55 protein-coding genes, 2 pseudogenes and 1 riboswitch (2 of these 58 cut by a window edge) are annotated in these 54056 nt (G+C 69.5%); of the genes and pseudogenes, 27 read left to right on the forward strand and 30 right to left on the reverse strand.

Annotation, left to right across the window (positions count from 1 at the left end):
* Positions 1-2273, reverse strand: the 5' portion of a protein-coding gene (locus tag ACQ86G_RS17615; RefSeq protein WP_431256538.1) for a valine--tRNA ligase. The gene continues 586 nt to the left of window position 1, outside the view; 2273 of the gene's 2859 nt are visible here — the first part of the coding sequence; its start codon is at positions 2271-2273; its stop codon lies beyond the left edge, outside the window.
* Between the two features lie 377 nt (positions 2274-2650).
* On the opposite strand from ACQ86G_RS17615, the gene ACQ86G_RS17620 reads away from it, so the two are divergent.
* The 9 genes from ACQ86G_RS17620 (at position 2651) to ACQ86G_RS17660 (ending at position 10147) form a co-directional block, all read left to right on the forward strand.
* Complete coding sequence (locus ACQ86G_RS17620) at positions 2651-3400, forward strand: hypothetical protein (RefSeq protein WP_431256539.1); 750 nt, start codon at positions 2651-2653, stop codon at positions 3398-3400.
* A complete protein-coding gene (locus tag ACQ86G_RS17625) occupies positions 3400-3723 on the forward strand; it encodes an ATP-binding protein (RefSeq protein WP_431256540.1) in 324 nt (107 codons plus the stop codon). The genes ACQ86G_RS17620 and ACQ86G_RS17625 overlap by 1 nt, the downstream gene beginning before the upstream one ends.
* The gene (locus tag ACQ86G_RS17630; RefSeq protein ID WP_431256541.1) at positions 3701-4408 is read left to right on the forward strand and encodes a response regulator transcription factor; all 708 of its coding nucleotides are present in this window, start codon (positions 3701-3703) and stop codon (positions 4406-4408) included. Before ACQ86G_RS17625 ends, ACQ86G_RS17630 begins: the two co-directional genes overlap by 23 nt.
* Positions 4405-5571, forward strand: a complete 1167-nt coding sequence (locus ACQ86G_RS17635; RefSeq protein WP_431256542.1) for a HAMP domain-containing sensor histidine kinase — start codon at positions 4405-4407, stop codon at positions 5569-5571. The genes ACQ86G_RS17630 and ACQ86G_RS17635 overlap by 4 nt, the downstream gene beginning before the upstream one ends.
* Positions 5572-6073: 502 nt before the next feature.
* Entirely contained in the window at positions 6074-6475 is a 402-nt protein-coding gene (locus ACQ86G_RS17640) for a hypothetical protein (RefSeq protein ID WP_431256543.1), read from the forward strand.
* Positions 6476-6629: 154 nt separating this feature from the next.
* Positions 6630-7313, forward strand: a complete 684-nt coding sequence (locus ACQ86G_RS17645) for a response regulator transcription factor (protein ID WP_431256544.1) — start codon at positions 6630-6632, stop codon at positions 7311-7313.
* The gene (locus tag ACQ86G_RS17650; protein ID WP_431256545.1) at positions 7297-8595 is read left to right on the forward strand and encodes a sensor histidine kinase; all 1299 of its coding nucleotides are present in this window, start codon (positions 7297-7299) and stop codon (positions 8593-8595) included. Before ACQ86G_RS17645 ends, ACQ86G_RS17650 begins: the two co-directional genes overlap by 17 nt.
* Before the next feature lie 447 nt (positions 8596-9042).
* Positions 9043-9276: a hypothetical protein gene (locus ACQ86G_RS17655; RefSeq protein WP_431256546.1), complete on the forward strand. Its 234-nt coding sequence runs from the start codon at positions 9043-9045 to the stop codon at positions 9274-9276.
* Positions 9277-9349: 73 nt separating this feature from the next.
* Positions 9350-10147 (forward strand): N-acyl homoserine lactonase family protein, encoded by a 798-nt coding sequence (locus ACQ86G_RS17660; protein ID WP_431256547.1) that lies wholly within the window; start codon positions 9350-9352, stop codon positions 10145-10147.
* 23 nt (positions 10148-10170) lie between these two features.
* Here ACQ86G_RS17660 and ACQ86G_RS17665 read toward each other — a convergent pair whose 3' ends face one another.
* The 4 genes from ACQ86G_RS17665 to ACQ86G_RS17680 form a co-directional block, all read right to left on the reverse strand.
* Positions 10171-10995: a helix-turn-helix domain-containing protein gene (locus tag ACQ86G_RS17665; protein ID WP_431256548.1), complete on the reverse strand. Its 825-nt coding sequence runs from the start codon at positions 10993-10995 to the stop codon at positions 10171-10173.
* Positions 10996-11027: 32 nt separating this feature from the next.
* Complete coding sequence (locus tag ACQ86G_RS17670) at positions 11028-11792, reverse strand: hypothetical protein (RefSeq protein ID WP_431256549.1); 765 nt, start codon at positions 11790-11792, stop codon at positions 11028-11030.
* A 16-nt stretch (positions 11793-11808) separates the two neighbouring features.
* A complete protein-coding gene (locus tag ACQ86G_RS17675; protein ID WP_431256550.1) occupies positions 11809-12672 on the reverse strand; it encodes an alpha/beta hydrolase family protein in 864 nt (287 codons plus the stop codon).
* A 159-nt stretch (positions 12673-12831) separates the two neighbouring features.
* Complete coding sequence (locus ACQ86G_RS17680) at positions 12832-15045, reverse strand: OsmC domain/YcaO domain-containing protein (RefSeq protein ID WP_431256551.1); 2214 nt, start codon at positions 15043-15045, stop codon at positions 12832-12834.
* A 152-nt stretch (positions 15046-15197) separates the two neighbouring features.
* Here ACQ86G_RS17680 and ACQ86G_RS17685 point away from each other — a divergent pair, with 152 nt between their 5' ends.
* From ACQ86G_RS17685 to ACQ86G_RS17695, 3 genes are all read left to right on the forward strand, one after another.
* Entirely contained in the window at positions 15198-15584 is a 387-nt protein-coding gene (locus tag ACQ86G_RS17685) for a helix-turn-helix transcriptional regulator (RefSeq protein ID WP_431256552.1), read from the forward strand.
* 84 nt (positions 15585-15668) lie between these two features.
* The gene (locus tag ACQ86G_RS17690) at positions 15669-16082 is read left to right on the forward strand and encodes a VOC family protein (RefSeq protein WP_431256553.1); all 414 of its coding nucleotides are present in this window, start codon (positions 15669-15671) and stop codon (positions 16080-16082) included.
* Between the two features lie 185 nt (positions 16083-16267).
* Complete coding sequence (locus ACQ86G_RS17695) at positions 16268-16645, forward strand: DUF1801 domain-containing protein (RefSeq protein WP_431261437.1); 378 nt, start codon at positions 16268-16270, stop codon at positions 16643-16645.
* A gap of 38 nt (positions 16646-16683) precedes the next feature.
* Here the strand turns inward: ACQ86G_RS17695 and ACQ86G_RS17700 are convergent, their stop codons facing one another.
* The 3 genes from ACQ86G_RS17700 to ACQ86G_RS17710 form a co-directional block, all read right to left on the reverse strand.
* Entirely contained in the window at positions 16684-17103 is a 420-nt protein-coding gene (locus tag ACQ86G_RS17700) for a VOC family protein (protein WP_431256554.1), read from the reverse strand.
* A 222-nt stretch (positions 17104-17325) separates the two neighbouring features.
* On the reverse strand, positions 17326-17919 hold the full coding sequence (locus ACQ86G_RS17705) for an alpha-ketoglutarate-dependent dioxygenase AlkB (protein ID WP_431256555.1): 594 nt from the start codon (positions 17917-17919) through the stop codon (positions 17326-17328).
* 54 nt (positions 17920-17973) lie between these two features.
* Positions 17974-18504, reverse strand: coding sequence for a gamma carbonic anhydrase family protein (locus ACQ86G_RS17710; protein ID WP_431256556.1), 531 nt, complete (start codon positions 18502-18504; stop codon positions 17974-17976).
* 43 nt (positions 18505-18547) lie between these two features.
* Between ACQ86G_RS17710 and ACQ86G_RS17715 the strand changes: the two genes are divergently transcribed.
* The 5 genes from ACQ86G_RS17715 (at position 18548) to ACQ86G_RS17735 (ending at position 22560) form a co-directional block, all read left to right on the forward strand.
* On the forward strand, positions 18548-18892 hold the full coding sequence (locus ACQ86G_RS17715; RefSeq protein ID WP_431256557.1) for a hypothetical protein: 345 nt from the start codon (positions 18548-18550) through the stop codon (positions 18890-18892).
* 105 nt (positions 18893-18997) lie between these two features.
* Positions 18998-20002: a threo-3-hydroxy-L-aspartate ammonia-lyase gene (locus ACQ86G_RS17720; RefSeq protein WP_431256558.1), complete on the forward strand. Its 1005-nt coding sequence runs from the start codon at positions 18998-19000 to the stop codon at positions 20000-20002.
* A gap of 273 nt (positions 20003-20275) precedes the next feature.
* Entirely contained in the window at positions 20276-21235 is a 960-nt protein-coding gene (locus ACQ86G_RS17725; RefSeq protein WP_431256559.1) for a M15 family metallopeptidase, read from the forward strand.
* 158 nt (positions 21236-21393) lie between these two features.
* A complete protein-coding gene (locus ACQ86G_RS17730; RefSeq protein WP_431256560.1) occupies positions 21394-21861 on the forward strand; it encodes a hypothetical protein in 468 nt (155 codons plus the stop codon).
* Positions 21862-21936: 75 nt separating this feature from the next.
* Complete coding sequence (locus ACQ86G_RS17735; protein ID WP_431256561.1) at positions 21937-22560, forward strand: phosphohydrolase; 624 nt, start codon at positions 21937-21939, stop codon at positions 22558-22560.
* A gap of 72 nt (positions 22561-22632) precedes the next feature.
* Here ACQ86G_RS17735 and ACQ86G_RS17740 read toward each other — a convergent pair whose 3' ends face one another.
* Complete coding sequence (locus ACQ86G_RS17740; protein ID WP_431256562.1) at positions 22633-23280, reverse strand: TetR/AcrR family transcriptional regulator; 648 nt, start codon at positions 23278-23280, stop codon at positions 22633-22635.
* Positions 23281-23410: 130 nt separating this feature from the next.
* Here ACQ86G_RS17740 and ACQ86G_RS17745 point away from each other — a divergent pair, with 130 nt between their 5' ends.
* From ACQ86G_RS17745 to ACQ86G_RS17755, 3 genes are read left to right on the forward strand one after another with little or no spacing between them, the layout of a single operon-like run.
* Positions 23411-24493, forward strand: coding sequence for a dipeptidase (locus ACQ86G_RS17745; protein WP_431256563.1), 1083 nt, complete (start codon positions 23411-23413; stop codon positions 24491-24493).
* A complete protein-coding gene (locus ACQ86G_RS17750) occupies positions 24490-26571 on the forward strand; it encodes an amidohydrolase family protein (protein ID WP_431256564.1) in 2082 nt (693 codons plus the stop codon). The genes ACQ86G_RS17745 and ACQ86G_RS17750 overlap by 4 nt, the downstream gene beginning before the upstream one ends.
* A gap of 13 nt (positions 26572-26584) precedes the next feature.
* The gene (locus ACQ86G_RS17755) at positions 26585-26989 is read left to right on the forward strand and encodes a RidA family protein (RefSeq protein ID WP_431256565.1); all 405 of its coding nucleotides are present in this window, start codon (positions 26585-26587) and stop codon (positions 26987-26989) included.
* A 32-nt stretch (positions 26990-27021) separates the two neighbouring features.
* Here ACQ86G_RS17755 and ACQ86G_RS17760 read toward each other — a convergent pair whose 3' ends face one another.
* The 3 genes from ACQ86G_RS17760 to ACQ86G_RS17770 form a co-directional block, all read right to left on the reverse strand.
* Positions 27022-27561: a hypothetical protein gene (locus ACQ86G_RS17760; RefSeq protein ID WP_431256566.1), complete on the reverse strand. Its 540-nt coding sequence runs from the start codon at positions 27559-27561 to the stop codon at positions 27022-27024.
* Positions 27562-27764: 203 nt separating this feature from the next.
* Positions 27765-29660 carry a TonB-dependent receptor domain-containing protein gene (locus ACQ86G_RS17765; RefSeq protein WP_431256567.1) on the reverse strand — a complete coding sequence of 632 codons (1896 nt, stop codon included), beginning with the start codon at positions 29658-29660 and terminating at the stop codon, positions 27765-27767.
* Positions 29661-29743: 83 nt separating this feature from the next.
* A riboswitch (cobalamin riboswitch) is annotated at positions 29744-29996 on the reverse strand.
* A 146-nt stretch (positions 29997-30142) separates the two neighbouring features.
* A complete protein-coding gene (locus ACQ86G_RS17770; protein ID WP_431256568.1) occupies positions 30143-31120 on the reverse strand; it encodes a GMP reductase in 978 nt (325 codons plus the stop codon).
* Positions 31121-31364: 244 nt separating this feature from the next.
* Here ACQ86G_RS17770 and ACQ86G_RS17775 point away from each other — a divergent pair, with 244 nt between their 5' ends.
* Positions 31365-32486, forward strand: coding sequence for a beta-ketoacyl-ACP synthase III (locus ACQ86G_RS17775; protein WP_431256569.1), 1122 nt, complete (start codon positions 31365-31367; stop codon positions 32484-32486).
* Here ACQ86G_RS17775 and ACQ86G_RS17780 read toward each other — a convergent pair whose 3' ends face one another.
* The 7 genes from ACQ86G_RS17780 to ACQ86G_RS17810 form a co-directional block, all read right to left on the reverse strand.
* The gene (locus ACQ86G_RS17780) at positions 32487-33125 is read right to left on the reverse strand and encodes a glutathione S-transferase family protein (RefSeq protein ID WP_431256570.1); all 639 of its coding nucleotides are present in this window, start codon (positions 33123-33125) and stop codon (positions 32487-32489) included.
* 20 nt (positions 33126-33145) lie between these two features.
* A complete protein-coding gene (locus ACQ86G_RS17785) occupies positions 33146-34018 on the reverse strand; it encodes a helix-turn-helix transcriptional regulator (RefSeq protein WP_431256571.1) in 873 nt (290 codons plus the stop codon).
* Positions 34019-34106: 88 nt separating this feature from the next.
* Positions 34107-34628: an SMI1/KNR4 family protein gene (locus ACQ86G_RS17790; RefSeq protein ID WP_431256572.1), complete on the reverse strand. Its 522-nt coding sequence runs from the start codon at positions 34626-34628 to the stop codon at positions 34107-34109.
* 128 nt (positions 34629-34756) lie between these two features.
* Positions 34757-35773 carry a ribonuclease T2 family protein gene (locus ACQ86G_RS17795; RefSeq protein ID WP_431256573.1) on the reverse strand — a complete coding sequence of 339 codons (1017 nt, stop codon included), beginning with the start codon at positions 35771-35773 and terminating at the stop codon, positions 34757-34759.
* A gap of 94 nt (positions 35774-35867) precedes the next feature.
* Entirely contained in the window at positions 35868-36668 is an 801-nt protein-coding gene (locus ACQ86G_RS17800; RefSeq protein ID WP_431256574.1) for a transporter, read from the reverse strand.
* Positions 36669-36680: 12 nt separating this feature from the next.
* The gene (locus ACQ86G_RS17805) at positions 36681-39152 is read right to left on the reverse strand and encodes a penicillin-binding protein 1A (protein WP_431256575.1); all 2472 of its coding nucleotides are present in this window, start codon (positions 39150-39152) and stop codon (positions 36681-36683) included.
* Positions 39153-39287: 135 nt separating this feature from the next.
* Positions 39288-40166: a lysostaphin resistance A-like protein gene (locus ACQ86G_RS17810; RefSeq protein WP_431256576.1), complete on the reverse strand. Its 879-nt coding sequence runs from the start codon at positions 40164-40166 to the stop codon at positions 39288-39290.
* 177 nt (positions 40167-40343) lie between these two features.
* Here ACQ86G_RS17810 and sbcB point away from each other — a divergent pair.
* From sbcB to ACQ86G_RS17825, 3 genes and pseudogenes are all read left to right on the forward strand, one after another.
* Positions 40344-41789 (forward strand): annotated as a pseudogene (gene sbcB, locus ACQ86G_RS17815) (exodeoxyribonuclease I); the annotation flags it as partial.
* Between the two features lie 154 nt (positions 41790-41943).
* Positions 41944-42231, forward strand: a pseudogene (locus ACQ86G_RS17820) (PAS domain S-box protein); the annotation flags it as partial.
* 21 nt (positions 42232-42252) lie between these two features.
* On the forward strand, positions 42253-42831 hold the full coding sequence (locus ACQ86G_RS17825; protein WP_431261438.1) for a GGDEF domain-containing protein: 579 nt from the start codon (positions 42253-42255) through the stop codon (positions 42829-42831).
* Positions 42832-42970: 139 nt separating this feature from the next.
* Here the strand turns inward: ACQ86G_RS17825 and ACQ86G_RS17830 are convergent, their stop codons facing one another.
* A complete protein-coding gene (locus ACQ86G_RS17830) occupies positions 42971-45229 on the reverse strand; it encodes a TonB-dependent receptor (protein ID WP_431256577.1) in 2259 nt (752 codons plus the stop codon).
* A gap of 297 nt (positions 45230-45526) precedes the next feature.
* Between ACQ86G_RS17830 and ACQ86G_RS17835 the strand changes: the two genes are divergently transcribed.
* Positions 45527-45832 carry a flagellar basal body protein gene (locus ACQ86G_RS17835; RefSeq protein WP_431256578.1) on the forward strand — a complete coding sequence of 102 codons (306 nt, stop codon included), beginning with the start codon at positions 45527-45529 and terminating at the stop codon, positions 45830-45832.
* Between the two features lie 67 nt (positions 45833-45899).
* On the opposite strand, the gene ACQ86G_RS17840 is transcribed toward ACQ86G_RS17835, so the two are convergent.
* The 3 genes from ACQ86G_RS17840 to ACQ86G_RS17850 are packed head-to-tail and all read right to left on the reverse strand — an operon-like array spanning position 45900 to position 48399.
* A complete protein-coding gene (locus tag ACQ86G_RS17840) occupies positions 45900-46994 on the reverse strand; it encodes a 5'-nucleotidase C-terminal domain-containing protein (protein ID WP_431256579.1) in 1095 nt (364 codons plus the stop codon).
* Positions 46952-47878, reverse strand: coding sequence for a metallophosphoesterase (locus ACQ86G_RS17845; protein ID WP_431256580.1), 927 nt, complete (start codon positions 47876-47878; stop codon positions 46952-46954). The genes ACQ86G_RS17840 and ACQ86G_RS17845 overlap by 43 nt, the downstream gene beginning before the upstream one ends.
* Before the next feature lie 5 nt (positions 47879-47883).
* A complete protein-coding gene (locus ACQ86G_RS17850; RefSeq protein WP_431256581.1) occupies positions 47884-48399 on the reverse strand; it encodes a GAF domain-containing protein in 516 nt (171 codons plus the stop codon).
* A gap of 93 nt (positions 48400-48492) precedes the next feature.
* Between ACQ86G_RS17850 and ACQ86G_RS17855 the strand changes: the two genes are divergently transcribed.
* Positions 48493-49194 (forward strand): hypothetical protein, encoded by a 702-nt coding sequence (locus ACQ86G_RS17855; protein WP_431256582.1) that lies wholly within the window; start codon positions 48493-48495, stop codon positions 49192-49194.
* Here the strand turns inward: ACQ86G_RS17855 and ACQ86G_RS17860 are convergent.
* Positions 49173-50021 (reverse strand): sigma-70 family RNA polymerase sigma factor, encoded by an 849-nt coding sequence (locus ACQ86G_RS17860; RefSeq protein WP_431256583.1) that lies wholly within the window; start codon positions 50019-50021, stop codon positions 49173-49175. The genes ACQ86G_RS17855 and ACQ86G_RS17860 overlap by 22 nt on opposite strands.
* Before the next feature lie 111 nt (positions 50022-50132).
* Between ACQ86G_RS17860 and ACQ86G_RS17865 the strand changes: the two genes are divergently transcribed.
* Entirely contained in the window at positions 50133-50729 is a 597-nt protein-coding gene (locus tag ACQ86G_RS17865) for an ATP-dependent Clp protease proteolytic subunit (RefSeq protein ID WP_431256584.1), read from the forward strand.
* Between the two features lie 57 nt (positions 50730-50786).
* Here the strand turns inward: ACQ86G_RS17865 and ACQ86G_RS17870 are convergent, their stop codons facing one another.
* From ACQ86G_RS17870 to ACQ86G_RS17895, 6 genes are all read right to left on the reverse strand, one after another.
* Entirely contained in the window at positions 50787-51263 is a 477-nt protein-coding gene (locus ACQ86G_RS17870) for a DUF2269 family protein (protein ID WP_431256585.1), read from the reverse strand.
* A gap of 68 nt (positions 51264-51331) precedes the next feature.
* Positions 51332-51721: a DoxX-like family protein gene (locus tag ACQ86G_RS17875; protein ID WP_431256586.1), complete on the reverse strand. Its 390-nt coding sequence runs from the start codon at positions 51719-51721 to the stop codon at positions 51332-51334.
* A complete protein-coding gene (locus ACQ86G_RS17880) occupies positions 51703-52584 on the reverse strand; it encodes an NAD-dependent epimerase/dehydratase family protein (RefSeq protein ID WP_431256587.1) in 882 nt (293 codons plus the stop codon). The genes ACQ86G_RS17875 and ACQ86G_RS17880 overlap by 19 nt, the downstream gene beginning before the upstream one ends.
* On the reverse strand, positions 52581-53126 hold the full coding sequence (locus ACQ86G_RS17885) for a thiol-disulfide oxidoreductase DCC family protein (RefSeq protein ID WP_431256588.1): 546 nt from the start codon (positions 53124-53126) through the stop codon (positions 52581-52583). The genes ACQ86G_RS17880 and ACQ86G_RS17885 overlap by 4 nt, the downstream gene beginning before the upstream one ends.
* Before the next feature lie 71 nt (positions 53127-53197).
* Complete coding sequence (locus ACQ86G_RS17890) at positions 53198-53728, reverse strand: GbsR/MarR family transcriptional regulator (protein ID WP_088406575.1); 531 nt, start codon at positions 53726-53728, stop codon at positions 53198-53200.
* A gap of 44 nt (positions 53729-53772) precedes the next feature.
* Positions 53773-54056, reverse strand: partial view of an alpha/beta hydrolase family protein gene (locus ACQ86G_RS17895; protein WP_431256589.1) — the 3' portion only. Its footprint extends 964 nt past the window's final position; 284 of the gene's 1248 nt are visible here — the last part of the coding sequence; the start codon falls outside the window, past its right edge; the stop codon is at positions 53773-53775.

Genomic DNA, 54056 nt, shown 5'->3' on the forward strand with positions numbered 1-54056 from the left:
ATGAACGGCGCGATCGGGTGCAGCAGGCGCAGGATGGTTTCCAGCACGCGGATCAGCGTGCGGCGCGTGGCGCGCTGCGCGGCCTCGTTGCCTTCGGCCTGCGCCGTCTGCAGCTGCACCTTGGCCAGCTCCAGGTACCAGTCGCAGTACTCGTCCCACACGAACGAGTAGATCGCGTTGGCGACCTGGTCCAGGCGGTAGTCCTCGAAGCCCTGCGCAACGGCCTGCTCGACCTTCTGCAGCTCGCTGACGATCCAGCGGTCGGCCTGCGAGAACTGCAGGTAGCCGTGGGCGCTGCCGCCGGGGGCGCACTGCTCCTTGGTGTGTTCCACCAGGCCGCAGTCCTGGCCCTGCGTGTTCATCAGCACGAAGCGGGTGGCGTTCCACAGCTTGTTGCAGAAGTTCCGGTAGCCCTCGCAGCGCTTGCTGTCGAAGTTGACGCTGCGGCCCAGCGTCGCCATCGCGGCGAAGGTGAAGCGCAGCGCGTCGGCGCCATAGCCGGGGATGCCTTCGGGGAATTCCTTCTCCGTGGCCTTGCGGACCTTGGGCGCGGTCTCGGGCTTGCGCAGGCCCTGCGTGCGCTTGTCCAGCAGTGGGGCCAGCTCGATGCCGTCGATCAGGTCGACCGGGTCGAGCACGTTGCCCTCGGACTTGCTCATCTTCTTGCCTTGCGCGTCCAGCACCAGGCCGTGGATGTACACATGCTTGAACGGCACCTGGCCGGTGAAGTGCGTCGTCATCATGATCATCCGGGCGACCCAGAAGAAGATGATGTCGTAGCCGGTCACCAGCACCGACGACGGCAGGAACAGGTCCTGTTCGACCGTCTTGGCCGGCCAGCCCAGCGTCGAGAAGGGCACCAGCGCCGACGAGTACCAGGTGTCCAGCACGTCCTCGTCGCGCTTGAGCGCGCCGGTGTAGCCGGCCGCGGCGGCCTTGGCCTGGGCTTCGGCCTCGTCATGGGCGACGAAGATCTCGCCGCCGGTGCCATACCAGGCGGGGATCTGATGGCCCCACCAGAGCTGGCGCGAGATGCACCAGTCCTGGATGTTGTTCATCCACTGGTTGTAGGTGTTGACCCAGTTCTCGGGCACGAACTTCACCTCGCCGCTGGCGACGACGTCGATCGCCTTCTGCGCGATGGACTTGCCGTCCCGGCCCGGCTTGCTGGTGGCGACGAACCACTGGTCCGTCAGCATCGGCTCGACGATCTGGCCGGTGCGGGTGCAGCGCGGCACCATCAGCTTGTGCTTCTTGACCTCGATCAGCAGGCCCTGGTCCTCGAGCGACTTGACGATCAGCTTGCGCGCGGCGAAGCGGTCCAGGCCGCGGTACTCGGCCGGGATCTCGTCCATCGTGTCGACGACGGTCGCGTCCAGCGTGAAGATCGTCAGCATCGGCAGCTGGTGGCGCTGGCCGACCTGGTAGTCGTTGGTGTCGTGCGCCGGCGTGACCTTGACGACGCCGGTGCCGAATTCCTTGTCGACGTAGTCGTCGGCGATCACCGGCACCAGGCGGCCCGTGATAGGCAGCTTCACCTGGCGGCCGATCAGGTGCTTGTAGCGCTCATCCTCCGGGTGGACCATGACGGCGGTGTCGCCCAGCATCGTCTCGGGACGCGTGGTCGCGACCACCAGCGATTCCTCGCCCTCGGCCATCGGATAGCGGATGTGCCACAGCGAACCGTCTTCCTCCTCGCTCTCGACCTCGAGGTCGGAGACGGCGGACTTCAGGATCGGGTCCCAGCTCACCAGCCGCTTGCCGCGGTAGATCAGGCCCTCGTCGAAGAGCTTGACGAAGGTGTCGACGACGACGGGCGACAGCTTCTCGTCCATCGTGAAGTACTCGTGGCCCCACGACACCGAGTCGCCCATGCGGCGCATCTGCTGGGTGATGGTCGAGCCGGACTGCTGCTTCCACTCCCAGACCCGGGCGACGAAGTTCTTGCGGCCCAGGTCGTGGCGGCTCTGTCCCTGGCCCTGCAGCTGGCGCTCCACGACGATCTGCGTGGCGATGCCGGCGTGGTCGGTGCCGGGGACCCACAGCGTGTTGTGGCCGCGCATGCGGTGGTAGCGCGTCAACGAGTCCATGATGGTCTGGTTGAACGCGTGGCCCATGTGCAGCGTGCCCGTCACGTTCGGCGGGGGCAGCTGGATGCTGAACGACGGCTTGGCCGGATCGAGCGTCGGCTCGTAAAGGCCCTTGGACTCCCACAGCGGGCCCCAATGGGCTTCAAGAGAGGCGGGTTCGAAGGACTTGGCGAGTTCGGTCATGGGGCAGGCCGCCGTGAAGCGGTGTCATCTGGGCGAGGGACAAGGTGAGCCGGCGATTGTAGGGCGGCGGGACCCCGCGACGCCCGCGGCGGACGGCCTGAGACGGGGGACACCCCAGAGGGGGAACGCTTCCCACCGTGGAGGGCGCTGTCGAATCCCGACTCCCTGACGCGTCGTGTCAGCAGGGACGCCGTTTGCCCGGCGTCTTCTCTGCGTTTCGCCCGGTTCCCCCTTGGAGGCATTCCCTCGGGCGGGCGGCGGCGATACAAAACGAAAAACAGCGATACCGCGGTGAGATGCCCTGGCGAGGGGGCATGGGAATCATGGCGACATGGATTCACCGCCCGGACACCCGGGCTTTACCGAGGAATTGCAACATGCATCTGTTTCGACGCTGGAGCCACCACCATGAACGTCAGCACGCTCACTTCGGCCACGATGGCCGCTTCGGTCCTTTCGGCCCTGTGTGTGACGATGGCTTCTACGGCCCGCTGCCCGTCACCGGACCCTGGTACCGCTTCGGTGGTTTCGGCGGCTTCCCCTGGGGCTGGGGCGGTCTTGGACACGGCCGCCATGGAGGACATGGACGCGGACACGGCCGCCACGGCCACCACGGTCGCCATGGTCACCACGGCGGTCATGGGTGGGACGGCTTCGGCGGGGGCCTGGGATCCGATGCCCACCACGCCGGCCGCGGCGAGAGGCTGCAAGCCCGGGCCCGCGCCTTTCTGGACCTGAGCGACAGCCAGTCCGAACTGCTGGAGCGGCTGGTCGACCAGCTCGCCACGGCCAGGCGCGCGGTGAAGGCGCTGGCGCGCGGCCCGGAGGTCGCGCGGCTCTTCGAGAGCGAGAACTTCCGCCGCGACGAGGCGCAGGAACTCTTCGACGGCCAGATCGAGGCGCTGCGCGCGACCGGTCCGGCGCTGGTCGCCGCCTTCGGCGACTTCTTCGACGCCCTGGACTTCGACCAGCAGCAGATGCTGCGTTTCATGCTGCGCCGCTTGCGCCGCCGGGCGGGTCGTGGCGGTGACGCCCGCGAGGGGCGTGACGGGCAGGACGGGCGTGGTCGCGATCACGGCCGCGATGGCCGCGATGGCCATGACGGTTCCAGCGATCGGAGCCTCTGATGGACAGCCGCGACTGCCGGCAGCCCCCGGGGCTGCTGCGGCCGGTCATCGACCGCAACCGCTGCGAGGGCAAGGGCGACTGCGTCGAGGTCTGCCCGTACGGTGTCTTCTCGGTCGGCACGCTGCCGGCGGAACGGCGCAAGGAACTGACCCTGTTCGGCAAGCTGCGCGGCTACGCGCACGGTTGGCAGCAGGCCTTCACGCCCAACGCCGACGTGTGCCGCGCCTGTGGCCATTGCGTCAAGGCCTGTCCCGAACGGGCGATCACGCTGGTCCGGCACAGCCACAATGGACGCCACGATGCATCGATTGCTGCTGATTGACGACGACGAGGCGCTGGCCGCGCCGCTGGCGAGCTACCTGGCGCGCTTCGACTTCGACTTGAGCGCGGTGACGCGGCCCAGCGCCGCGCTCGCGCGCCTGGCCGAGGAGCGCTTCGACGCCTTGATCCTGGACGGCATGCTGCCGGAGATGGACGGCTTCGCGTTCTGCAAGCGCGTGCGCGGCGGCACGGAGCCCTGGCGCGAGATCCCGATCCTGATGCTGACCGCGCGCGGCGACCTGACCGACCGCGTGGTCGGCCTCGAACTGGGCGCCGACGACTACCTGGCCAAGCCTTTCGAGCCTCGCGAACTCGCGGCGCGGCTGCAGACCATCCTGCGCCGCACGCGGCTGGCGCCGGCCGCCTCCGTGCCGGCGACGCTGCTGCGCTTCGCGGGCCTGGACATCGACACGGCCCGCCGTGTCGTGACGGTGATGGCGGGACCGGTCGAACTCACCAGCACCGAGTACGAACTGCTCCTGATGCTGGCCCGCGAGCCGGGGCGGGTGTTCTCGCGCGACGAGATCCTGAACCGCCTGCGCGGCCAGGAAGCCGACCTCTACACGCGGGCGGTGGACATCCTGGTGAGCCGGATGCGCCGCAAGCTCGAGCCGCTGGAGGCGCTCAAGACGCTGCGCAACGCGGGCTACTGCTTCGCCCTGCCGGCGGCGGAGGAGGGCGCATGACCGACCCGCGTCATCCCTACGACCACTGGAACGATCCGCGCCAGCGCCACGCGCACCGTGAGGAATGGCGGCGCCGCGCGCGGCAGCTGCGGCGCATGCACAAGCTGGAGAAGATGCGCCGCTGGGCGGAGATGGAGGCCGGGGGCATCCCTTTCCCGCGCGAGCGCGGCTGGCGCTGGCACATGCGGGCGCGCAACCGCTGGCACCAGCGCTGGCACCGGCATCACGCGCAGTTCAAGCACTCGCTGGGCGCGCGGCTGATCGCGATCTTCGTCGTACTGGCCTGCGCCGGCATCGGCATCCTGTGGGCGTCGATGCAGGTCGAGTACGGCCTGCTGTGGGCGGTGCCGCTGCTGTTGCTGGTGACGGGTCTTGCCTACGGCGGCATCCGCCACCTGGTGGGGCCGCTGCGCGAACTGGCGGCGGGCGCGGAAGCCTTCGGACGAGGCGATCTCGAGCATCGCGTCCCGATCTACCACCGCGACGAGATCGGCGACCTCGCGCACCGCTTCAACCAGATGGCAGAGGACATCCAGGCCATGCTCGACGGCAAGCGGGCGCTGCTGCTGGCGATCAGCCACGAGTTGAGAAGCCCGCTGACACGGGCACGGCTGCATGCGGAGCTGGTCGACGAGGGCGCGTCGAAGGAGGCGCTGCTGGACGAGCTCGCGCAGATGCGGGAGCTGATCTCGGCGCTGCTGGAGAGCGAGCGCCTGGGCAGCGGGCACCGCGCGCTGCAGGTGGCCGACTGCGACCTCGGCGCGCTGGCGCGCGAGCAGGATCAGCCGGGCGTGGCGCTGCGTGTCGACCGCGACCTGCCGGTGCTGAGGCTGGACCGCATGCGGGTGCAGCTGCTGCTGCGCAACCTGGTGCACAACGCGTTGCGGCACAACGATCCGGACGTCGGACCGGTGATGGTGAGCGTCGAGCGCGACGGCGGTGGCGCAAAGCTCTCCGTGCGGGATCACGGAGCGGGTGTGCCGCCGGAGGTGCTGTCCCAGCTCGGCCAGCCGTTCTTCCGGCCGGACGAGGCACGGGCCCGCAGCGAGGGAGGCGTGGGCCTCGGCCTGTCGCTGTGCCGCCTCGTCGCCGAGGCGCACGGCAGTCGACTGGAGCTGCGCAACGCGCAGCCGGGGTTCGAGGCGGTGGTGAGATTCCCCTGACGGCAGGCTCACCCACTCATCCGAGTGGCACCTGACGATTCGCCTACCGAGACGAGCCAGTCTGCCTGCGAGAAGCCGTGTGGCGCCGATGCCGACGATTTCATTGAATCGATTTCATTGATCTTTTCGTGCCAGGTCTTGTCGGCGGCGCGAGGAAGATCCATCTCCCGCGTCGTCAGGCGCGGTCCATGTCATCCCGATGAAGGTGATGTTGATGAATTGATCCGATCTGACTGGAGTTGTCCATGTCCTCGATGTCCTACTCTCACGCCGGTGCGTCCGGCCCCCTTGCCGCCGCGCGCTTCAGCGGTGCGTCCGCCTTTTCCGACAGCCTCGATGACGAGCTCGACGATGAGCCCGGCGCCGGCCTCGCTGCGCGGGCCGTCGACGCCAGCGACGGCACCGGCAACGGCGCGCCGCCGGCCCCACCGCCCCCAGCGCCCCCGTCCGGCGACGAGGGGCGGCCGCCGCGCCCGCCCCGCGTCCCGCGAAGACGCTGTTCATGCAGCGCCGTCTGCTGGAGCTCCGGCCGCTGCTGCGCCTGAACGGCCAGGAATTCGAAGCCTTCCTCTACCAGTCGCGCATGTACCCGTCGCTGAGCCGCTTCGCGCCGGGCAGCGTCGAATACTGCGTGCCGCGGCGCGACATCACGGTCGGCCTGGCGATGAAGACGCTGCGCGAGCGCGTCGAGCATGCCGCCGTCATCGCGGAGCTGGTCTGCCGGCTCAAGCGCGATGACGAGGAGGAAGGCGCGCTGTGCAACGACGACGAGGCGGTCATCGCCTCCGCGGCGATCCGCGACGACCTGCGCGAGGCGCTGGGCATGCTCGGCGTCTACGAACAGGCCATCCGTGACGGCGTGCCGGTGGTGCAGTACCACGAGCCGGTGCCGGAAGCGGCGTGAGGGGCGCTGCAGGAGGCCGCCGGGCCCGATCCGTATCGGGCTGATCCGTCGTGGCCCGATCCATCCTGGCTCGCATCCTGGCTCGGTAAGCCGCGGGTAAGTCGGGGGACCGGAGGATGCGCCCTTAACATCCGCATTTCCGCCCCCGCTGCCCATGAATCGAATCGCCCTGATCGAGGATCACGTCCGGCTGGCCGACCTGATCCGTCAGGCCTTGCAGGCCGCCGGCATTCCGACCGATGTCTTCCATGCGATGGAGCCTGCCTGGGTCGCGCATCGCGACGTCGGTTATGCCGCGCTGGTCATCGACCGCGGCCTGCCGGACGGCGACGGTCTGGCGCTGGTCAAGCGCCTGCGCGCGGCGCACCAGGGCACGCCCTGCCTGATGCTCACGGCGCGCGACGCCTTGCACGACCGCATCGACGGACTCGAATCCGGCGCCGACGACTACCTTGCCAAACCCTTCCCGATGGAGGAACTGGTGGCGCGTGTGCGGGCACTGATGCGCCGATCGGTCGCGGTGCGGCCACCGCGTGCGGTCTTCGGCGACATCGAGGTCGTGATCGAGGAGGCGCTGCTGGTGCGCGGCGAAGTCTCGGTGGCGCTGGCGCCGGCGGAACTGCAGATCGCGATCGCGCTGGTGCAGCAGCAGGGACGCACGGTCCGGCGCGCGGCGCTGGAGGCGGCGGCCTGGGGGCTGTCCGAGGCGGTGACGCCGAACGCGCTGGACGTCGCGCTGCATCGCCTGCGCAAGAAATTGGGCTCGCTCGGCTCGGCGCTGCGCATCGTCAATCTCAGGAATCACGGGTATGCGCTTCAAGATGCGGTGGCCGAATAGCCTGCGCAACCGCGTGCTGGCGGTGCTGGCGGCCAGCATGCTGCTGAGCGCGGTGCTGGTCGGTTTCGCCTCCATGGTGCTGTGGGAGCCGTTCACGCGCTGGGTGCTGCGCGACCAGATCGAGGACAACGGCGAGTCGATCGCGCGCCATCTGCGCTTCGATGCGCAGGGCTGGCCGATCGGCATCGAGGAGAAGGCGATCGAGCCCTGGCTGTTCGACAGCCTGCGCCACGAGGTCATGCTGCGCGTGGCGGACAAGGAGGGCTACGTCGCCTATTCGTCGGACGGCATCAAGACCACGATCGCGCCGGACGGCAAGGAGTTCGAGCCACGGCGGCAGTCCTTCGTCTTCAGCCGCAAGGGCATCGCGATGCACGGCGCGACCGTGCCCTTCGATCACGCCGGACGCCGTTGGTACGTGCAGTTCGCCGTGACCGACCGCATGGTGCTGCAGATGCGGGAGTCGATCGGCTTCGACGTCTTCCGGCAGGGCGTGATCGCGCTGGGCGCGACCTTCGTGCTGATCTTCCTGATCACGATCAACGTGGCGCTGCGTCAGGCCTTGCTGCCGGTGCGCGCGGCGTCCAGCGCCGCACGCCGCATCGCGCCCCGGACGCTGGCCGAGCGCCTGCCCGCCGCCGACCAGCCGCGCGAGCTGCGCCCGCTGGTCGAGGCCTTCAACGCGGCACTGGACCGGCTGCAAGGCGGGTTCAAGACGCAGCAGGAGTTCCTGTCGAATGCCGCGCACGAACTGAAGACGCCGCTGGCGCTGATCCGCGCGCAGGTGGAGCTGGCCGAGGCCGGCGCCTGGCGCGACCAGGTGCTGGACGACGTCGACCGCGTCGCGCGCCAGGTGCAGCAGCTGCTGTTGCTGGCGGAGGCCAGCGAGCAACGCAACTACCGCGTCGAGGCGATCGATCCGACACCGGCGTTGCGTGAGGTCTTCGACTTCATGGAACGCGTGGCCGCGCGGCATGACGTGACCCTGGGCCTGCACCTGAGTCCCTCGCTGCGTTTGTGGCGCGCGGATCGCGGCGCGCTCTTCACGCTGTTGAAGAACCTGCTGGAGAACGCGATCCAGCACAGTCCGCGAGAGGGCGTGGTCACGCTGATGGCGGCACCGGACGGATTCACGGTCTCGGATCAGGGCAAGGGCGTGGCCGAGCAGGACCTGCCGCGCATCTTCGAGCGCTTCTGGCGCGGCGCCGACCGGCGCGAGCAGGGGCGGGACTGGGGCTGGCGATCTGCACCGAGATCGCGTCGGCGCACGGCTGGCGGTTGAGCGCGCATCGGCGATCGCCGGGACCGGGGCTGGAGGTGCGATGCGACATGACGGCGGCCGTGGATGCCGGGCCGGATCGCAGTCCTTCTGCGGAGCCCGCCGCGCGTCCTCAAGGGCAGGCCGCCATGCTGCCTGCCAGTGGGCTTGCGACGAATACGCCGAGACCATCCGGCACCGGCACCGGCACCGGCACCGGCGTGCAGACGGGCTATTCCCAGGCCCTGGTGCGCGCCTTGTTCTGACCTGGCGACGTTCGTCGGTTGAGCCCGGCCGGGCTTCTCCGTACCTGGGGAGTCCCGTTCCGCTCAATAATCCCGTCGATCAAAGGCTCCCGGTTATCAAGGCGTGCAGCACTTTCACCGTTTCAATCTCTCCGCAAGCGCGACGGCTGTCGCGGTCCTCCTCTGCCTGTCGGCTTGCGGAAGTCTGCGGCCGGAGGAGGACGCCATGCTGGCGGCGGACGTCGTTTCCGTTTTCGACTCGGAGCAGGACGCGGTTTCTGTGGCCTCCGGTCATTTCGGCGTGGTGCCTCGGATGCTCGCCCGCGAGTCGGATCTGATCGTGATCGGGCGCCGGACGTGCAACGCCGGCGCGGTCCAGGTCAAGGCGCTTGATGGCTCGACGGGATGGTCTGTCGCGACCTCGCTCAAGAGCAGCGGCCCCTGCCCACTTCCGACCTGACGCCCTTCGTCCGTCCCGAAGGACAGCACCGGTGACGCTTCGTGGCTATCATCGCCGCGATCAAGGAGACGACATGAAGACACGCTTCTGGATGGCGCTCACCGCGGGCGCACTTTTCTCCCTGTCGGCGGCGGCCCAGGACGTCACGCTGACGCGACTCGACTGCGGCAACGGGACCAACGACCCGCGACGCTTCAGCGACACCTTCGCCTACACCGAGACGTCCAAGCCCTTCACCTTCAGCTGCTACGTCATCCGGCATGGCGCGGACGTGATGGTGTGGGACACCGGCTACCTGCCGGGCTCCGCGCCCAACGCGACCAACAAGCCGCTGGGGGACCTGCTCAAGCAGATCAAGATCGATCCCGCGGACGTGAAGTACGTCGGCATCAGCCACTTCCACGCCGACCACACCGGTCAGGTGAGCCTGTTCAGGAACGCGACGCTGCTGATCGGCAAGGCCGACTGGGAGGCCGTCAACGCGACGCCGCCGATGGCCGGCGCGAACGCGAAGGGCTTCGCCGAGTGGATCGCCGAGCAGCGCAAGGTCGAGCCGCTGAGCGCGGACAAGGACGTCTTCGGCGACGGCACCGTGATGGTCCTGCGCGCGCCGGGGCACACGCCGGGACACAGCATCCTGCTGGTCCGCCTCAAGGAGATGGGGCCGGTGATCCTCAGCGGGGATTCCGTCCACTTCCACGAGAACTACGAGCACGACGGCGTGCCGGGCTTCAACGACGACCGGGCGCAGACGCTGGCCTCGATCCAGCGCGTCAAGCAGATCGAGAAGAACCTCAAGGCCACGGTCATCATCCAGCACGACCCGCGCGACATCGGGAAGCTGCCGGCATTCCCGGCGGCGGCGAAGTAGCCGCGGACGGGCGAGGCCGCTCGTCACCCGCCGCTCGCGCCCATCAAGCTGACCCTCTGCCGCCAGGCATGGTCCACGTGACCCTCCGGTGCGCTGCGGAGTTGCCCGAAGTAGCGCGAGGGGCATTCGCCGTAGCAGCGCACCCACACCTTCGCCAGATGGGCGGAGTCGGTGAACCCGGACGCCTGCGCGATGGCGGTCAGCGCTCGCCCGCTGCCGAAGAACATGGCCGCGCGCTGGATCTTCACCGCCAGCGCGTACTGCCGGGCCGAGATGCCCAGCGATTTCAGGAACCCGCGAGAAGCCTGCGCGGCGGACAGTCCCACCGGCGCGCCCAGCGCCGCCAGGTCTTGCGCCGGATCCAGTCGCAGGCCGGCCATCATCTGCAGTACGCGGCGATCCAGCGGCCGATGCGGCGACACGCTGTCGGCGACGCTGCCCACGAGCATCTGCACCGAGGCCTGCAGCCGTCGCCCGCTCAGCCCGTGATGGGCGAAGGCGGACGCGCAGTCCAGCAGTCCGGCGAAGTGCTGCTCGTCCAGCACGCGCACCGGCGCGCTGTCCGACCAGCGGCTGAAGGTGTTGTAGCGCGGGTGCGTGGGCTCGAGGTCGATCAGCACGGCGGGTTGCCCGCCGGAGTCGATGGCGCGCGTCGAGAACGGGCGCACCGCGACCAGACGGCCTGACCAGTGCTGCCCCGCGACGCTGACGCTCAGCGGCTGCGGCGTCAGCGCGCAGGCCAGCGTGACCGAGTGGCGCCGCACGCGCGAGCGCACCGCGCCGCTCGCATAGATGAAGCTGTCCCCCAACAGGCCCAAGCGCGGGCCGACGAAGTTGCCAGACGTCATGAGGACATGCTGCGGCCGGCGGCGCCATCGCGTCAAGGCGGGACCGCGCCGCGCTCCTGGTCATAGCGGATCTGGGCGCGCATCGCCTTCTCCTCCATGCTGCGCGCGGTGGATGTGTCTTCGCGCATGAGCTCCAGGATGCGGCGCGCGACCGCGTCGTCCTGCGCAAACATCTCCCGGGCCGCTTCCGCGCCGAAGTGGGCCGCCCGCAGCGCCTGCATCGTCTGCAGTTGCACCAGTCCTTCCTCCGGCACCAGCGGCGCCTGACCCGGCGGGAACGCAGCCGCCTGCGCGGTCTGGTAGGCCTCGAACTGCGCGACCAGTTCCCGGGCTCGCGCGGCGGCTGGCGCCGGCAGATCGGCCAGCTCGGCATCCACGCGGGCAGCCAGCGCCTCGCCTTCGTTGAGCGCCAGCAGCGCCTCGGCGCGCAGCCGCATCGGCTGGTCGACGACGAGTCGCCCCCGGGCGTCGGTGCGGAACACGCGTCGGGACGGTTCGGCAAGACCTGGCCCCGATGCCGAGGCCGACGCAGATGCGGACGCTGACATCGCCAGGGGCGGCCAGCCGCTGACGCCTCCGTCGAACGCCGACTGTGCGTTCGCGTTGGCGGTCGGAGCGGCGACCGGTGCGGACGCCCCCGCCGCTCGCGACCAGGGGAAGGCCGTCTTCAGGTCTTCAACGGCCGCCGGCACATGAGCCCCGGCGGCCAGCCAGGCGAGGAGCGCCACGGCGCCCACGCCGGCGGCGAGGACCAGCGCGACGCGCCGGCCCCGGTGACGATCGGATGGGTGCGACATGGCGTCCTCCGGCGGCTCAGTACGGGCAGTTCTGGTTGTAGCGGTCGAAGACCAGCGCGGTGGCGTAGGCCGAGTGCGCCGCGCCGCACAGGAACGGCGAGAACCGCGTGTCCGCATCCACGAAGCGCTTCATCCAGGTCACGCCATATCGGCCGATCGGCGTGTTGGTGCTGTTGGGCGTGAAATGGGTGGCGCCGTTGAGCTCCGCATAAGCCTTGAAGGTCGAGGCCGGCAGGCTCGCATAGAAGGGCCGCGCATGGGCGGCGACCGAGGCCACCGTGTCGCCGTCGGCGCCGACGATGAGCGTTGGCACCCGCACCTGGGTGAAGCTGGTGCTGAGGTTCCACGGCGTCAGCGGCAGCGCGGCCTTCAGCGTCGGGTTGTCTTCGGCGGCGATCAGCGCGCCGCCGCCGCCCATCGAATGCCCGGCCACGGCCAGCCGGGTGCTGTCGACACGACTGCGCACCGTGCTGCTGGCGCTGTTGACCACGTAGTTCAGCGCCGCCATCAGCTGCGTGGCGCGGCTGGCGGGCTGGTCCAGCGTCGAGTTGGTGTTCATCGTGATCACTACCAGGCCGTGCGTCGCCAGCCGGCGGCCCAGCCACGCGACGCTGGATTCCGTGGCGGTGAAGCCGGGGCTGATGGCCACGACGCCATAGCGCCCGGCGGTCGTGGGGTAGTAGATGGTGCCGCCGCCGAAGCCGCGCGCCAGCGTGACGTTGCTGGTCGAGACCGAGAACGATCCCGCGGTGGCGTTGAGGCTGGCGGAGGTGGGATCCGGGCCGATCTGCGCCGAGGCGCTGCCTGCGGCGAAGGCGGCGAAGGCGACGCACAGGGCGGCGGCCCGCAGGGCGGTCCGCAGCGAAGCTCTCTGAGTCATGGTGTCTCCCTTGATGAGGCGCCCGTGCCGCGAGATGCGGCAGGGCGGACCCAGTCTAGGAAGCGCACCGTCCGAGTGCCTTGTACGCATCCGGGGGAGGAACCCCCTAGGATCGTTCAGGGAAAACCCGGAGTGGATGCCCGGGATGGACCCCGTATGTCAGCCCGCCGAGCTCTTGCGGGCGGCTGCCGCGGCCCGCGCCACGTGCAGCTTGCGGTAGCTGTCGATCAGGCGGTGATGCCGGTCGAGGCCCTCCAGCTTCATGCTGGTCGGCGTCAGGCCGTAGAAGCGCACGCTGCCGTCGGCGGACCCGAGCACGGCGTCCATGCGCTCGTCGCCGAACATGCGGCGGAAGTTGGCGACGTAGTCGTCCAGTTCCAGCTCGTCGTCCAGCAGCACTTCCAGCACCACGTTCACGGCCTGGTAGAACAGGCCGCGATCGACCGTGTTCTCGTTGTACTGGAGGAAGGCGCCGACCAGTTCCTGCGCCTCCTCGAGCTGCCCCAGCGCGAGATGGATCAGCAGCTTCAGTTCCTGGAGCGTCAACTGACCCCAGGCCGTGTTCTCGTCGAAGTCGATGCCGATCAGCGTGGCGATGTCGGTGTAGTCGTCGAGCTCGCTGTCCTCGAGGCGCTCCAGCAGCGCGGCCAGTTGGTCATCGTCGAGCCGGTGCAGGTTGAGGATGTCGGCACGGAAGGCCAAGGCCTGGTTGGTGTTGTCCCAGATCAGGTCCTCGACCGGATAGATCTCCGAGTAGTCCGGCACCAGGATGCGGCAGGCCGTCGCGCCCAACTGGTCGTACACGGCCATGTACGACTCCTTGCCCATGTCCTCGAGGATGCCGAACAGCGTGGCGGCTTCCTCGGCGTTCGAGTCGGCGCCCTGGCCGGAGAAGTCCCATTCGACGAACGCGTGATCGGCCTTGGCGCTGAAGAAGCGCCACGACACGATGCCGCTGGAGTCGATGAAATGCTCGACGAAGTTGTTGGGCTCGGTGACGGCGTTGCTGGCGAAGGTGGGCCGGGGCAGGTCGTTCAGGCCTTCGAAGCTGCGGCCCTGCAGCAGTTCCGTCAGGCTGCGCTCCAGCGCGACCTGGAGGCTGGGGTGCGCCCCGAACGAGGCGAACACGCCGCCGGTCTTCGGGTTCATCAGCGTCACGCACATCACCGGGTAGACGCCGCCCAGCGACGCGTCCTTCACCAGCACCGGGAAACCCTGTTCCTCCAGGCTGCGGATGCCGGCCACGATGCCGGGGTACTTGTCGAGCACGGCCTGCGGCACGTCGGGGAGGGCGATCTCGCCTTCCAGGATCTCGCGCTTGACGGCGCGTTCGAAGATCTCGGACAGGCATTGCACCTGCGCCTCGGCCAGCGTGTTGCCGGCGCTCATGCCGTTGCTGACGTACAGGTTCTCGACGAGGTTGGACGGGAAGTAGACCGTCGCGCCGTCGGAGCGCCGCACATACGGCAGCGCGCAGATGCCGCGCGCCACGTTGCCGGAGTTGGTGTCGATCAGGTGCGAGGCGCGCAGCTCGCCGTCGGGGTCGTACCAGGCGAGGCAGCGCTCGTCGAGGAGTCCTTCAGGGAGCGCATCGTCCGGGCCGGGCTGGAACCAGCGCTCGTCCGGGTAATGCACGAAGGGCGCGTCGGCGATGTCCTCGCCCCAGAACACGCCCGCGTAGAAGTGGTTGTTGTTCAGGCGCTCGATGTATTCGCCGAGGGCCGACGCCAGCGCGCTTTCCTTGGTGGCGCCCTTGCCGTTGGTGAAGCACATCGGCGAGTGCGCGTCGCGGATGTGCAGCGACCACACGTTGGGCACCAGGTTGCGCCAGGAGGCGATCTCGATCTTGATGCCCAGGTTGGCCAGGATCGCCGTCATGTTGGCGATGGTCTGCTCCAGCGGCAGGTCCTTGCCCGGGATGTAGGTCGCCGCGTCCGAGTCCGGATTCAGCGTCAGCAGGGCCTGCGCGTCGGCGTCGAGGTTCTCGACCTCTTCGATGATGAACTCCGGCCCGGCCTGCACCACCTTCTTGACCGTGCAGCGGTCGATGGAGCGCAGGATGCCCAGGCGGTCCTTCTCGGAGATGTCCGCCGGCAGCTCGACCTGGATCTTGAAGATCTGCTGGTAGCGGTTCTCCGGGTCGACGATGTTGTTCTGCGAGAGGCGGATGTGCTCGGTCGGGATGTCGCGGGTGACGCAGTACAGCTTGACGAAGTAGGCCGCGCACAGGGCCGAGGAGGCCAGGAAATAGTCGAACGGACCCGGCGCCGAGCCGTCGCCCTTGTAGCGGATGGGCTGGTCGGCGATGACCGTGAAATCATCGAACTTGGCTTCCAGGCGGAGCTTGTCGAGAAAGTTGACCTTGATTTCCATGCGGGGACTCTTGTGCGGGTTATCCAGCATTATCGCGGGCGGCATCCGCGACCCTGGGGAGCCGGGGCCGGCGGATAGGATGTCCGGATGAGCGCTCCCGAGACTCCGGGCCCCCCGGCACCCGCCTGCGCGACCTTGCGCGCCTGCGGCGCGTGCGCGACCGCATCGACCGCGAATACGCCCAGCCGCTGGACGTCGACGCGCTCGCGCAGGGCATCGGCATGTCGGCCGGCCATCTGAGCCGGCAGTTCCGGCTCGCCTACGGCGAGTCCGTCTACGCCTACCTGATGACGCGCCGCATCGAGCGCGCCATGGCGCTGCTGCGTCGCGGCGACCTCAGCGTCACGGAGATCTGCTTCGAGGTCGGCTGCTCGTCGCTCGGCACCTTCAGTACGCGTTTCACCGAGCTGGTCGGCGTGCCGCCCAGCGTCTACCGCCGCGACTCCGCGGCGGACGCGGAAGGCCTGCCGTCCTGCGTGGCCAAACAGGTGACGCGTCCGATCAGGAATCGAGAAGCGCCGGAGAAATCGTCCCCCTAGACTGCGTTCCAAGGATCCGGACCTGGGCGGCGACGGCCGCCAAGCCCTCTGACAACACCTGGAATCACTCATCTGGAGACAGACATGGACATCACCATCCACTCGACCTTCCTGCCGCACACGGACGCCGAGGAATCGCTGGCCTTCTACCGCGACGGGTTGGACTTCGAGATCCGCAAGGACGTGGCCTTCGGCGGCAACCGCTGGATCACGATCGGGCCCAAGGGCAGGCCGGACACGTCCATCGTCCTGTTCCCGCCGAACGCCACGCCCGGCCTCACCGACGAGGAGAAGCGCACCATCGCCGAGATGATGGCCAAGGGCACGTACGCGATGCTTCTGCTGGGCGCGAAGGACCTGGACGAGACCTTCCAGCGCCTGCAGTCGCGGGACGCCGAGATCGTGCAGGAACCCATCGACCAGCCCTACGGCGTGCGTGACTTCGGTGTGCGCGACCCGGCGGGGAACATGATCCGTATCCAGCAGCTCAAGAACTGACCCCGGAGACCCGCATGCCCAGCACCACCGATCCGAAGAAGAAGCCCTCCACCGGCGTCGCGAAGACCTCCGCCAAGCACGCCGCGACGTACGTGGCGAAGAAGACGGTCAAGCCGGCCGCCAAGAGCACCTTCCGAAGTGCCGCGCCGAGCGACGACCACGTCCCTGGTGTGAACGCTTCCAAGATGATCGATGCCCGCATCGAGGAGCTCGGCGACTGGCGCGGCGAGATGCTCGCGCGGCTGCGCAAGTTGATGAAGGAGGCGGTGCCGGGCGTCGAGGAGACGTGGAAGTGGCGCGGCACGCCCGTGTTCGAGCGCAACGGCCAGATCTGCACCGGCGAGACCTACAAGGACGTCGTGAAGATGACCTTCGCGAAGGGCGCGAAGCTGGCGGATCCGGGCAAGCTGTTCAACTCGAGCCTCGACGGCAACGCGCGCCGCGCGATCGACATCCGCAAGGGCGAGAAGATCGACGAAGCGGCGCTGAAGGCGCTGTTCCAGGCGGCCGCGGCGCTGAACGACGGGGCGGCGAAGCCGAAGAAGGCCAGGCCGGCGGCTTGAGGCCACCGGCTCGGGACGTCGACTTCAGTCTTTGCGCTTCAGCCCTGCTGGCTCGCGAAGGTCCTGCGGAACTCCGGCGCCGCGTCCTCGCGGGTGTTGACTTCGAGCATCAGCTTCCCCGGCATCCAGCAGAAGAAGCGCGAGCCGCGCGCATGCGAGATGAGCTCGGTCTCCATGGGCACACCCGCGCCGACCATGTCGGCGTGGATGCGCTGGAGGTCGGCCATCGTCGACACCTCGACGCCGATGTGGAAGTTGCCGGGCCAGGTGATGTCGCGATCGCGGCCGTCCTCGATGACGATGTCGAGGGCGTCCTTCTTCACGACGCGGCTGCTGCCCATCGCGAGCACGGCAAAGCCGAGGAACTGCTCGAAGAACGCAGCGGTCGCGGGGACGTCGTGGGAGGGGAAGCTCAGATGGTTGAGCGTGGAACGGACCGTGGTGGTATGCGTGGTCATGGAATGCCTGTGCGCAAGCCGGCATGACGCTGAGGCGTCGGAATGCCAGTGGGGTTGCGCGTTGGCTGACGTAAACGCTTACGGCCCGATGCAGGTCGTGATGACTGCGGAGCGGTTGCCATCGTAGTGGCGCTGCGCGAGCGTGGTCAAGCTCGCCGAGAAGACCGGAGAACTCGACGTGCGATCAGCGGATGATCGTCTTCATCGACTGGACGGTCGTTGTCATCGGTCCCGCCGCGCGGTGCGGAACGTGATCGACCAGCGCAGCCGTTCCACCGGCGCGACGCTGTGCTGCCACGCCCAACGTGCCGGACCTCGCAGCGCGTAGATCGATCGCGGCTCGACGCTCACCTTGATGACGTCGGCGCGCCTGGGCGCGTCGGGCGGGTAGGGACGGAAGCGCAGCGTCGCGGGCGCGCCCAGCGACACGCCGAAGACCTCTTCGAAATCGGGCACGTCGCGATGCCAGCCCAGCGGCGTGCCGGGCGAGTACTCGGCGACCAGCGCGTGCACGAGCGCTTCCGGCGCGATGCCCGCCCACGCCGCGACGCGGCGCCGCAGCGGCTGCAGGTCCTCGATGAGCGCCTGCGCAGGACGCAGCCGGTTGGTGTCGTAGTCGAAGCTGCCGCCGTAGCTGACGACGCGGCGCCGCGCGGTGTATTCCTTGTATTGCGCGGCCTCCAGCGGCAGCGAACGGATCAACGCGATCAGCGCGCCTTCCTCGTCCGAGGACAGGAAGCCCGAGCGATACGCCATGCCTTCGGGCAGCGCGTCGGCGGGCGGGTCGAGGTCGTCGAAGAGGCGGGACTGGTCCATGGCGAACGGTGCGTCGCGCACAGGCGCGGGGAGGCGGCGATGCGGAGAAGCCGCTCAGCCTCGCAGGTAGTTGTCCTTCACCCGGATGTAATGCTCGGCGGAGTACTTCAGGTAGGCGATCTCGTCGGCGGTCAGTTCGCGCACGGGCATCGCCGGCCGCCCCATGTAGAGGTGGCCGCTCTTGAGCACCTTGCCCGGCGACACCAGGCTGCCGGCGCCCAGCATCACGCGGTCCTCGATGACCACGTCGTCCATGACGATGCTGCCCATGCCGATCAGGCACTCGTTGCCGATGCGGCAGCCGTGCAGGATGACCGAGTGCCCGATCGTCACGTGGTCGCCGATGATCAGCGGCGAGCCTTCCGGCTTCTTCGGGTTCTTGTGCGAGACATGGCCCATGGTCAGGTCCTGCACGTTGGTGCCGGCGCCGATCACAATGCGGTTCACGTCGCCCCGCAGCACCGCGTTGCACCAGACCGAGCTGTCGGGGCCGAGGGTCACGTCGCCGATCACCTGGGCGGAGTCATGGACGAAGACGCGCTCGGCGAGCACCGGGGCGGTATCGAGGTAAGGGGACAGCGGCATGGCGGGCGAGGGCGGACAGCGGAAGAAGAAGGCCATTGTCGCGGTGAAGAAAGCGACGCCGCGCGAGAAGCGCCACCACCACTACGTCTACGTCGTCGAGCTCGCCGACCAGGTCTGGAACGAGCCGCGCTTCCGCAAGTCGAATCCGGACTACCGCCTCGGCATGCCTTTCGTCTATGTCGGCATGACGGGGCTCGATCCCGACCTGCGCTTCGACAAGCACAAGGCCGGCATCCAGTCCAACCGCTTCGTCTTCGACTACGGCCTGCGCCTGCTGCCGCAGCTGTACGAGGTCTACAACCCGATGCCCTACGAGGCCGCGCGGGAGATGGAGGTCGAACTCGCCATCGGCCTGCGCGAGGCGGGGTACGGGGTCTGGCAGGCCTGAACCGCGGGCTGAACCGCGGGCTGAAGGCGGGCTGAATGGCGCGCCCGGCACTGTTCCGATACAGCCCTGCGGCATGATGGCGCCGCCCTTCGTTCAGGAGCAGAGATGAGCGCCACGTCCCACCCCGCCGCCGCGCCCGTGGCCCTTCCGACCTACGCCGACGTCGAGGCCGCCGCCCGCCGCATCGAGGGCCACGCGCATCGCACGCCGGTGCTGACCTCGCGCACCGTCGACGAGCTGTTCGGCGCGCAGGTCTTCTTCAAGTGCGAGAACTTCCAGCGCATGGGCGCGTTCAAGTTCCGCGGCGGGTTCAACGCGCTGTCGCGCTTCACGCCGGAACAGCGCCGCTTCGGCGTGGTCGCGTTCTCGTCGGGCAACCATGCGCAGGCGATCGCGCTGTCGGCGCGCATCCTCGGCATGCCGGCGACCATCGTGATGCCCGAGGACGCGCCCGCCGCCAAGATCACCGCGACGCGCGGCTACGGCGGTCAGGTCGTCCTTTACGACCGCTACACCGAGGACCGCCAGCAGATCGGCCGCGACCTGGCCGAGAAGCACGGCCTGACCCTGATCCCGCCGTTCGACCATCCCGACGTGCTGACGGGGCAGGGCACTGCTGCCAAGGAGCTGTTCGACGAGGTCGGCGCGCTCGACGCCGTCTTCGCGCCGCTGGGCGGCGGCGGGCTGCTGTCGGGCACGGCGCTGTCGACCCGCGCGCTGTCGCCCAAGGCCCGGCTGTACGGCGTCGAGCCCGAGGCGGGCAACGACGGTCAGCAGTCGTTCCGCAGCGGCGCGATCGTCACCATCGACACGCCCCGCACGATCGCCGACGGCGCGCAGACGCCGCACCTCGGCGACATCACCTTTGCGCTGATCCGCCAGCACGTGGACGACGTCCTGACCGCCACCGACACGGCGCTGGTCGACGCCATGGGCTTCTTCGCGTCGCGGATGAAGATGCTGGTCGAGCCGACCGGCTGCCTGGGCTTCGCCGCCGCGAAGGCGATGAAGGACCAGTTGAAGGGCCAGCGCGTCGGCATCGTGATCAGCGGCGGCAACGTCGACATGGCGCGCTTCTGCGAGCTGGTCGGCGCCGCCGCGGCGGCCTGAGCACATGGCCTGAGCGAATGGCCTGAGCACATGGCCTGAACGGACGGTCTGCATGGACCGTCGCAACGGAGGGCCGGATCAGGCGGCCGGATCAGGCGGCCAGAGCGGACGTCCAGGCGCGGAACGCCGGCGCCGTCCGGGCGCTCTGCGTTACCGCCCGTCACAGCTGCGAGGGACGCGACGCCGTGGAGGTGACCTTGGTCAATGTCGCCGTCGGAGGCCGATGCCCAGAATGCATCCGCCATCCGATTTCGACAGCAAGGGGATCCTCGCGTGCAAGCTCATCTCATCGATTCCGTCGGCGCCGCCGGCAAGAACCGCAAGGCCGACGTCGAATCCGTACAGCGTCTGCTGACGGCCCGCCAGCTCTATCGCGGGCGCGTCGACGGCCTGTGCGGCCCGCTGACGGTCGACGGCATCCTGCGCTTCCAGCGCGGTTTCATGAGCAAGCCCGACGGGCGCGTCGATCCCAACGGCAGCACCCTGAAGCGCCTCAGCGCGGCCGCTCCGGCCGCCGGGGCACACGCTGCCTCGCCGGCCGCCCGCGTGGCGCCGGCTGCAGCCTCCCGTCCGGCGGCCGCCTCGCGACCCGCCGCCACGCACACGGCCGCCCCGGCCACCAGCGCCGGCAGCACCTCCGCGGCGACGCCCCAGAACGTCGCGGCCAGCGGCGATTCCGGCAGCGCCCGCGCCCTGCTGACCACGCTGGTGCCGCGTCCCGACGCGCACACGATGAACCCCGGCCTCGTGGCCGTGTCCTCGTCCTACATGGTCCAGTCGCTGGGCCAGCCGCGCCACTCGTACTCGCAGGACTGCCAGCCGCTGACCAACGAGAAGCTGAAGAAGCACATCGTGTCGAAGTCGGTGGGGCCTTTCCGGGCGACCGGCCTGGACCTGGCCGTCGACAGCCTCGCCGCGGTGATGGAAGACATCCGCAAGGAGCAGCCCGCCGTCTATGCGGCGCTCGGCACCGCCGGCATGCTCTGCTGCCGCAACATCCGCGGCTCGACCACCGGCATCTCCAACCATTCGTGGGGCACGGCGATCGACCTGACGCTCAACGGCGTGCTGGACCGTCGCGGCGACAGCAAGGTGCAGGTCGGCCTCACGCTGATCGCGCCGATCTTCAACCGCCACGGCTGGTACTGGGGCGCCGCGTTCCGCACCGAGGACGCGATGCACTTCGAGGCCAGCCGCTCGCTGGTCGCCCAGTGGGCGCCGCGCCTGGTCTGAGCCAATCCCGCCCGGGCCGCGGCTCGACCGGGGGCCTCGGTCGCCGATCCTGGTTGCCGGTGCCGGCCGCTGACGGTGTCGCGTGCCGCGACACCCGTTGTTTCAATCTCCGCGACGCGCGCCCACCGGTGCGCGTCGCCGCATGGATACTCGTCGTCATGAAGCTCCGCCTGATCTCCGCCTTCCGCCTGCTGGCCCTGTCGGGCCTGGTGATGACCGCCGCCTGCCAGCCCACGCTGGCCGCCTGCAACGTGGCCACGCTGCCCGACGGCTGGGCTGCGGGATCGGCGCGCTGGGACGGCGCCTGCGCCGCCGACAAGGCCGACGGCCTGGGCGTGCTCAAGGAGCAGCAGGGCGCCGCCGTGAAGCGCATCTTCCTCGGCCGCGTGGCCAAGGGCGAACTGGCGCTGGGCGTCGTCGACATCCCCGACCAGGGCTACATGGCCGGCCGCTTCGAGCAGGGCAAGCTCGTGCCCAGCGAAGACCGCCAGGTGTTCATCCAGGCCTTCGACGAAGCGGCGAAGGCGGCGACCTCGGTCGCCGACCGCTTCGAGAAGGCCGGCAACGCCGCCTCGGCGAAGTTCTACCGCGCCAAGGCCAAGGCCCTGCGCGAGCAGATGGACTGAACGCCGGACGCGCGACGGCCGCTGCGGCCGTCCCTGCTGACAGCGGGTGCCGCAGCGCTCGCTACAGTCGATCGCATGACCGACAGCCCCCGTGCCTGGATCCGCCTGCCCTCCGGGGCGGCGCTCGACCTGATCAATCCGTCCCCCGACGCCTGGACCGACGAGGACCTCGCGCTGCGCCTGGCGCGCACCTACCGCTGGGGCGGTGAATCCGTCTGGCCCTGGCCGCTGTCCGTCGCGCAGCATTCGCTGCTGGTGCTCGCGCTGCGCCGGCAGTGGGCGCAAGAGGGCGGCGAGCCGCTGTCGCCGGCGCTTCAACGCGCCGAGCTCCTGCACGACGCGGAGGAAGGCTTCCTCGGGTTCGACTGCATCTCGCCGCTCAAGCGCGTGCTGGGCGAGCCGTTCCGCGTCGTCGGCGACCGGCTGATGGCGGCGATCGCCGTCCGGTATCAGCTGCCCGCGTGGACGCCGGACACGCACGCGACGCACAAGCGCGCCGACAGCACCGCCGCCGCGACCGAGGCCGTGCACTGCACCGGATGGTCCGAGCGCGAGGTGCGCGAGGTGCTGGGCATCACGCATCCGGTGCTGGCGGCGGACCCGCTGCACGCCATGTTCGGCGGCACGCCGTGGGAACCTTGGCCGTCGGACGTCGCGGCGGGACGATTCCTGGACGAACTGCGCCAGCTCGAGACCTGACCCCGCGGCCTCACGAGGAGCGCCGCGCCGAATGACGCGGCGCAGCCGCCGGTGAGGCGGCCGTGGCGGCCGTCAGATCTGCCGCGCGATCGACCGCCAGGCGGCCTCGGCCAATATCGCCCCGCGATCCGCCGGGCTCGCCAGCCGGCGCCCCGCCAGCCACGAGCGGCTGTACCACTCCGCCGCGCCCAGCACGAGCGCCGGGATCAGTTCCTCCGGCAGCGGCATCACGCGTCCGTACTTCACGTCGCGCGCGAAACACGCGTCGATCGGGCCATAACGGGTCGCCATCCGCGCTCGCAGGTCGTCCCCGAACGGCCCGCCCGCGACGACTTCGCGGGCGATGAAGTAGAAGCGCGCCAGGTCCGCGTGCCCGGTGATCCACTCGACATACGCGGTGATCAAGGCGTCGACCACCGCATGGCTGTCTTCCAGTCCGCCGATGCGCGCCGCGATCGCGCGGCTCTGGTCGTCGACCGCCGCGAACAGCAGCGCCGCGACCACGCCTTCCTTGTTCTTGAAGTGGTGATAGATCGTGCCCACACTCTGGCCGCTGGCCGCGCGCAGGTCGTCGATCGTCGTGGCCTCGATGCCCCGGGCGTTGAACGCCGACAGCGCCTGCGCCAGGATCAGCCGCTTGGTCTCGGCGCGGTCGTCCGGGTAGGCGGCCTTCAGTACCTGCTCGGTCCTCGCGACGGCCTTGGCGGTCTTCGTGGGCATGATTAGAATAATCTTCTAGAGTTTTCCGCGATCTCGCCGGCCGCGGTCGTCGGTCGATCCCGACCTTGAACTCCGGGAACTCCGGGGCGAGCCGAGATCATCCCTCAAAGCACCTGGTGCCCACGCGCGCATGAAGCCTCCGTTGCTGCCCGTCCTGAACGCCCTCGGTGTCCTGGACAATCCGAACCGGCCATTGGCACCGCATTCGCAGCCGGTTCCCGGCGATCGTCTGGCGATGGCCTATGCCAGCAGCGCGCAGGACGTGGATGCGCGCTCGCTGGACGACGCGCTGGCGTCGGGGCTCTACGCGGTCAACATCACGCTGGGCCATGTGGCCGGCAGCGACGATCCGCGCGCCGCGACGGAGCGCGACATCGCCGGCTGGGACGCCTTCATCGACACGCATCCGCAGCTGCTGAAGGTGCGCACGGGCGAGGACCTCGCCGCCGCGCGCCGGGAAGGGCGCATCGGTGTCATCTACGGTTTCCAGAACACGGAGATGCTGGGCACCGAGGTCGCGGCCGTCGACCACTTCGCGGACCTCGGCGTGCGGGTGATCCAGCTGACCTACAACGGCCGCAACGCGGTCGGTTGCGGCGCGACGGTGCCGGACGACGATGGTCTGAGCGCCTTCGGCGCCGAGGTCGTCGAGCGGCTGCAGCAGCGCCGCGTGCTGGTCGACCTGAGCCACAGCAGCGAGCGCACCTGCCTGGATGCGCTTCGTCTGGCCACGCGTCCGGTCGCGATCACGCACACCGGCTGCCGCGCGATCGCCGATCATCCGCGCAACAAGAGCGATGCGGAGTTGCGACTGCTCGCCGAGCGGGGTGGCGTCGTCGGGCTGTACTTCATGCCTTACCTGCGCCTGGGCGGGCAGCCGCACGCCGAGGATCTGCTGGCGCATCTGGCGCACGCCATCGACGTGTGCGGCGAGGACCACGTCGGCCTCGGCACGGACGGTGGCAGCACGCCTCACGACGACATGGCGGCCTACCGCCAGCACCTCGAGGACGAAGTCACGCTGCGGCGTAGTCTGGGCATCGGTGCGCCGGGCGAGACGGCGGACGTGGGGCTGTTCCTGCCGGACCTGTGCGGCCCCGGCCAATATCAGGAACTTGCGCGCCTGCTGTCGGTGCGGGGGTATCGTGCGTCTCGCATCGAGAAGATCCTGCACGGCAACTTCCGCCGGCTGATGACGGAGACCTGGGAATGACGACGATGAATCGCATCACGCGGGTGGCGGCCCTGTGCGCCGTGCTGTGGGTTCCGGCGTCCCGCGCGCACGACGACCTCGAACGCCAATGGGCGCCGACCGCCGCCGATGCGCAGGCGGCGCAAGCCGCCTTGCCCGCGCCGCAGGTCCTGCCGGGCGCGAAGCCGCTGCTGTCGCAGGTCCAGATCCACGGCATGACCGTCGGCCGCCAGGCGCTGAGCCGCCAAGGCGATGAGGTGCTGGTCGACTACGCCTTCAGCGAACGCGGCCGCGGCGACCAGCTCCGCGCGAAGTGGACCCTCGACGCGCGCGGCCTGCCGCTGCGCTACGAGGCCGAAGGCAACGACTACTGGAAGGTTCCGCTCACCGAGCGTTTCGACCGCGCGGACGGCAAGGCGTCTTGGAAGAACCGTGTGGAGCAGGGCAACGCGGCGTGGCCGGAGGCGGGCGCGTTCTACCTGCCGGCGAACGCGCCGCCCGAGTTCACCGGCGTGCTCGCCCGCGCGCTGCTGAAGGCGCCGGGGCAACGCCTGGCGCTGCTGCCCGCGGGAGAAGCGACGCTGACGAAGGGCCCGACGATCGCGGCGGGCGGTCGGCGGCTGACGTTGCATCAGATTTCGGGCATCGACTTCACGCCGGTGGCGGTGTGGCTGGACGAGCGCCAGCAGACGGCCGCCGTCATCGACGACTGGTTCGAAGTGCTGGAAGCGCGCGACGTGCCGCTGCAGGCGCGGCTGACGGCTGCGCAGCGCGAGGCGGACAAGCGCTGGTCCGCCGACATCGCGAAGCGGCTGACGCACGTGCCGCAGGGCGATCTGATGATCCGCCACGCGCGCCTGTTCGAGCCGCGCGACCTGGTCGCGCGCGAGGACATGCGGGTGCTGGTGCGCGGCGGCTTCATCGTGCGCGTCGAGCCGGACGACGATGCGCCCGCGCCGGCCGGCACTGAGGTCATCGACGCCGCGGGTCGATTCCTGATGCCGGGCCTGTGGGATGTGCACCAGCATTTCTCCGGCACGGACGGCGTCTTCGACCTGATCGCCGGCGTGACCAGCGCGCGCGACATGGCCAACGACAACGTTCCGCTGATCGAGCGCGTGAAGCGTTTCGACGCCGGCACCGAGCTCGGCCCGCGCGTGGTGAAGGCCGGCATCGTCGAAGGCGTGGGCCCGCTGGCCGGCCCGACCGACGTGCGCGTCGAGACGGTCGAGCAGGCGCGCAAGGCGGTCGACTGGTACGCCGACCGAGGCTACGAGCAGATCAAGATCTATTCGTCCTTCAAGCCGGAGCTGGTGCGCCCCATCGCCGACATGGCGCATGCGCGAGGGCTGCGCGTCAGCGGGCACGTGCCGGCGTTCATGCGGGCGGGGCAGTTCATCGACGCCGGCGCGGACGAGATCCAGCACCTGAACTTCATCGTGCTGAATTTCTTCCCCGAGGTCGCCGACACGCGCGGCAAGGACCGCTACACGGTGATGGCGGAGAAGCTGCTGCAGCTGGACCTCGACAGCGCGCCGGTGACGGGCTTCATCGCGGAGCTGCGGCGCCGGCACACGGTGCTCGATCCGACGGTCGCGATCCTGGAGGGCCTGTACTCGGGCGCGCCGGGCGAGCCGCCGGCGGCGCTGAAGGGCATGGTGGCGCGCTTCCCGCCGATCGTGCGGCGGCGCTTGCTGTCTGGCGCGGTGGCGGTGCCGCAGGGCAAGGAGGAGGCGTACCGGCAGGCATTGCCGAGGCTGCTGCAGCTGATCAAGCGACTGCACGACGGCGGCGTGACGCTGATGCCGGGCACGGACGCGTTCGCGGGCTACACGCTGCACCGTGAGCTGGAGCTCTACGTGCGCGCCGGCATCCCCAATGCGGAGGTGCTGCGCCTGGCGACGCTGACGCCGGCGCAGGTGCTGGGCGTCGCTGGCCAGCGCGGCGAGATCGCGGCGGGCAAGCAGGCCGACATGGTGCTGCTCGACGGCGATCCGCTGAAGGACATCGCCGCGCTGCGCCAGGTGGTGAAGACGATCAAGGCGGGACGGGTGTTCGATCCGGCGCAGCTCGAGGCGGCGATGGGGATGGCGAAGTGAAGCAGGGGACGCGATGACCAGAAGCCACAACACGATCCACCGCTTCAACAGCGGCCTCGTCCTCCCCGCCAGCGTGCCGTTCCCCGAGGGCACGGCCTTCGGGCCGTTCGTGTTCCTGTCGGGTCAGCTGGGCAACAAGCCCGGCACGCTGGAACTCGTCGAAGGCGGCATCCGCGCCGAGGCGCTGCAGACGCTGCGCAACATCGAGACCGCGCTCCATGCCCAAGGCCTCGGCGTCGAGCATCTGATGCGCTGCACCGTGATGCTTGCCGACATGGCGGAGTGGGGCGTCTTCAACGAGGTCTACCGCGCGTTCTTCGGAGACCGGCCGTTGCCGGCGCGCAGCGCGTTCGGCTGCAACGGACTCGCGCTGGGCGCGCGGGTCGAGGTGGAGTGCACCGCCGTGCGCCCGGGCTGATCCTCGACCGCGGGCGGCGAGGCCGCTCTGCCTTACTCCGCCGGCCGGAAGACCAGGGCCAGGGGGATGGGCGACGCGCCGATGTTGTAGTGGTCCGAGGTGACCATCAGCACATAGCGCTCGTCACCGACGGTGTAGCCCGCGGGACAGAGGCGATTGACCGAGTTCGGGCCGGCGTCGTTGACATTGCCGCCGCGCAGGCACCGTCCTTCGACGTGGCGCGTCATGACACCCGCGTCGATGGTGCCGGTCGCGGCGTCCAGCTTGAAACCCGCCGGCAACGGATGGTCGGGGTTCTCGAGCCGCACCTTCAAGCCCTTCAGGCAGGCCTGCGTCATGCCGCGCGGCTGCAGGGTCCAGCTCGTGGGCTGATTCAGCCGATAGGTCAAGGCGTCGGTGGCGTAGGTGTCGCTCACCGTGATGCTGGGCGTGTAGACCACATCCGGACGACCGGCCGTGATCTGACAGTCGTCGTCTCCGCCGCCGCCACAGCCGTTGAGCAGGCCCGCGACGGCCAGCATCGTCAGTACGGCCATCACGCCGCGCCCCCAGGACTTCGAAATCCGCACCATCTCCCACTCCCCGATTTGTCGTGTTTGTTGCTGAAGGGGCGGGATGCTAAAGGGGGCGCGTGTGGCTTCCGCGCGAATGCGTCCCCCGCGTCGGGGGGACGCCCTGTGATGGATGCCGCAGTGGCATCGCTACCACCGGATTCAGCGGCGATGGCGCGCCGCGCGGACGCTTCGCCGCGCGACGCCAATCGGCGTGGAGGGACTCAGAAGCCCTTCATGTCGTACCGCACCCCGATCCAGGCCTGACGGCCCAGGCCCTGGTACGAGTACACCGGCTCCACGTCGCGGTCGGCGGCGTTGAGGACCTTGGCTTCCAGGCGCCATTGCGGCAGGAAGCGCCAGGTCGCGCGCAGGTCCAGCAGCGCGTAGCCGCCCAGGTTGCCCGCCGTGTCCAGGCGCTTGCCGATGTCGGTCACCGACGCGCCGGCGCTCCAGACGCCAGTGTCGTAATCGACGGAGACGCTCTCCTGATGCGCCGCGCGACGGATCAGGCGCGCGCCGGTCTCGTCGTTCTTCGCATCGAGGAAGTCGACATTGGCGGCGACGTTCCAGTTGCCCATGCGATGCGCACCGGTCAGCGTCGCGCCCTTCAACGTGGCCTTGCCGACGTTGGCGGCGCAGCCGTAGGCGAAGTCGTCGATCGGCGGGCACAGCGTCGCGTCGGGGGTGTACACGATCAGGTCCTTGACCTTGTTGCGGTAGACCGTCGCCGACGCGCTGCTCGCGCCCGAACGCCAGTTCAGACCCAGTTCCGCGCTGCGGCCCTTCTCCGGGCGGATGTCGTGATGGCCGTAGAAGGGGAAGTCGGTGTCGTTGAAGGTCGGTGCGCGGAAGGTCTTGCCGGCCAGCGCGCGGACCTTCAGCGTCGAGCTCAGCGCGTAGCTGCCGCCGATGCTGCCCGTCGTGCTGTTGCCGTAGAGCGAGTTGTCGTCCCGGCGCAGGTTCGCCTCGAGCGCCGCCGGACCGAACAGGCCGCTGTAGCCGGCGATGTAGGCGTTGTTGGTGCGCTTGAGCGTGCCGTCGGTGACGCCGTCCGCCTTTTCCTCGAGGCGCTCGTAGGCCAGCACCACCTGCTGGTCCGGCGCGATGCGCAGTGCGTTCTGCCAGGTGTACTGATCGCGCGTGGTCTTGAAGCGGCCGGCGTCGGCCAGGCCGGTCACGGCGTCGTCGGTGCCGTGCGCCGCTTGCAGCGTCGTGGTCCAGATCGGCGACAGCGTGCCGCGGTAGTCGACCGCGACTTCGCGTGTCTTGAGCCGGTTGCGATAGTCGCCGGACGCGTCGGCCGGTGGGCCGAACTCGTAGGCGTCGTATTGCGCGTTGAGGCGGTTCTGCGTCGCGCTGACGCCGATGCGGTGGCCTTCGGCGGGGGTGAACCCCAGCCGCGCGGTCGCGACCGTGCGGTGGTAGCCGTCGTCGTCCGGGTTGAAGGAAGGGCTGCCGCGATCGCCGCGCACGGCGCTCACGCCGTCGCTGGTCTCGCGGCTGATGCTGGCGGCGTAATCGAAGCCGGCCTGCGCCCCGCTGACGCCGACATCGCCTTGGCGCGAGCCGTACTCGCCGACGGCGAGGCCGCCGGTGACGTTCAGCGCGCCCTGGCCCTTCTTCGTCACGATCTGGACGACGCCACCGACCGCGTCCGCGCCGTACAGGCCGGAGGCGGGTCCGCGCAGCACCTCGATGCGCTCGATGGTCGCCAGGCTCATCGACTCGAAGGACGCCTGGCCCAGCGTCGCCGAACCGACGCGCACGCCGTCGATCATGACCACCGTCGAGCTCGTGTTGGCGCCGCGCAGGAAATAGCCCGTCTGCTGTCCGGGGCCGCCGTTGGAGGCCAGTTGCACGCCGGCGTAGCGACGCAGCACGTCGGCCACGCTGCCGGCACCGCTGTTGCGCAGCGTGTCGGCGTCGATCAGGACGACGTCGGCGACGCTCTTGCTGAGCGGCTGCGCTTCGCGCGTGCCGATGATGATGACGGGATCGAGCGAGGACTGCGCGAAGGCGCTTGTCGCAAGGACGGACAGGGCGGGCAGGGCGACCAGCGCGGTCGCGCAGGCACGGGCGACGGCGCGCAGCGTGGCGCGGGGAGGGGAGGCTTGCATGTCGGAACTTCGGAAAGCAGCGGCAGGCGGCCGCTTCCCCGCGGCCGCATGCGGAATGGACGCGCCATCCTCCTGGAAGGACGGCGACGATCCGCCTGTTGGCCGGTATCCGGGCTGTCGGAAGAATGAACCCGTGTTGCCTTCCCGGACGACCGTCCAGTGGTGTTCAGACACGAGCCGCGCGCTTTCAACTTTCAGAAGAAGCGCGCCTTCCGCTTACCGTTGCGGGGGCAGCTCAGGTTGGGGCCTGCGCCGCTTAGGCGAGATCCCTCCTGATTCCCGTTGAACTGCGCCGGCGGAAGGCCGGGCGCGAGCACCAACGGGCCGGATCATAACGGGAGGCCCCTCGACTTCATGTCGCCTGGCGCGGGCTCTCCACGGTGCATGGGGCCTCCCTCCGGGAACCCCAAGCACCATTCCGGCCCCAGCAGCACCCGTTGCCCTCGGGCCTTGGGCATGCGGGTGGACTGCGGGCCTGGGCCTTACATGAACAGGTGTTCGCCGGCGTTTTCGCCGCCGAGGACCACGTAGTTCACCTTGCGCAGATCGCCGAGGGCACGGCCGCCAGCGTAGGAGATCGAGCTCTGCAGGTCCTCCTCCATCTCGCGCAGCGTGTCGGCCAGATGGCCCTTCACGGGCTCGAGGATGCGCTTGCCTTCGACGTGCTTGTACTCGCCCTTGTTGAAGTCGGACGCGGAGCCGTAGTACTCCTTGTAGCGCTTGCCGTCGACCTCGACGGTGTGGCCCGGCGACTCCTCATGGCCCGCGAAGAGCGAGCCGATCATCACCATCGAGGCACCGAAGCGCACGCTCTTGGCGATGTCGCCGTGATGGCGGATGCCGCCGTCGGCAATGATGGGCTTCGTGGCCACGCGGGCGCACCACTTCAACGCGGAGAGCTGCCAGCCGCCCGTGCCGAAGCCGGTCTTGAGCCGCGTGATGCAGACCTTGCCCGGGCCGATGCCGACCTTGGTCGCGTCGGCGCCCCAATTCTCGAGGTCGATGACGCCTTCGGGCGTGCCGACGTTGCCGGCGATGACGAAGGTGTCGGGCAGCTTGTGCTTGATGTGGGCGATCATGCGCTGCACGGCGTCGGCGTGGCCGTGGGCGATGTCGATGGTGACGTAGTCGGCGCCCAGGCCTTCAGCGGCGAGGCGGTCGATGAGGGCGTAGTCCGCTTCCTTGACGCCGGCGCTGATCGAGACCAGCAGGCCCTTGTCGCGCATCGTGCGGGCGAAGGCGACCGCGTCCAGGTCGAAGCGGTGCATCACGTAGAAGTAGCCGTTGGCGGCCAGCCATTCGGTGATGGACTCGTCGACGACCGTCTTCATGTTCGCGGGCACCGCCGGCAGCTTGAAGCGGCGGGGGCCGAACTCGACGGAGGTGTCGCACTCGCTGCGGCTGTTCACGCGGCACTTGCGCGGCAGCAGCAGGATGTTGTCGTAGTCAAAGATTTCCATGGTCCAAAGTCGCAAAGTCGGGCTGCGTTGATGCAGTGCACGCCCTGGGCTGCGAGCGCTTGACTTGAGACCCGGCCAAAAAAACCGGGTCCCAAAATTTGGGCCCGGTGACCCATTCTACGCGTGCTGTGGGGCTGCGGCGCCGCGCTGCGGTGCAGCATGCATCGTCCAAGGGCTTTTGGGCGCAGTTCGCTAAACTTCGCCCCCTTGGCCCTGCAACGGGCGACATCAGAAGACAAGCCACATGCATTCCGTCGTCATCAGCGGCACCGGTCTCTACCAGCCCCCGCACGTCATCACCAACGCCGAGCTGGTGGACTCGTTCAACCGCTACGTGGACCTGCAGAACGCCGAGCACGCCGAGGCGATCGCCGCGGGCACGCGCGAGGCGCTGGTGCACTCGAACGTGGAGTTCATCGAGAAGGCCTCGGGCATCAAGCAGCGCTACGTGATCGAGAAGGAAGGCGTGCTGGACCCGACGCGCATGTACCCGCGCTTCGAGGAACGGGCGGACGACCAGCTGTCGCTGATGGCGGAGATCGCGGTCGACGCGGCGCGCAAGGCGCTGGCCGCCGCGGGCAAGAAGCCCGAGGACGTGGACGCGGTGTTCTGCTCGGCGGCGAACATGCAGCGCGCGTATCCGGCGATGGCGGTGGAGATCCAGCAGGGGTTGGGCGCGGGCGGCTACGGCTTCGACATGAACGTGGCGTGCTCGTCGGCGACCTTCGCGCTGGAGCAGGCGTACAACGCGGTGCGCTCGGGCGCGTCGAAGTGCGTGCTGATCGTGAATCCGGAGATCACGTCCGCGCATCTGGAATGGAAGGACCGCGACTGCCACTTCATCTTCGGCGACGTGTGCACGGCGATCGTTGTCGAGCGCGCCGATCTGGCGACGGCGCCGGAGCAGTGGGAGATCCTGGGCACGAAGCTGGCGACGCAGTTCTCCAACAACATCCGCAACAACTTCGGCTTCATGAACAAGGCCGAGGACAGCGATCCGGACGGCCGGGACAAGACCTTCCGCCAGGAGGGCCGCAAGGTCTTCAAGGAGGTGGTGCCGATCGCCGCGGCGCACATCGAGAACCATCTGGCCGCGCTGCACATCCAGCCGAACGACGTGAGCCGCTACTGGCTGCACCAGGCCAACCTGGGCATGAACCAGCTGGTGATCAAGAAGCTGGTCGGCGGCGAGGCCGGCGCGGAGATTGCGCCGCTGATCCTGGACACGTATGCGAACACGGCCTCGGCTGGCTCGGTGATCGCGTTCCACGAGCACCGCGCCAACCTCAAGCAGGGCGACCTGGGGGTGATCTGCTCGTTCGGAGCTGGTTATTCCGTGGGCAGCGTGATCGTCAAGAAGCGCTGATCAACTCAGCAGCGGCGCCAGATCCGGATCGCCCTTCGTCATGGCCCGCTGGTACGCGGGCCTTTGACCGATGCGCTGGAGATAGGCCCGGACGTTCGGATACGGCGCGAGATCGATCGGCAGGAACAGCCGCATCGTCGTGAGCGAGAAGACGCTCATGATGTCCGCCGCCGTGAACTCGTCGCCGGCGAAGTAGGGCGTTTGGCCGAGTCGCTCCTCGACGAGGGCCATCACCTTGTCGAGCCGTTCCTGCGTCGCCGCGAGGACGGGATGGTCAGCCGGCAAGGCGCGTCCCAGCGTCATCCGCCGCAGCATCACCGGCTGCAGATTGCCGTTGGCGAAGTGGAACCAGTACAGGAACGGTGCGAAGTCCGGATGCTCGGCGCCGGGCTTCAGACGACCACCGCCGTATTTCGCGATGAGGTACTCGACGATCGCGGCGGACTCCGCCAGCAGCAGGTCGCCGTCCTCGATCAGGGGCGCCGCGCCCAGCGGATGCCTGGCCTTCAGTTCGGGCGGCGACAGCCGGGTCACGGCATCGCGGGTATAGCGCTCGAGCGCATAGGGAATGCCGAGCTCCTCGCAGAGCCACAGGATGCGTTCCGACTGGGAGTGTCCGAGGTGGTGGATGGTGATCATGTGGGGTCGATGAGGGAGAGTCAGTCCGCCCGCGCGTGGCCACGGACGACGGTGGGCGCGAAGCCGAAGCGTTCGCGGAATCGGATGGCGAAGCGGGACGGGGAGTCGTAGCCCACGGCGTTCGCGATCTCGGAAACGGGCTGCGTGGTCGCCTGCAGCAGGGTGAGCGCGGAAGCCATGCGGGCGTCGACGATCAACGCGGTCATCGACGCGCCCTCGGCGGCGAGCCGGCGTCGCAGCGTCGCTTCGGACATCGCCAGCGCCTGCGCCACGCGCGCGGCGGACCAGTCGTGATCGAGTCTTCCGGCGACCAGCGCGCGGACCCGGACGGAGACGTCCGCCTCGGTCGACGCCGACCGAAGCACGAGCCCGTCTTCCAGCAACCAATGCATGACCTCCAGCACCCGCTGGCGTGCGACTGCGTCGGGCAGTGCTCGATCCGGGGCCAGGGTTTGCCGGCCGCGCTCGAAGGCATCGGTCAGACCTGTCTGTACTCGCGTCAGTAACCGTACCGGCGCCAGCGGCGCATCGACGGACGCGATCCGCGACGCCGTCTCGCGATAGAAGGCGTCTTCCAGCAACGCGTTGTCGAGCACCAGCCAACGCGCTTCGTAGTGCTCGCCCTCGGTGACGTCGTTGGTGAAATCGACAGTCTGCTGCCCGCTCACCAGCAGCGCCTGCCCGGCTCGGGCCCGGACGCCCGCGCCGCGAGCCGGCTTGACGGTCTTGATGCCGCGGTCGACGAAGATCAGCGCGGATTGGTCGACGCGCATGCGCAGGATCCGCAGTCCGCGTCCTTGCAGTACATGGGCCGAGACGCCGATGCCGGGTCGGCCGTGGATCTCCCGGGCCAGCGCGGACCCGTCGGGGGCCTGGATGGTGCTCGGCTTCAATTCGAATCCTCGTGAAGGGATGAATTGATCCTAGCGGTGCACCGCGTGAACGGCGGTGCGGGAACGGTCAGGTTTGGTGCCGATCCGATCAGAGCTCCGAATGGAGCTGCTCCCCATCCCACGTGGCGCCGGCGAGGGAGGCGACGATGAGTTCCACGAAGCGATCGAAATCCTCGGCGATGAGGCGCTTCTCGTCTTCATCGCGACCGAACTTGATGACCTGGCCGACACGACCCTTCTCGTCCGGATCGAAGTCCAGCCCGTAGTGGTTGCCGCCCCAGTCCTTCGTCAGGGGGATCCATGACCGATGGGTGTAGAGCGGCTTGATGTATCCCGGCGGCTCGGAGGTCATGAACTGTGCGCTGTCGGCGTTCATGTCGGCCTCGTCGATTTCTCGCCAGTTGTTCCACTCGTTGCGGATGCCGTCGACCGACAGCAGATGTTCGCCACCGACCAACCCGTGGTTGCCATCCTGACCGTCATGACCGGCGAGGAAGGCTTTCAGGCTGTCAGGGAGCGTCACGCCGAGGTGCCGCTCCAGCTCGGCGATCCGGTCCGGTTGTGCTCCGGGTTGCAAAGCCATCTCGTCCAGGCAGCCGAGGGCGGACATCGCGTCCTCGATGCGTTGCCACTGCGTCGTCATTGAATGCTTCATGGCTCGGAATCCGTTTGTCTCAGTAGGCCCTGCGTGATCCACAGTCGCAGGAACGTTTCAGTCATGGGGTCGATGTCCCGGGCTCACCGCCCGCTCGCCTCGATCCGGATCTCATCCCGGCGGCAGGTCCCGCCGCCGCTGCCGCCCGGCTGATCGCCCAGCAGCTGCTTGAGCGTGCCCCCGGCCTTGTAGTCGCGCGGCAGCTTCACCTGGATCTCGGTGAGGTACTGCCCCGAGCACATCAGCTTCACGCTGTCGCGGTACGCGTCGCTGCCGGTCTCGGCCTTCAGCTTCTCGTAGAAGGTGTTGCGCGAGATGGCCCCGCCGATGTTCTGCCGGATGTACTTGCCGACCTCCGCATCGTTGAACTGCTTCACCAGGTCGACCGCGCGGCGGAAGTACGCATCCGGGTTCAGCGTCGTCTGGCAGGTGCCGTGCTTGCGCCATTCGTGCTCGCCGAACCCCTTCTCGTAGAGGAAGTTCGGCATCCACGGGCCGATGTAGGCGACCGTCTCCTTCGACAGGGTCATCGGCGCATTGCTGCAGTCGCCGTAGCTGATCCCGCATTGCTGCCGGTTGGGCCACAGGCCGTGCAGCGTCAGGTTGGTCACCTTGAGCTTGCCGTCTTCCATCGCCTCGCATTCGGGCTTGCCGCGCTTGCCGCCCGCCGTCCATTCGCAGAAGCCGGGCTGCCACGACATCGCCAGCACGAAGCTGTCGTACTGGTCCGGCGTCTTGCACATGCCCTGGCCGCTGTTCGCCGCCGCGTTGTCGACCGCCGGCCCGCGGGCGCGGGTCGGGTTCGAGGGCGCCGGGGCGCCGCCACCCGCGGACGCACCGCAGTCGTTCGGCACCCAGCGCTCCGGCGGTCGGGCGCCCGGCACCTGCACGCGCGTCCAGCCTGCGTCGTGCGACTCCAGGATCGGGTAGCCCGTGCCCGGCGAGAGCTTCGCGCTGTCGGGGTTGGTGCTCTTCCTGAAGGACTGGAAGGCCTCGCAGGCGCGCGAGGCGGTGAAGGTGCCGCTCGCGGGATCGGCCCAGGCCGAGGGCAGGGCGCTGACGACCAGCGACAGGGCGGCGATTCGGAGGGCGAGGCGCATGGAAGTCAGGCGATGCTGTCAGGACAGCCGGCTTTGTACGTCATCTGGGCGCTGCCGGGAATGAGCCCGTGGCTCACGTCCCGCGATCTGACGATCAGAAGCCGATCGACACCCCGACGCCCAGCACCCAGTCCGCCGTCTGCTTCGTCAGGCCGCGGTTGATGGAGGCATCCAGCTGCAGGCGACGGTCGAGCAGCCAGGTCACGCCGGTGCCCGCCGAGATGCTGCGGCCGCCGTTGCGGTTGGAGGCGAGCTGGTCGCCCGCGATCTCGACATAGCCCTTCCAGGCCTCCGCGATCGGCCACCCCAGCGACGCGCCGAGGATGCCGCCGACGAAGTGCTTGCCGTCGTCGCGGCTGTCGCGGTAGAGCCCGCCGATCAGGCCAGCCGACCAGTCACGCGGCAGGTCCCACTCGGCCGTCAACCGCAGCGACGGACGCAAGCCCTGACCCCGGAATGCCGACGAGCCGCTGTCCATGTCCACGTTCAGCAGCCACGCGAGGCCCGGCCTGTTGCGCTCGCCGTCGCCGTCCTGCACGTGCCACTTCACGCCGAGCGCCGTGTCGGCCCAGCCGCTGGCCTTCACCGTGCCGCTGCCGTCCGACGCCCGCAGGCGCTGGTAGCCGTCGGTCTCGACGCGGAACTCCCAATCCTCGGCGAAGCCGAAGCGCAAGAGCGTCGGTGTCGACCAGAGCCGGCTGCGCACGCCGTCGCTCTTGTCACGCTGGTAGCCGAGGCCCGTCTCCAGCATCGCGCGGCCCTTGCCGACCGTGCTGCTCGATTCGACGATGCCCGGCTGGTCCGGCTCGATGGCCTCCCTGGCTTCGTCCGCCGCACGGGCGGAACCGACCGCCGCCGTCAGCAGCGCCGCAGCGATCACCAGCGTCTTCGTCATGGGACGTCCTCCTTACTGGCCACCGCTGCGTTCGCCGCCCATCCACCAGGAAGGCGGCACGCCGGAGGCGCCCGTCGCGGGCCCCGAGGCCGCGCCCGATGCCGGCTCCGCCGGTGGCAGCGGCGGCGGCATCGGCCCGATCGTCTTCAGCCCCGCGTCGCCCGCGTATTCGCTGAAGACCCAGTCCGGGCCGAACGGACCTTCTTCCTGGACCAGCCCGCCGTCCTTGGGCGGTTCGATCTCGGAGGGCTTGATGTCCTTCAGCGCGACCTGCATGTACTCGATCCACGCCGGCAGCGCGACGCCGCCGCCGGACTCGCCCGCGCCCAGGCTGCGCGGCTGGTCGTAGCCGATCCACACCACCGTCGCCACGCGCCGCTGGAAGCCAGCGAACCAGGCGTCCACCGCGTCGTTGGTCGTGCCGGTCTTGCCGTACAGGTCGTAGCGCTTGAGCGATGCGCTGGCCTTGTAGGCCGTGCCGCGGATCGCCACCTCGCGCAGCAGCGAACCGGTGATGAACGCATTGCGCTCGCTGATCGCGCGGCGGTCGTCGGTGAGCTTCTCCGGCTCCGCCTGGAACAGCACCTGGTTCTGCGAGTCCACGATCTTGGTCACCAGCAGCGGCTTGAGCAGGTAGCCGCCGTTGGCGAAGACCGAATACGCGCTCGCCATCTGCAGCGGCGTCACCGAGCCCGATCCGAGCGCCAGCGTCAGGTTCTCCGGCTGCTTGTCGACGTCGATGCCGAACTTGCCGGCCCAGGTGCGGCCGCGCGCCGGCGTGAGCTGCTCCAGCACCCGGATCGTGACCATGTTCTTGGACTTGGCCAGCGCCTGGCGCAGCGTCATCGGACCGTCGAAGTTGCCGTCGGAGTTGCGCGGATTCCAGTCGCCGACCGAGATCGGCGCGTCGTCGACCAGCGTCGCCGGTCCCGCGCCGAGTTCCATCGCGCCCGAGTAGATGAAGGGCTTGAAGCTGGAGCCCGGCTGCCGCCACGCCTGCGTCGCGTGGTTGAACTGGTTGCGGTTGAAGTCGAAACCGCCCACCAGCGCCAGGATCTTGCCGGTGTCGGGCTCGACCGACACCAGCGCGCCTTCGGCCTCCGGCGACTGCGTCACCGCCCACGCCCCCTTGGGGAACGCCTTGGTCGGCGCGCCGCGCAGCACGCGGATGATGGCGCCGCGCTGGATGCGCAGGTCGGCCTTGGCCTTGGGCGACAGCGCCGATTGCACCGAGCGCAGGCCTTCGCCCGTGATCTCGATGTCGTCGCCGTCGGACAGGCTCGCCTGGATCTTGTTGTTCGCGACCTGCGTGACCACCGCCGTGCGCAGGTCGTCGTTGTCCGGGTGCTCGTTGAACACCTGCGCGATCGCGGCGTCCTGTTCCTGGGCGTCCATGCCGTCGGGCAGGTCCACGTCGCCTTCCGGACCGCGCCAGGCCTTGCGGCGCTCGTAGTCCATCAACGTGCGGCGCAGCGCCTTGTACGCCGCGACCTGGTCGTCCATGCGCAGCGTCGTCGTCACGCGCAGGCCGCGGTTGTAGGCGTCCTCGCCGTACTGGGCGTGCACCACCTGGCGCACCATCTCGGTCGCGTACTGGCCGTAGGGCAGGCGCTGCTCCTGTGCGGTGCGCAGCTTCACCGGCTCCTCGCGGGCCTGCTTCGCCTGCTCCGGCGTGATCATGCCGACGTCGACCATGCGCATCAGCACCGTCGCCTGGCGACGCTGCGCCAGCTTCAGGTTGGTGATCGGGTTGGCACGGTACGGACTCTGCGGCAGGCCGGCCAGCATGGCCGTCTCCGCCGTCGTCAGGTCCTTCAAGGACTTGCCGAAGTAGGCCTGCGCCGCCGCCTCGAAGCCGTAGGCCCGCTGACCCAGATAGATCTGGTTCATGTAGACCTCCAGGATCTTGTCCTTGGAGAGCTGGCTCTCGATCTTGAAGGCCAGCAGGATCTCCACGATCTTGCGGGTGTAGAGCTTCTTCTTCGTCAGGTAGAGGTCGCGCGCCAGCTGCTGCGTGATCGTCGACGCGCCCTGGCTGCGCGAGGACGAGAACAGGTTGACCCAGAACGCCCGCATCATCCCGGGCACGTAGACGCCCTGGTGGTCGTAGAAGTTGGTGTCCTCGACCGCCAGCAGGGCCTGCTGCATCTGCTTGGGGATCTTCTCCAGCGGCAGGTAGCTGCGGCGCTCGGTGCCGTATTCGGCCAGGAGCTGGCCGTCCTCCGAGTAGACGCGCAGCGGCTGCTTGGGGTTGTAGTCGGTCAGGCGGTCCAGGTCGGGCAGGCCCGGCCAGATGATCGCCGCCACGCCGCCGAGCAGCAGGACCACCGCCAGCAGGCCTGCCCCCGACCAGACGGCGATGCGTTTCCAGGTGGGCAGTTGGCGCAGCGAGTCCCGGATCGGCGCGGTGCGGCGCCAGAGCGCCAGGAAGAAGCCGGCCAGGGCCTGGGCGACGTTGCGGGCGAATTGAGCAATCTGCTGCATGCGGGGCGCACGAGTTCAGGTCGGCGGATTATCGTCAGACAACCGGGGCTGTCCCGGTCTGGGTGCGCACGGCAACAATCCGTACACACAAGACACACTGCCGACCCACGGTGGAGGGAATCGGCGGGTAGGGCATCAACCGTGCCCGAGGTCCAGCGTCAGGAAGACCAGCGCGTTGAGCGCGAAATGCAGCCCGATGGCGACCTCGATGCGGCGCGACAGCGTGTACGCCAGGCCGTAGCCCAGACCGGCCAGCATGGCGAGGGCCACGTAACCCGTGCCGCCGGCCGCATGGGCCAGGCCGAACAGCACCGCCGCCAGCAGCACCGGCAGCCAGCCGTTCATGGTGCGCAGGTCGGTGCCGAGCCGGCGGGCGAGCAGGCCCTGGATGACGCCGCGGAACGCGACCTCCTCGGCGACGCAGGTCAGGAAGAGATTGGCCGCCAGATACAGGCCGGCGTTGTCCGGCCAGCGCAGCGTCGGCCGGCCGATGCCGCCGACCGCGGCCAGCAGCCAGGGCAGGGCGAGCGTCGCGGCGACCGTCACGGCGAGGGCGGGCCAGAGGGCGAAGCCCGGCAGGCCGGGCGAGGGCGACGGGGAAGGGCCTTCCGACCGTCTGCGCTGCTGCGACGCCAGCACCGCCAGCATCAGCATGCCGGCGACGCCCTTGTCGAAGTTCAGGTATTTGAGCGTCGGCGCGCGGGCGTCGGAGGTCGTGGCCAGGTAGGTCGGATTCAGGAACCCTGGCAGCAGGTGCAGCGCCAGCGCGAAGCCGATCACCAGCATCAGCAGCATCAGGACCGACTCGCGGCGCGGGCGGTGGCGGGCCTCGATCGCCATCCAGGCCAGGGCGGCCATCGCGGCCACGGGCACCATCGCGGCGATCGTGAGCTGCCCGTGCACCAGCCCGGCCGTCACCGCCATGATGAGCAGGGAGAGCCAGGGCCAGGGGGCGCGGACCGGCAGCAGCGTCGCGGCGATCGACAGGCACAGGAGCAGGTGGCTGAGCGGCATCGGAGTCAAGGGGGCTGGGTCGGGGTGTCGGGGTGTCGGAGGGGCAATCGCGCCGCAGTATCCGCGAAGCGGCGCCCGCGTCCGAAGCCCGGGGCCGCCGCCCAGTGTCGCTGCCCAGTGTCGCTGCCCAGTGTCGCTGCCCGGTGTCGCCGCGCCGCTGAGGTATCGTCCCGCCCCATGCACGAGATGACCTTCTACTGGCACGACTACGAGACCTTCGGACGCGTGCCGCGCCGCGACCGGCCGGCGCAGTTCGCCGGCATCCGCACCGATGCGGACCTGAACGAGATCGGCGATCCGCTGATGGTGTATTGCCAGCCGCCCACCGATTCCCTGCCTGATCCGGAATCCTGCCTGCTGACCGGCATCCTGCCGCAGACCTGCGCCGAGCAGGGCCTGGCCGAGCACCGCTTCGCCGCCGACATCCACGCCGAGCTGTCGCGCCCCGGCACCGTGGGCCTGGGCTACAACACGATCCGCTTCGACGACGAGGTGACGCGGTTCCTGTTCTGGCGCAACCTGATCGACCCTTATGGCCGCGAATGGCAGAACGACTGCGGCCGCTGGGACCTGCTGGACGTGGTGCGCTGCGCCTACGCGCTGCGTCCGGAGGGCATCGAGTGGCCGAAGCACGAGGACGGTCGTCCGTCCTTCAAGCTGGAGCACCTGACCGCCGCCAACGGCCTGGCCCACGAGGCGGCGCACGATGCCTTGTCGGACGTGCGCGCGACGATCGCGCTGGCCCGGCTGATCAAGGACAGGCAGCCGCGGCTGTGGGACTTCTGCCTGAAGCTGCGCCGCAAGGATGCGGTCTGGGCCGAGATCGGCATGAACCGGCCCTTCCTCCATGTCTCGGGCATGTACGGCACGGACCGCGGCTGCATCGCGCTGGTCTGGCCGCTGGCGCCGCATCCGACCAACAAGAACGAGCTGATCGTCTGGGACCTGGGCAGCGATCCGGCCGAGCTGCTGGCGCTGGACGCCGAGACGATCCGGCTGCGGATGTACACGAAGCAGGAACTGCTGCCCGAGGGCGTGACGCGGCTGCCGATCAAGACCATCCACGTCAACAAGTCGCCGATCGTGATCTCGTCGATGAAGATCCTCTCGCCCGAGATGGCGGCGCGTTGGGGCCTGGACCTCGCGCAGGGGCAGGCGCACGCGCAGACGCTGGCGGCGCGCGGCGGGGAACTGTCGCGGCTGTGGCCGCAGGTGTTCCAGCGGCCGGCGGGCGAGGGCGGCGTCGATGTCGACGAGGACCTGTACGGCGGCTTCGTCTCGAACGACGACCGCCGCGCGCTGGAGCGCATGCGCGGGCTGTCGCCCGAGGCGCTGGCCGACCGGGTCGCGCAGGGCAAGGTCGCCTTCGAGGACGCCCGGCTGGAGGAGATCCTGTTCCGCTACCGCGCGCGCAACTTCCCGGACAGCCTGACGGCCGACGAGCAGGCCCGCTGGGAGCACCACCGGGCCACCCGGCTGCACCGGGGCGAGGGCGGGGCGCAGACGCTGGACGCCTTCTTCGAGCGCATCGACACGCTGGCCCAGACGGCCGAGGAGTCGGAAGACGAGCGCGCCGGGGACATCCTCTCGGCGCTGTACGACTGGGCGGAGCAGATCGCGCCACCGCCCCCTGAAAGCGTGTCCAGCGGCGGACGAGGCCCTGGAACCGGGTCCTTTCCGGGCTTTCCAGGATCGGGCAAAACGGGTACACCTTCGGCATACGCCAGGAGACGACATGCAATCCCAACACGACGCCGCCGACCCGACCGCCGCCCGCATGCGGGCGCTGCTGGTGCGGGCGCCGCTGGCCGTGGCCTTCGTGGCCGCCGGCCGGTTCGAGGTGGTCAGCGAGCACTTCAACCACCTGTTCGGCCACGGCGACGAGACCGACCTGACCGGCACCGACCAGCGGGCCTCGGTCGTGTCGGACTCGGCCCACCAGGCGCTGCAGGCCCGGATGGGCTCCGCCTTCGGCGCGGGACGGCCGCTGGACGAGGAGGTGGAGTTCGTCCGCCGCGACGGCTCGCGCTTCTGGGGCCGGCTGCAGGCGACGCCGGTGCATTGGGAACAGCCGGCCGGCGAGGCGATGTGGATCCTCGAGGACGTCACCGCCGCCCGCCAGCAACGGCTGCAGCCGACCTGGTCGGCCAAGCACGACGACATCACCGAACTCGCCAACCGCCGCGAGATCGAACGCCGCCTGGCCGAGCACGTCGGCAGCCGCCGGCATGAGCCGGTGTCGGTGCTGTTCGTCGACATCGACAAGTTCAGCGAGATCCAGCAGGGCATGGGGGCGGAGGTCGCCGACCACTTCCTGTACGGGCTCGGCCAGATGCTGATCACCAAGGTGCGGGCGTCCGACACCGTGGCGCGGCTGGAGGACGACCACTTCGTCGTGCTGCTGCCGGACTGCGACCAGCATTACGCGCAGATCGTCGCGGAGAAGATCCGCTCCTCCATCGCCGGCTACCGGCTGCGCTGGGGCCTGCACCGGGCGCGCGTCAAGGCCAGCCTGGGGGTGGTGCAGCTGCAGACCTCGCTGGATACCGTGGATGCGGTGCTCGGCGCGGGGCAGTTGGCCTGCACGGAAGCCAAGGCCGCCGGCGGGGACTCGGTCCGCGTGTTCATCTCGAGCGGGAGCTACGAGGAGTTGGCCGGGGCGTGAGGCCCCCGACTTCGCAGCGCCAGGCGCGGCCCATCACAGGGCATGAGGGCTCCCTCCAGGACCCTCAAGCCCTGTTCCGGGCCCATCAGCACCGATGCCCTCGTGAGAGGGCTGGTGGTGATCGTGAGAGCGGGCGGGCTCAGTACTCGAACGACACGTTCATGCTGACCGTGCGCGGCGTGCCGAGCACCAGGTAGCCGCTGTTCGGGAAACCGCCCGAGGACGCCCAGTAGTTGCGGTCCGCGACGTTGTCGACACGGGCCCGCAGCGTGACCAGGTGACCCCGGAAGTCCAGCGCGTAACGCGCGCCGAGGTCCACGCGGCCCCAGCCCGGGACGCTCAGCGTGTTGGTCGCATTGGCGTAGACGCTGCCCGTGGCAATCACGCGCGCATCCAGCGACAGCCCCTGCACACCCGGCACGTTCCATTCGGTGCCCAGGTTCAGCATCGTGCGCGGCACGCCGATGACGCGCTGGCCTTCCGTCGCGGCGACGCCGGTGCGCTTCTGCTCGGCGTCCAGCCAGGTCAGGCCGCCCAGCAGCTTCAGGCCGGCCATCGGCTCGCCGAAGGCGGTCAGCTCGATGCCCTGGTGACGGTCTTCGCCCTGCGCTTCGAACCCCAGCGTGCTCGTCACGACGCCGCGCGGCTTGGCCGTCGAGAAGAACGCGAGCCCGCCGCCCACGCGTCCGGCATCGACCTTCAGGCCGACTTCCTTCTGCTTGGACAGGTAGGGATCCAGCACCTTGCCGATCGCGGCGGTCGCGGTCGACGGCGCGGAGTCGCCCTGCGTCAGGCCCTCGATGTAGTTGCCGTAGACCGAGAGCCACTTGCTGAACTTGAACACGACGCCGCCCATCGGGCTGGTCTTGCTGCGGTCGTACGGCGCGCCCGGCGCGCCGGTGTTGTAGGCGTAGGTCCGCAGGTCCAGCGACTGGTGCCGCGCGCCCAGCGTCACGCGCAGCGCGTCGTCCAGCAGGACCAGCGTGTCGGCGACGGCGACGCTGCGCAGTCGCGTCATGCCGGTGGTGGCGGGATCCTCCAGCCTGTTGCTGATCGAGATCAGCGCGGGCAGCGGCGCCGAGCCCTCGCCATAGAGGTTGGTCGGAATCAGGCGCGGCGTGGCGGCTGTCGTGGAGACGCCGAAGGCGGCGCGCTTGTCCAGCCGGAAGACGTTCGCCGACGCGACGAGCTCATGCTTGACCGGGCCGGTGACCAGCAGGCCGCGCAGGCCGACTTCGCTGGTGCGCACGCGGTCTTCGCGGGTGTTGTCGAAACGCGAGGTCGTGCCGGCGCCGGTCGCGGCGTTCGTCAGCGAGAGGTTGGCCAGCGAGTTGGCCTCGTCGCTGCTGCGCGCGCCGGCGGCGAACCAGGCGGTCCAGCCCGTGCCGAGCCAGCGGTCCAGGTCGACCTCGCCGCGCAGCGTGCCGAACAGGTCGCGCTCGTTGGAGTAGGTCCAGGGCTGGGCCCAGTTGGCCTCGCTGTCCGGCGCGGCCGGCACCGCGGTGACCGCCGCGCCCAGCGTGACATTGGTGCGGGTGCGCTTGAGCTTGTGGTCCTGGTAGCCGATGTCGGCGGACAGCCGCACGTCGCGGGCGCGCCAGTCCAGGCCGACCGAGGCCATGCCGAGGTTGACGCTTTCCTTGTCCACGCTGGTGTCGCCGGCGCGCGAGGCCAGGTTGACGCGCACGCCGGTGGCGTTGTCCGGTCCGAAGCGCCGGGCGACGTCGACGGCCAGGATGGTCTGCCCGCCGCTGGCGGTGCCGATCGTCATCTGCGTCAGCGGCTGGCTGGGCGCGCGCTTGGGCAGCAGGTTGATCGAGCCGCCGATGGCGTCGCTGTTGGGCGTGGAGCCGTTGAGGAAGGCCGAGGCGCCGCGCAGCACCTCGACGCGCTCGAAGAGTTCGGCCGAGATGTACTGGCGCGGCAGCAGGCCGTACAGGCCGTTGTAGGCGACGCTGTCGGAATTCAGGATGAAGCCGCGGATGAAGTAGCTCTCCTGGAAGTTGCCGAAGCCGCGGGCGAGGCGCACGCCGGGATCGTTCAGGAGCACGTCGCCGACGCTGTGCGCCTGCGTGTTCTGGATCAGCTCGTTGGTGTAGGCCGTCGTGCTGAACGGCGTGCTCATGATGTCCTGGTTGCCGAGCAGGCCGACCCGGCCGCCGCGCGCCACCTGGCCGCCGGCGTAGGACTTGACCAGGCCGCCGCGCGAGGCGTCCGCGCTGGCTTCGACGACGACCTTCTGCAGTTGCGTCGTCGCGGCCGAGGAGGCCGCCGAGGCGGGCGCCTCAGGGGCCTGTGTCGCCGATGGGGTCGACTGGGCGAAGGCGCCGCCATGCAGCGCGGCGGTCAGTGCGAGCGCCAGGGGCGCGAGGACGGGGCAGAAGGCGGCGGACGACATGACGATGAGAAGAGTTTGCAGATAAGAATGTTTCGCATTATCCGGAGGTGGTGTGTCTGTCCGCTGCGGTCGTCACGTACGGCGCGGCAAACACCCCTTCCGAGGTAGGCCGACGGGGCGTTTGGCGGCCGGATTGCCCCGTGCTGGGGCGCCCGGCGTGGTTTTCAGGGAAAACCCGGACGACATCGATCCAGAAAAAAGCGCCCGGAACCCATTTCTTTTCTAAAGATCGCCTGGAAAGTGCCGATGACGGCGGGATACCTGGTCGCTTGAGGCCGGGGCCCTGGGAAAAAAGCCATGTCCAACGTCAGCCTGTCGACCGCCTTGTCCGGCCTCTCCGCCGCCAACGAGCGCCTGCGCGCCTCGGCGAACAACGTCGCGAATGCCGCCACGCCGGGTTACCGCCGGGAGCGGATCGAGGCCCAGACCGCCCAGGACGGCAACGGCGTGACGACCAAGGTCGAGAAGCTGCCGGAACCGGGCGCCGACCTGGCGGCCGACATCGTCGAGCAGAAGTCCGCAACGTACGCGTTCGTCGGCAACCTGCGCGTGCTGCAGACGCAGATCCGCGCCGAGGGCGCGCTGCTCGACATCCACGTCTGATCCGTCGCTCCCAATGACAAGCGGCCGCTTCGAGCGGCCGTTGTCGTTTCTGGAGACCGGGCCCCGTTCAGGGCTTCAGTTCGAACAGCGACGAGCCGTCGCCGTTGTCCTTGACCCGGGTCACCTGGGGCGTGTCCTTCAGATGCGCCGCCGCGCCGTTGCCGGACACGAACTGCATCGCGATGCCCGGCACGGGCCGGATGCGCCAGGAGGAGGCCGCGACCGCCGCGCTCAGCGACGGCTGCGCCGCCAGGAAGTGCGCCAGCGCTTCGCGCGTCTCGTCCGGGGCGTCGACGACGACCTTGTCCGCCGCCAGCGCCGGGAAGTGGCCGCCGCCGTAGGCGCGGTAGTTGTTCGTGACGACGAGGAAGTCCGCGCGCTCGTCCAGCGGCTGGCCGCGCCAGCTCAGGTTCACGACACGCCGACCGTCGCCGACGCGCTGGCCGTCCTTGTCGAAGCGGGCCGGCTGCGTCAGGTCGAGCTCGTAGCGCAGGGCGCCGTCCTGGCCCAGCATCATGTCGAAGTTGAAGCTCGGATAGCTCGTGTCCACGACGTCCTGACGCGCGGGCCCCTGCGGGTCGATGCGGCGGAACTGTCCGGCGGACATCTCCAGCCAGTCGCGCACCTGGGCCCCACTGAGCTTCACGACCTTGATCGTGTTCGGGTACACGTAGAGATCGGCGACATGCTTGATCGCCACGGGTCCGGCGGGGATGTCCGTGTATTGCGTCCAGCCCTGGCGGCCGCCCGACTTGAACGGCGCGGCGGCGCTGAGCATCGGCAGCTTCTCCAGCGCCGTGCCCTGGACCGCCTTCAGCGCGTAGGCCAGCTGCGCCTGCGCGACCAGCCGCACGGCGGTGCCGTCGAGCACCTGCGAGAAGTAGCTCTGGATCGGCTGGTCCGCCACCGCGACCTGGCTGCGGACATGGTCCAGCGTCGCCTGATGCTCGTCGGCGATGACGGCGGCGGGCATCGGGTCGGCATCGACCAGGGGCTTGCGCGCGGTCCGGTCGAAGATCGGACGCAGGCTGGACTGGCTGTCCGCCACGTGCCAGGTCTTGCCGGTCTGCTTCAACGTGAGGTCGACGATGCCGAGGTGATCGCCCCAGCGCCCCGGCATCACGGCCGGCGTGCCATATAGCCGGCCCTTCGCGAGGTCCACCCCGGGTAGCCGGCGAAGCCGGGGCCGGGGAACTCGGTATGCGCATGGCCGAGCAGCAGCGCGTCCACGCCCTTCACGCGGGCGAGCTGGGCGGCCATGTTCTCGGACAGCTTGGGCAGCTCGGTCTTGTCGATGCCGGTGTGCGCGATGACGACGACCAGATCGGCGCCGCGCCTGCGCAGGTCGGCGACCTGCTCGGCGGCGGCGTCGACCATGTCGCGCACCTTCACCTTGCCGGCCAGGTTCTGGCGGTCCCACTCCAGGATCTGCGGCGGCGTGACGCCGACGACGCCGATCTTCAACGCGTGGTCCTTGCCGGTCTCGTCACGCATCGTGCGATCGAGCATCACGCTGGGCGTGAACGCATGACGGCGGCCGTCCGCCTCCATCACGTTGGCATTGAGGTACGGGAAGTTGGCGCCGGCAATCGCCTGGCGCAGGAAGGGCAGGCCGTAGTTGAACTCGTGGTTGCCGAGGTTGGCGGCGTCCACGTCCAGCAGGTTCAGGATCTTGTAGGCGGGGTGGACGTCCCCGGCCTTCAGCGGCTTCACGCGCGCGACGACATCGCCCAGCGGATTGCCCTGCAGCAGGTCGCCGTTGTCGAACAGCAGGCTGTTGGGCGCCTCGGCGCGGGCGCGGTGGATCAGCGTGATCGTCTTGGCCAGGCCGAACTCCTGGGTCGGGCGGTCCTGGTAGTAGTCGTAGTTCAGCAGGTTCATGTGGATGTCGCTGGTCTCCAGCACGCGGAGCTTGAGCTCCGCGGCGGACAGCGGCATCGACAGGAGGGACAGGCCCGCGAACAGGCCTGCCACGCCGACCTGGCCGGCGAGGGCGGCCAGCCCCTGCGCCTGCCCGTGCAGGCCGCGCTTCGACGTCGTGCGCATCGGGATCAAGCCCAGTCGGTGCCTGCGACCAGCGCGGCGATCGCGCGCTGGAAGCCGTCGGCGTCGATCGCGTCGAAGCGGGCGGGCTCGGGGCTGTCGAGGTCGAAGACCCCGCGCAGCCGGCCGCCGGCGACGATGGGCAGCACCAGCTCCGAGCGCGAGGCCGCGTCGCAGGCGATATGACCGGGGAAGGCGTGCACGTCCTCCACCAGCTGGACTTCCTGTGTCCGCGCGCAGGCGCCGCAGACGCCGCGGCTGAAGGCGATGCGCACGCAGGCGACCTTGCCCTGGAACGGGCCCAGGACGAGTTCCTGGTCGTCCTTCGGATTCACGAGGTAGAAGCCGGCCCAGTTCAGCGTCGGGACGGCGTTGAAGACCAGCGCCGAGAACTGCGCCAGGTTGGCGATCCGGTCGCGCTCCCCATGCAGCAGGGCCTGGGTCTGGGCGACCAGCATGTCGTACGAGGCGCGCTTGGCCTCGGCGCTGGACATGTCCAGCAGCGGAGTGGGTTCGAAGCTCATGGGGCGGGATTGTGGCGGAGGTCATGCCGGGCGGTCGTCCGTCACGGCGAGAATGCGCCCCGATCCAAGGGGGATTCGAGGGAGATCGGAACGATGAACGCACGAGGGAAGGCGACGCTGCTGGCCGTCGCGATGGGGGTCACGATGTCGATCGGCGGTCGCGCCCAGGCGGACACGGCCCGGCCTGCCGCGGCGCCCGCGTCGGCCTCGGTGCCGGCACCGGCCTCGCCGCTGCTGGCGCCCGACGAGCAGGTCGGATGGGTGACGCAGGGCGAGTGGTCGCGCCGCTGGTGGGAATGGGCACTGTCCTTCGAGGACTACCAGAGCCCGGTCGCGGACCGCACCGGCGCGCAGTGCGGCAACCGGCAGTCGGGGGACGTGTTCTTCCTCGCGGGCACCTATGGCACGGCCCGGACGGTGCGCACGTGTCGCGTGCCCGCCGACAAGTACCTGTTCTTCCCGCTGATCAACTACGTCTTCACGCCATCGCGCGCCGGCACGCCGACCTGCGCCCAGGTGACCCGCGACGCCGAACGGATCACCGACGGCGCCGAGATGCTGGTGCTGGAAGTGGATGGGGTGCGCCATGCCGATCTGCAGCGCCACCGGCAACGCAGCCCGGAATGCTTCAACGCCTGGGCGCGGCACCCCAGCGGCGCGCGACTCTTTCCGTCGGCGGCCAACGGCTACTACGTGATGCTCAAGCCACTGTCCCGCGGACGGCACACACTCAATTTCGGCGGCGCCTTGCCGGACATGTCGCAGGCGGTCAGCTACACGCTGATCGTCGAGTAGGTGGGGTCCTCGCGTTCGTCCCCGGTCCGCACGCCCAGCGGCAGCACGCACAGCGTGACCCCGTCGAGCGTGAGCACCAGTCCCAGCTGCCCGCCGACCTGAAGGACGCCGGAGGCGGCGATGCCGCCCGACGCGGGCATCGCCGGGAGGTCCGGGGAGGGCGCGACGGGGCGCGCGACAGGGCGCGCGGATCTCGCCGCCGTCGCGCTGATCGGGGGCTGCCTGAGCATGGCCCAGAGCGATCGCGGATCCCGCAGGCGCAGGCTGTCGAGGTACTGGCGGAAGACCAGGTCCTCAGGTGCCTCGGGCGCCATGGCGACGCTGCCGTCTTCCCGCCGCCGCCGCGTTCCGCCTGCGTCGACGACTGCCTGGCGCAGTCGGGCGAGCGCGCGGCGCAAGCGTTGGCGGCTGGCGGTCTCGGATTGGCCGTTCGCGTGGGCGATCTCCGCGTGCTCGACCTCGAAGACCTCGTGCAGGAGGAGGGCGGCGCCGTCCATCGGTGTCAGGTGCGAGGCCATCAGGCGCAGTGCCTGCGCGACTTCTTCCGCCAGCGTCGCCACCCGTTCGGCCGACGGCGCCAGGGAGGCCGTCGGCCCCGACGCCTCGCCGTGCATCGCGTCCAGCCAATGGCGCATCCAGTCGCGCCGCCGCAGGCGATCGACCGCCAGGTGGCGCACGACGGTGAGCAGCCAGGCCTGGGCGGCGTTCAGCCCCGTCGGTGCCGTCTCCAGCGCGCGGACGTAGGCGTCCTGCACCGCGTCTTCGGCCTCGGCCGGACCCAGCAGCCGGGTGGCCGCGCGGACCAGGCGCCGGTGGTCGGCATCCATGAGGGGTGGGCGCTGTCGTCGTGCATGGGGCGAGCTTGCCACAGGCGACCGCTGTCACGCGGGAGGTGTCTCGTTCGTCAAGGCATCAGTCCAACCACGAGGAACCGCCCCATGGAGCATCCGACCCCCGCCGCGCCGTCCAGCGTCACCGAGCCGCGCACCTCCTACCTGGAGGAGAAGGCCTTCAAGGCCCGCACGCAGCTGATCTTCGGCACCGTCACCGACGTCCTGGCCGCCGACGTGACCCGCCGCCTCATCGCCCTGGATGCGGAGAGCCCCGATCCGATCGACGTGCTGGTGAGTTCGCCGGGCGGGCACCTCGAGTCCGGCGATGCGATCCACGACATCGTGCGTTTCATCGCTGCGCCGGTGAACATGATCGGCACCGGCTGGGTCGGCAGCGCCGCCACCCACCTGTACCTGTCGGTGCCGCGCGAGCGACGCTACTGCCTGCCCAACACCCGTTTCCTGATCCACCAGCCCAGCGGCGGCGCCGGCGGTCCGGCGAGCGACATCGCGATCCAGGCCCGCGAGATCATCAAGGCCCGGGAACGCATCGCCCGGACCATCGCGCGCGAAACGGGCAAGTCGCTGGAGGTCGTCCTCGAGGACATCGGCCGCGACCGCTGGCTCTCCGCCGAGGAGGCCGTCGGGTACGGCCTGGTGTCCCGGATCATCGAGCGCAAGACCGAGCTCCGGGGCGGTTGAGGGCCGCGGAGACGGCTCGCCCGGCTCCACCGGGCTCAGCGAGCCGGGTCGCGACGCTCAGCCCCACAGCGCCGGCTTGTTCACCATCAGGTAGAAGACGACGAGCACCGCGAGGAAGGCCGGATAACCCAGGCCTTCCCACCAGCGGGCGTAGCGCCAGTAGAGCGCCGGCAGCGGCTGGCCGCTGGCGAGCGCCGCGTCGGCCATCTGCGACAGGCGGATCTGCAGCCACACCACTGGCAGCCAGCAGGCGCCCGCGACGACGTACAGCGCGATCGAGAGCGCCAGCCACGGCGTGTCCAGCGCCCAGCCGGCCGTCATGGCCAGCCACACGCCGGTGAGCGGCTGCACGATCACCGCGGGCGTGGTGAACCAGAGGTCCGCGCGCTTGACCAGCCGCGCCACCACGGCCTGCGCCGCCAGGGAGCCGCTCCGGTTGGCGAAGAACAGGTAGAAGGCCGAGCCGAAGCCGGTGCCCGCCAGCAGCACGCTCGACACGATGTGCAGCCACTTGATCACGAGGTAGGTGTTCATCTTTTTCCTCCTGGAATTCTTCTTCGGGTGTCTTGTCGCCGGCGTCCGCGACGGTGCCGGCAGCGGTGTCAGGCCGGCGCGTCCTCGTCGAGGATCAGCAGCAGGATCGCCACCGGCAGGTTCTTGGTCAGGCAGCCCAGCGGGTCCAGCCACAGCGAGGGCAGGATCACGGTCGCCACCGCCGTCATCAGCAGCATCATCCCGCCCGCCAGGCGGTACACCCAGCGGCGATGCCAGCGCCACATCGCCAGCCCGATCAGCAGGTCGACCAGCGCGCCCGCGACGATGACCGGCGCGATCCAGGCGTCGGGGGTCTGCGCGGCGACCATCAGGTCGCGGCTGCGGCCGTCGAGCTCGATCAGGCTGGCCGCGCCGGTGGCCAGCCACAGCGCGATCAGCCCGCCACGCGCGACGATGCGCGTGCGACGGTGCCGGAAGTTCACACGTCCGATGCCCATGCGGCCTCCACGAACTGTTCGACGGGGACCGACGGCCGGCCGAGCAGGCGCTCGAACGCGGCGGCGTCGCCGATGTTGTCCTGTTCCAGCAGGGCCAGGCTCTCGCTGCTCCAGGGCTGGCCGCTGACGAGGTCGCCCAGGCGGGCGCTCCAGCGGCTGGGCGCGTCCGGCAGCGGGACCACGCGGGCCGGCGCCTGCCCGCGCTGGCGTCGGAGCTCGCCGATGAAGGCGCACAGGCTCAAGGCCCGCGGGCCGACGGCCGTCACGATCTCGGGGCCGCCGTCCTGCAACAGGCGGAGCACGGCCAGCGCCACGTCCGGCACGGCCACCGGCTGCACCTGGGCCTGGACCGCCGCGCGCGGCAGGACCAGCAGCGGCAGCCGGGCCAGGGTCATGAACAGCGCGGCGCTCGCGCCGCCGCGGCCGAAGACGATGCTCGGTCGCAGCACGGTGCCGTCGAGCCGGCCTTCCGCGCGCAGGCGCAGCAGCACCTCGTCCGCGGCGCGCTTGGTCGTCGCGTAGCGGGTGGGGCTGTGCGCCACGCCGTTCGCGGAGATCTGGATCACCCGCGCCACGCCTGCGCGGGCACAGGCCTCGAACAGCGCGGCCGGGGCCTGGTGGTGGACCGGTTCGAGCTGGCGGCGCGCGGTGTCGCGCAGCAGGCCGACCGCGTTGACGACGGCGTCGAAGCCGGTGACCCGCGGCAACCAGACGTCGGGTGACAGGTCTTGCTGGAAGTCCTGGCTGCGGGAGGTCCCCGCGGTCACGGCCAGGCCGGCTTCGCGCAACGACCGCACGATGCGACGGCCGACGAAGCCGCTGGCGCCGCACACCAGCACGGACCGGATGGCGGGCGTGCTCATGACGCTTCTCCGCTGCCGTCGCGCCGCACGTGATGCGGATGCGGGTGGGGCGGATGCGGGTGGGGATGGCATTCGCAGGCGTCGTCGCGGCACGCGGACCGTCCGGCGCGACGCTCGGCCGCGCGGCGCAGGCCGGTCTCGAAGACCAGCCGCACGATCGGGCGCGGGATGCGGTAGCGATGGCGGGCGACGGCCGGGTAGGCGCGGTCGCACAGGGTCCGCAACCCCGGCAGATCCATGAGCCGCGCGACCCAGCCGAGGTGGGCGCCGCGGTAGGCCAGCCGGATCGCCTCGGCGCCGATCGCGAGCCGGCCGTCGGCGCGCACGCCGTGCATCAGCGCCATCAGCGCGGGCATCCCGGTGCCCGGCGGGAAGGCCGAGAAGCCCGGCTCGGAGATGTCCACGAAGCGCAGCAGGCCGGCGGTGTTGCGCAGCATCAGGTTGTGCATCTCGCCGCTGCAGACCGGGCAGGCGCCGTCGAAGTAGAGGGTCAGCGGATACACCGCCGGATCGGGGGAGGCAGGGGTGGGGATGGCTCGCATGGCGTCCTCCTGTTTGTGATGTGTTTGATATTTCAGTAGAGACAGAAATTCAAGCTCAAAAAAGGGCCGGATCAGGTCCCGTCCCCGCGCACGAAGCGCTGCACGCTGGCGCCGAGCTTGAGCACCTTCTCCAGCGTCGACGGGGAGAGCCGCATCATCTCCTCGGACCAGGCGCCCAGCGTCTGCATCAGGCGCAGGCACTCGCGCACGCGGTCCTGCGCGTCGGGAGATTCGTCCTGGAAGCCCTTGTCCTCGACCAGCTCCGAGAGCATGCGCACGGTCGGATCGAACTCGCGGTGCTTGCGTTCGCGCACGATGGTGCGGAGCAGTTCCCAGACGTCGGCGGTCGTCTCGAAGTAGTCGCGACGGTCGCCCAGCACGTGGGTCACGCGGATCAGGTTCCAGCTCTGCAGTTCCTTGAGGCTGGTACTGACGTTGGAGCGCGCGACCGAGAGGGTCTCGGCCAGCTCTTCCGCATTCAGCGGGCGGCCGTGGAAGTAGAGCAGCGCGTGGATCTGCGCCACGGTGCGGTTGACGCCCCAGGCGCTGCCCATCTCGCCCCAGTGCAGGACGAAGCGGCGGGCGGTGTCGGTGAGTTCCATGCGAACGACTGTATCTCGACAGAAATTTCTGTCAAGACAGAAATTCATGGCTTGATCGTCGCCACCTTGCCCATCCATGGCGAGGCCGATGTCGACAGCCAGGCGCGCGCGGCCTCGGAGCGCTTGAGCTGAAGATCGAGGTAGGCGACGCTGACCTGCTGGGCCGCGGTGAGTCCGAGCTGCTGCTCGTGCAATTGCCGATAGTCGGGGACGGCGGGCACCGGCGCCAGGCGGGTCGGGCCTTCCTGGCCGCGTCCGCCTCGACCGCCGCCGCGGCGGCCTTGCTGTTGTGGCTGCGATTGCGCCTGGTCCTCGGCGCTGCGGATCC

This window comes from Roseateles chitinivorans (genome assembly GCF_050632145.1).
Lineage (GTDB): Bacteria > Pseudomonadota > Gammaproteobacteria > Burkholderiales > Burkholderiaceae_C > Roseateles > Roseateles chitinivorans_B.

Coding starts and splice junctions, on each gene's coding strand:
- ACQ86G_RS17620 (WP_431256539.1), top strand. CDS start 2,651: ATGCATCTGTTTCGACGCTGGAGCCACCACCATGAACGTCAGCACGCT.
- ACQ86G_RS17625 (WP_431256540.1), top strand. CDS start 3,400: ATGGACAGCCGCGACTGCCGGCAGCCCCCGGGGCTGCTGCGGCCGGTC.
- ACQ86G_RS17630 (WP_431256541.1), top strand. CDS start 3,701: ATGCATCGATTGCTGCTGATTGACGACGACGAGGCGCTGGCCGCGCCG.
- ACQ86G_RS17635 (WP_431256542.1), top strand. CDS start 4,405: ATGACCGACCCGCGTCATCCCTACGACCACTGGAACGATCCGCGCCAG.
- ACQ86G_RS17640 (WP_431256543.1), top strand. CDS start 6,074: ATGCAGCGCCGTCTGCTGGAGCTCCGGCCGCTGCTGCGCCTGAACGGC.
- ACQ86G_RS17645 (WP_431256544.1), top strand. CDS start 6,630: ATGAATCGAATCGCCCTGATCGAGGATCACGTCCGGCTGGCCGACCTG.
- ACQ86G_RS17650 (WP_431256545.1), top strand. CDS start 7,297: ATGCGGTGGCCGAATAGCCTGCGCAACCGCGTGCTGGCGGTGCTGGCG.
- ACQ86G_RS17655 (WP_431256546.1), top strand. CDS start 9,043: ATGCTGGCGGCGGACGTCGTTTCCGTTTTCGACTCGGAGCAGGACGCG.
- ACQ86G_RS17660 (WP_431256547.1), top strand. CDS start 9,350: ATGAAGACACGCTTCTGGATGGCGCTCACCGCGGGCGCACTTTTCTCC.
- ACQ86G_RS17665 (WP_431256548.1), bottom strand. CDS start 10,995: ATGACGTCTGGCAACTTCGTCGGCCCGCGCTTGGGCCTGTTGGGGGAC.
- ACQ86G_RS17670 (WP_431256549.1), bottom strand. CDS start 11,792: ATGTCGCACCCATCCGATCGTCACCGGGGCCGGCGCGTCGCGCTGGTC.
- ACQ86G_RS17675 (WP_431256550.1), bottom strand. CDS start 12,672: ATGACTCAGAGAGCTTCGCTGCGGACCGCCCTGCGGGCCGCCGCCCTG.
- ACQ86G_RS17680 (WP_431256551.1), bottom strand. CDS start 15,045: ATGGAAATCAAGGTCAACTTTCTCGACAAGCTCCGCCTGGAAGCCAAG.
- ACQ86G_RS17690 (WP_431256553.1), top strand. CDS start 15,669: ATGGACATCACCATCCACTCGACCTTCCTGCCGCACACGGACGCCGAG.
- ACQ86G_RS17695 (WP_431261437.1), top strand. CDS start 16,268: ATGATCGATGCCCGCATCGAGGAGCTCGGCGACTGGCGCGGCGAGATG.
- ACQ86G_RS17700 (WP_431256554.1), bottom strand. CDS start 17,103: ATGACCACGCATACCACCACGGTCCGTTCCACGCTCAACCATCTGAGC.
- ACQ86G_RS17705 (WP_431256555.1), bottom strand. CDS start 17,919: ATGGACCAGTCCCGCCTCTTCGACGACCTCGACCCGCCCGCCGACGCG.
- ACQ86G_RS17710 (WP_431256556.1), bottom strand. CDS start 18,504: ATGCCGCTGTCCCCTTACCTCGATACCGCCCCGGTGCTCGCCGAGCGC.
- ACQ86G_RS17720 (WP_431256558.1), top strand. CDS start 18,998: ATGAGCGCCACGTCCCACCCCGCCGCCGCGCCCGTGGCCCTTCCGACC.
- ACQ86G_RS17730 (WP_431256560.1), top strand. CDS start 21,394: ATGAAGCTCCGCCTGATCTCCGCCTTCCGCCTGCTGGCCCTGTCGGGC.
- ACQ86G_RS17735 (WP_431256561.1), top strand. CDS start 21,937: ATGACCGACAGCCCCCGTGCCTGGATCCGCCTGCCCTCCGGGGCGGCG.
- ACQ86G_RS17740 (WP_431256562.1), bottom strand. CDS start 23,280: ATGCCCACGAAGACCGCCAAGGCCGTCGCGAGGACCGAGCAGGTACTG.
- ACQ86G_RS17745 (WP_431256563.1), top strand. CDS start 23,411: ATGAAGCCTCCGTTGCTGCCCGTCCTGAACGCCCTCGGTGTCCTGGAC.
- ACQ86G_RS17750 (WP_431256564.1), top strand. CDS start 24,490: ATGACGACGATGAATCGCATCACGCGGGTGGCGGCCCTGTGCGCCGTG.
- ACQ86G_RS17755 (WP_431256565.1), top strand. CDS start 26,585: ATGACCAGAAGCCACAACACGATCCACCGCTTCAACAGCGGCCTCGTC.
- ACQ86G_RS17760 (WP_431256566.1), bottom strand. CDS start 27,561: ATGGTGCGGATTTCGAAGTCCTGGGGGCGCGGCGTGATGGCCGTACTG.
- ACQ86G_RS17765 (WP_431256567.1), bottom strand. CDS start 29,660: ATGCAAGCCTCCCCTCCCCGCGCCACGCTGCGCGCCGTCGCCCGTGCC.
- ACQ86G_RS17770 (WP_431256568.1), bottom strand. CDS start 31,120: ATGGAAATCTTTGACTACGACAACATCCTGCTGCTGCCGCGCAAGTGC.
- ACQ86G_RS17775 (WP_431256569.1), top strand. CDS start 31,365: ATGCATTCCGTCGTCATCAGCGGCACCGGTCTCTACCAGCCCCCGCAC.
- ACQ86G_RS17780 (WP_431256570.1), bottom strand. CDS start 33,125: ATGATCACCATCCACCACCTCGGACACTCCCAGTCGGAACGCATCCTG.
- ACQ86G_RS17790 (WP_431256572.1), bottom strand. CDS start 34,628: ATGTCCGCCCTCGGCTGCCTGGACGAGATGGCTTTGCAACCCGGAGCA.
- ACQ86G_RS17795 (WP_431256573.1), bottom strand. CDS start 35,773: ATGCGCCTCGCCCTCCGAATCGCCGCCCTGTCGCTGGTCGTCAGCGCC.
- ACQ86G_RS17800 (WP_431256574.1), bottom strand. CDS start 36,668: ATGACGAAGACGCTGGTGATCGCTGCGGCGCTGCTGACGGCGGCGGTC.
- ACQ86G_RS17805 (WP_431256575.1), bottom strand. CDS start 39,152: ATGCAGCAGATTGCTCAATTCGCCCGCAACGTCGCCCAGGCCCTGGCC.
- ACQ86G_RS17810 (WP_431256576.1), bottom strand. CDS start 40,166: ATGCCGCTCAGCCACCTGCTCCTGTGCCTGTCGATCGCCGCGACGCTG.
- ACQ86G_RS17825 (WP_431261438.1), top strand. CDS start 42,253: ATGTGGATCCTCGAGGACGTCACCGCCGCCCGCCAGCAACGGCTGCAG.
- ACQ86G_RS17830 (WP_431256577.1), bottom strand. CDS start 45,229: ATGTCGTCCGCCGCCTTCTGCCCCGTCCTCGCGCCCCTGGCGCTCGCA.
- ACQ86G_RS17835 (WP_431256578.1), top strand. CDS start 45,527: ATGTCCAACGTCAGCCTGTCGACCGCCTTGTCCGGCCTCTCCGCCGCC.
- ACQ86G_RS17845 (WP_431256580.1), bottom strand. CDS start 47,878: ATGCGCACGACGTCGAAGCGCGGCCTGCACGGGCAGGCGCAGGGGCTG.
- ACQ86G_RS17850 (WP_431256581.1), bottom strand. CDS start 48,399: ATGAGCTTCGAACCCACTCCGCTGCTGGACATGTCCAGCGCCGAGGCC.
- ACQ86G_RS17855 (WP_431256582.1), top strand. CDS start 48,493: ATGAACGCACGAGGGAAGGCGACGCTGCTGGCCGTCGCGATGGGGGTC.
- ACQ86G_RS17860 (WP_431256583.1), bottom strand. CDS start 50,021: ATGGATGCCGACCACCGGCGCCTGGTCCGCGCGGCCACCCGGCTGCTG.
- ACQ86G_RS17865 (WP_431256584.1), top strand. CDS start 50,133: ATGGAGCATCCGACCCCCGCCGCGCCGTCCAGCGTCACCGAGCCGCGC.
- ACQ86G_RS17870 (WP_431256585.1), bottom strand. CDS start 51,263: ATGAACACCTACCTCGTGATCAAGTGGCTGCACATCGTGTCGAGCGTG.
- ACQ86G_RS17875 (WP_431256586.1), bottom strand. CDS start 51,721: ATGGGCATCGGACGTGTGAACTTCCGGCACCGTCGCACGCGCATCGTC.
- ACQ86G_RS17880 (WP_431256587.1), bottom strand. CDS start 52,584: ATGAGCACGCCCGCCATCCGGTCCGTGCTGGTGTGCGGCGCCAGCGGC.
- ACQ86G_RS17885 (WP_431256588.1), bottom strand. CDS start 53,126: ATGCGAGCCATCCCCACCCCTGCCTCCCCCGATCCGGCGGTGTATCCG.
- ACQ86G_RS17890 (WP_088406575.1), bottom strand. CDS start 53,728: ATGGAACTCACCGACACCGCCCGCCGCTTCGTCCTGCACTGGGGCGAG.